Raw genomic sequence first — 47,409 nt, 5'->3', positions numbered from 1 at the left:
ACCGTCCGCAGCGCCCAACGATCCCCTTCCACCAGAACACTCTTAAACCGCTCACACCAAAGCGGTCCAAAACGATCCCGCGACCGATTAAACCAAAGCGTGAATCGTTGCTTGAGGGTCTTCATCATCCAGGAAACATCCCCCATCCGTCGCAACAGACTCTTCCGCAAGTCCATCCCTTCCAAAGTATGATCCCGAAGGTGCCCCTCCAAAACCTCAGCCCGCATCGGATTCCAAGGCGTAGGCTTCGGATAGAGCCGACGATACCGACGCACCAACTCCTCATCCGAAATACTCACCTCCGCCGGCACCTCCACCAAAACATGGAAGTGGTTCTTCATCACCGCATAGGTAACCACCCGAATCCCCGAGAAATCAGCCACCTGCCAAATCATCTTCCGCAAAACCTCCCTCTCCCGATCCCCAAAGAGAGCCTCCCCATTCACCGTTCGACTCATCACATGGTAGTAAGCTGTTTGTCCCTCGAGCTGAATGCGTTTTCTTCTCATGCACCAAGTTGAACAGATCCTCATATCTAGATCAAACTTTTTAACCTGGTTTATAGATTTTAGTCTTGCCTCCTAGTAAGTTCTGATCCAAACAGATATCATTATGTCGACGTCCACGATCATCCTGCTCTGCATTCTCGGTTTCATTGTTCTGTTGGTTATCTTTGCCATCAGTATCTACAACAAACTCGTCCAGTTGAGGAATCGGTTTAAGAACGCCTTTTCTCAGATCGATGTTCAGTTGAAGCGACGCTATGACCTGATTCCGAATTTGGTTGAGACGGCCAAGGGGTATTTATCGCATGAGAGGGAGACGCTTGAGGCGGTGATTCAGGCTCGGAACAGTGCGGCTAGTGCGAATCAGAAAGCGGCTGCGGATCCGGGGGATCCTGGGGCAATCAAGGGGCTGCTTGGGGCAGAGGCGGCTTTGACTGGGGCTATGGGGAAATTCTTTGCGCTCTCAGAAGCTTATCCTGATCTGAAGGCGAACCAGAACATGATGCAGCTCACGGAAGAGCTTACTTCCACCGAGAACAAGATCGCATTTGCCCGGCAGTCCTACAACGACTCGGTGATGACTTACAATACTGCCCGCGAGACCTTTCCCAATGTCCTTATTGCGGGCCCGGCTGGCTTTCAGGAGGCTCAGCTCTTTGAGATTGAGAACCAGCAGGAGCGCGAGGCGGTTAAGGTGGAATTTTAATTCGCTCTTAGCGAACTGTCGAACTCTGCTGGCCTCGGCAGTTTAAGAAGAGGGCAATCTTGGCTATGGATTTCTTTGGCGCACAAGACCAAGCACGGGGGAGGACCAAGCAACTGGTTGCCCTCTATTTTGCAGCGATTTTGGCAATCATCGTCTGCATTTATTTCGTCTTCATTCTCGCCGGGTTCGGGAAAGACATGGTCAATTCGCAATCCGGGTTATCGTACCCTGCAGCTCCCATCCAGAATGAAGAGCCAATTGACCTGATCAACCCTTCGCTTTTCTTTTCCGTCGCGGGTGGGGTCATTCTCGTGATCGTGGGAGCTTCCCTCTACAAGATCAGCACTCTCGGGAAGGGCGGCGCTGCTATCGCGAAATCGGTTGGAGGGAGGCAGATTGACATGTCGACCAACAACCCCGACGAGCGGAAGCTCATGAATATCGTGGAGGAGATGTCGATCGCCTCCGGAACCCCTATGCCCGATGTGTTCATTCTTGAAGGAGAACAGGGAATCAATGCCTTTGCAGCGGGTCATGATTTGAACGATGCGGCTGTCGCTGTGACCAAAGGAGCGATCCAGCAGCTTTCTCGTGACGAGCTCCAAGGGGTAATCGCCCACGAGTTCAGCCACATTCTTTCGGGGGACATGCGGCTGAATATTCGCCTCATCGGCCCACTTTTCGGACTTCTTGTCATCGCTTTCATCGGAAGGATGTTCCTCTACTCCGGAAGTGGAAGAAGCCGGGACAAAAACCAAGGGAATCTTGCTCTGGTCGGCCTTGCGATCATGGTCATTGGATATATCGGGGTTATCTTCGGTCGGCTGATCCAAGCCGCAATCTCTCGCCAGCGGGAATATCTCGCGGACGCATCCGCAGTTCAATTCACCCGTAACCCCGAGGGCATCGGAAACGCGTTGCGTCGATTGGGCTACACTCCCGCAGGCTCAAAAATTAGCCACGCTCACGCAGAAGACACTGCACACATGTTCTTCGCTCAAGCATTGGGCTCTTCTCTCAGCACCCACCCTCCTCTGCCAAAACGGATTCAGGCGGTCATGCCCGATTGGGACGGATCTTTTCTCGCGCCCCGGAAAACAGAATCCCCTGAGCCGAGTTCGCAAGAGTCGAAAAAGGCAAAGTCCTTCGGTGGCGCGATTCCGATGACGGCTGCCACCGCAATGGCCGCAGTAGGATCGCTTTCTGAAGACCATCTTCGTGAAGGAATTGAACGCCGGATCCGAATTCGAAAGAGTCTTGGGCCGGTGAATCTAGACAATATCCAAGAGACGCGATCCACCTTTGCCGCTCTAATTCTCTCCCCCGAAGATAAAGTTTTTTCCGATCAAATCGAGATCATCCGCACCGAATCGAGTCCGGCCTTTGCTGAGACGGTAGAATCCCGCTCTCGATCCATGGTCACTCTATCCGCCTCCGACCGTTTTGCGGTTATGGAACTCTGCTTCCCAGGCCTCCGAAAACTCAAGAAGGACGAGCAGGAAGCTTTCACGGCCCTCCTGCAGAAGCTCGCAGACGCCGATGGAAAGCTCTCACTTCGCGAATCACTGGTGCTCGATGTGGTTCATCGCCAGTTTGCGCCGGCCGGAAGCCAAAAATCTTCGTCGCAGCGTCTTGAGAAGAATGTGGCAAAATTTTCTTCGCCCATCTCGAAGCTACTCTACCTCGTGGCCAGCCTTGAAAGTCCCGACGGAGAAACTGCAAAACGCGAGTTCGAAGAGGCCGTTTCCAAACAGCCGCTACTGGCTCCCACGGTTAGACCCCCTGAATCGATTCCGGAACTATCCCATCTTTCACAAATACTCGCCGAAATGAGCAGCGCCTCCTTTGCGATCCGCAAGGAGGTCCTTGAGGCTGCAGCCGCCATCGTTCTGAGTGACAATGAAACTTCGGACCGCGAGTGGACCTTCCTTCGCTTGATTTCGCTTTCAATGGGCGCTCCTATGCCGCCGCTGCCCGGAAACTGAAATTAATACGGCACCCGAGGCCATCACGCCTCTCCCTCGGACCGACAAAACCCTCGATTCACAAACGTGGGCCCCACATTGTGAGGTCCCATGGAGTTCCTTCGAACCATCAGTATCGATCAAAGAATCGAAATCATCACGGTAATCCTGAGCCTGCTCTACGTGGGCCTGATCGCCGTCAACCGTAGATCTGGATGGTGGTTCGGAATTGCGGCCTCCCTTCTCAGCGTCTGGCTCTTTATCCGAGTGAATCTGCTGGCCGAATCCCTACTTTATGTCTACTATGTGGTCATGGGCCTCTACGGCTACTTTCACTGGAAATACGGATCAAAGCTCAATACCAATCCCCCCATTCTCGTCCGATCGATTCGGTTTCACGCGCTGGCCATCACCATCTCCATTCTGCTAACGATCGGCTTGGCTCAGATCCTCGACCTTCTCGGCAGCTCCAATATTTACGCTGACGCGGGCTCAACCGTTTTCAGCTTTCTCGCCACCTGGATGGTCGCACAACGGATTTTAGAGAACTGGCTGTATTGGGTGGCGATCGACGCGTTTTCGGTCTGGCTTTATCACTCCCGCGAGCTCCCAATCTACGCGGGACTGATGGCATTCTACTCGCTTATTGCAGTCGTCGGTTTTTTCATCTGGCTCAAGCAATACCGCAGCCAATCCACCACTTCCCTGGCCTCGGCATGACCCTCCGCATCTGCATCACCGGACCCGAAGCTACTGGAAAAAGTTCTCTTACCCAGGCCCTTGCCCGGCAATTCAACTGCCCTTGGGTCCCCGAATACGCCCGGATCTATCTCAAAGAGCTCGGCCGCCCCTATCAGGAAGAAGATTTGGAAACGATCCTCGAAGGCCAGATTGCCCTCGAGAACGAAGCGGCTTCGAGCGCAGGAGAGTATCTTTTTTGCGACACCGGGCCCGAGGTCGTTTGGGTCTGGAGCCATTACAAATACGGCCGGGTATCTCCGCGGATCGATGCCGTCACCCGTTCACATTCCTACCCCCTTACACTCCTGCTTGAGATCGACCTCCCATGGGCCGCGGATCCTCTGCGGGAAAACCCTTCGGAAATCGAGCGAAAGAACCTTTTACAAATTTACAAGATGCTCCTAAAGCAGATTGGCAACGAACATGCAATAATCTCGGGGAGTGGCAAAATCCGCACCTCCAACGCAATTCGTGCGATCCAGCACTACCGGAAAGGAGCTTCCGTCAGTGAAGAAATTAAAAAACCGCCCCTCATGCTCTGAATTTGGTTTCATTTTCTAATATATCGTTTTACGAATAGATCTTTATGGAATCCAAAGACCAGAGTCCCGAAGCCAGTCGACTGCTCATCGCAGAGGACCACGTGCTGGTAAGAGACACGATCAATCTCTGGCTCTCGGGTCGAGATGAATTCATCGTGATCGACACTACGGAATCGGTCACGGGCGTCACTCAATCCCTCGCCACGCAAGATATTGATATCGTCATTCTCGATCTAGCGCTCGGAGATGACGACGCCCTCCACGAGATCCAAGCTTGGAAAACGGCTCATCCCGATGTCCGCTTTCTCATCCTAAGTGCCTCCCGCAATTATCTCATCGCGAAACGCGCTCTCGAAAACGGTGCCAACGCATTTGTCAGTAAATCAGACTCGTCCGAAGAACTGATTCGAGGGCTCCTCAGTGTCCGTAGCGGCCTGTCGTACGTTTCTCATTCGATTTCCCCCTATGTCGGTCGGGAAAAATCTGCCCGCCTGCCCAACCTCACGCGTCGGGAAGAGGAAATTCTCCGTGAAGTCGCCTCCGGTCGCACTAATCGTGGGATCGCGAGTCGTCTTGGCATTAGTGGCAAAACGGTCGAGAGACACCGGGAAAACATCAAGCGGAAGCTACAGCTAACCTCCTCCTCCGAGCTGATTCGGGAAGCGGTGCGCCTGTTTCCTTCGGAAAGTCCATAAGACCATAGTCGCCGATACCGCGACAAAAACCAATTTTACTCTTCCGTAGGGAGCAAGGGAGCCCCCACTATCGAGAGGTTGCTCCATGAAGCCTTCCTCCGATAGATCCATCCTCGAAGAAAGCCCATCCCTGACCGGAATCCGGGAGCTTTTTCTTTCTCTCCAAGAGGAACTCATCGTTGGCCACGAAAGTAAGCTGGATCGACTCCAGCTGGATCTAGCCACAGGTCTTCCAGAAAAATCATATCTCCATACGGCATGTCTCCGCAAAACGATAACGGAGATGCTGGAACATACCCTCGCAACAGAAAAGGGAATCCGAAGCCTTTCACTCAAGGTCCAGACCGAGGGAAAGGATCTCCAGATTGAATTCGCTGCGGAGAATTCGGAGGAAGTCACAGTCGTGAAACGAGAGGCGGCCTCCCCCGAGGGCCTCATAGAGACCCTCTGCACTCTCAGGCCTTTTCTGGATCGACTTCAAGGAGACATATTTCATGAGACCTCCGACAACGATCAAAACCGCCTCTGCCTCCGCGTTCCGATCTCGACGAATGTCTCGGCCCACCCATCCGATCCAGATTACGATATCCTCTTAGTCGAGGATGAAGCCAATGTGGGAGAGCTCTACCTCAACTATTTCCAACACTTCAAATGCCGTTCTCTTCTTGCACAGTCTATGGCAGAAGCGGAAATCATCGCCTCCCGATATTCTTTCGCTGTCGCTATCGTTGACCTCCAGCTACCGGATGGTGACGGATGCCTACTCATTGAACGCTGGAAAAAATCTGCCCAGATTCCCTTCGTCATCGCGACCTCGGCAGCGGGCAACCCAGACTCCGAAGAGAATTCGTTCCGCTCTGGCGCGGACCGCTTTCTCGGAAAACCCTTTGAACTCTCGGATATCCAAAATTGCCTACCTCCAAACCTCCAGCGCGACAGGTCGGAGGTCGCCATTGGACAATTCCGCATTCCCAGCGCCCAAAAGCTCAAAAACAAGACTCTCCGGACCAAGGGGGAAGTGGCTCTCGCTCAGCAGGATTCCTCTTCCTTCCTCAAAGTTACCCACCACTTCACCAACGAATCCTTTGCCCTCCAGTTTTTGGCAGCGGCCCGAGCCTTTTCCGACTCAGAGGAAGCTACCCGCGCAGATGACTGGGATTCGGCGGCCCGTCATTGGAAACGGGCTTGGGAACAGTTCGAAGGCGAGAATTAAGCTCCCTTTTCGAGCCGAATCTCCCGGGCGATCTCCGCTAGGATATGCGCGACACGGGACTGACACTCGATCATATCGACCTCGATCCGGAAGATCCTCAACCGCTCATCATCTCGATTCGCTAGCCGAGTGGAGAGAGAATCCTTTGCTTCACGGACAAGTTGCCGAACGCCCCTCTCCTGATCAACTACCTCTTTCTTCGTCTCGCTAGTCGGATGCCTCACGGCCTCGATCCCTCGGGCAAAAACTTCCTGAACCCCATCGGTCAATTGAAGGAGCAACCGACTCGTCTCGTCACTCATGCCACTTTCCAGTTCAAGCAAGTCGATTCCCAGCCCCTGAAAAACATGGTCGAGAAGATCCCCCAAATTTTCGATCTGATTCACAATCCCGACAAAAGAATTCGATTGCGCCTGCTGGAGACCTGTCAGCCGCTTCTCGGCCAAACGTCCAAGGAAACGCAAAAGATCTTCCTGACGACGGTCGATCTCATCATCCGCCCCGTCAAATTCGCGAATGCGTTTCTCGTTCTTCTCGCCTATGGCCTGGCTCAAATCCCGATGCAACCCGGAAACGGTCTGGAGAAAATCCACGACCTCCGCGCGCACCTGCCCAAGCGCCGTCTCTGGCTCCGACAGGTAATAGTCATCCAGAAACCGGTTGATGCGCCGATCTTTATCCCTCTCCGGAATCATCTTTTCGACCAGAGACACAAGCAGCCCGGTAAAACCGAGAAAGAGAAACGCATTGATAAAGTTAAAAACAGTATGCGCGTTGGCGACGGCCCTTCCCACGTCATCGCCGCTTCCCGGCGAAAATAGGTTCGTCATCCAGAGAGCAATATCCGCGAGATAGGGTAAAAACGGCAACCATATCAGGACCCCTCCCACATTGAACAAAACATGAATCATCGCCACCCGCAGGGCGATTCGAGGCTGTCCGACCGCCGCCATCAAAGCCGTCACACAAGTTCCCACATTCGAGCCGAGAACGACGGCAATCGCACCAGGAAGGCTCAAGAACCCCTCAGTCGCCAGAACAATCGTCAACCCGGTGGCGGCAGCTGAACTCTGGACCAGCGCGGTAAACAGCAACCCGCAAAGAATCCCGAACGCCGGATTGGTCATCTCGGCCATGAGGTCGACAAACGGCTGATAATCCCGCAAGGGACGAGTGGCCTCTGACATCAATTCCATGCCAAAGAAGATCAACCCAAGCCCGAGAAGAAGTCCCCCCACGTAGCGAACCTTTTCACGCTGCTTGATCAGCCTCATTGCGAAACCGATCGCGACCAGCAATAGGCCCCATTGGGTCACATTGAAGGCGATAATCTGGGCCGTGACGGTCGATCCCAGATTGGCTCCGAGGATGATACCCACCGAATTCGAAAGCGAGAGCAGGCCTACCGAACAGAACCCGACAAGAAGAACCGTCGTGATGGAAGAGCTCTGAGCTGCTGCAGTCACGACCGTCCCAGACACCAAGGCCAGGAAACGATTCTTCGTGGCTTTCGCTAAAAACTTTTTGAGGTGCCCACCGGCTACGGCTCGCAGCGAAGCAGTCAACTCCTCCATACCGAGGAGAAACAACGCCAGTCCTCCCAGCAGCTGAAGTCCCAACTGGATCCAATCTATCTCTGAACTCTCCATCGAAAGGCCAACCATTACCCCGAAAAACTTCACCGACAAATCGAAATTCGGTTTCCCGATTCCCCCGTCGAAGCAGCGATCGAGAAAGAAGTGAAAAATCATCCAAAAAAAACTTGGCAAGGAGGGGGCACCTCTCCACTGTGGACAATTTTCCGGTGGGGTATCCAAGCGGCCAACGGATGCTGACTGTAAATCAGCCGGGTCTATCCCTTCACAGGTTCGAATCCTGTCCCCACCACCATTCCCCTTTTTGAAACCCTTTTTTTTGAGGGTTTCTGAACTTCGGACGGAATCGGAAAAAACGCACCCACCACGATGAGAGACTCCGGCAACCCGGACCCAACTTCGCAACGATCAACGGTCTACCTAGTAGGTGCTGGCCCCGGAGATCCCGATCTGCTGACCCGAAAGGCGGAAAAGCTCATTCGCTCCTGCGACGCACTCGTCTTTGACTACCTGGTCGCCAAAGAGATTCTCGATTGGGCTCCGGCTCACGCCGAGAAAATCTGTGTCGGAAAACGTGCCGGATTCCACTCCCTCAGGCAGGAAGAGATCCAGGACGTTCTGGTTCGCCTCAGCCTATCGGGCAAAACGACCGTCCGCCTCAAAGGGGGAGACCCCTTTGTTTTCGGCCGCGGCGGCGAAGAGGTCACCCGACTGAGGTCGGAAAGCATCCCCTATGAAGTGGTTCCCGCCATTACGGCCAGCATCGCTGCCGCCGCACGAGCGGAAATCCCTCTAACTCATCGATCCTTCAACTCCTCCGTCGTCTTTCTGACCGGCCACCAAGACCCCAGCAAAGAAGACACCGGAGTCAACTGGGCCGACTACGCAAAGCTCCAGACCACTCTCTGCCTTTATATGGCCATGGGGCGGCTCGGAAAAATCCGCGACTCCCTCATCGAGGGCGGACTAAGCCCGGAGACCCCCTGCGCGGTGATTCAATGGGCGACGACCCCGGAAGAGAAAATCCTCTACTCAGCACTCCACTCGGTTGCCGAGGACGTCGAGAAGGCAAATCTCTCCTCCCCGGCGATCGTCATCATCGGGAAGACAGCCTTACCCCCGCAGTCATCCGAAGATTGAACCATGCTCCCGGAAGAAGATCACGGATTGGTCTTAAACTATGCAGAGAAAGGGGAGAAATTCTGGTCCCTGGCTTTTCTCTCTCATAGCCAAGGTCTCTATCATCCTCTCGTTCGGAAAACAAAGAGAGGAAATCGCCCCGATCTTTTCGACACCGGTCAGGCGCGCATATCCCGCGCCAAGCAGGGCGAATTAATATTCCTCTCCGACTATTACCCCACCCGAAGACGCAGCGGACTGGCGCGATCCTACGAAATCCTTCAAATCGCCTCCCGCTTCGCAGAGATCCTCCGCAAGAATTCGCAGCATCTGGCCGACTACGAAGTTCTCTTCCAGATTTCGGAGCGTTTCTTTGATTCCCTCGAGACCGGCCCCTCCCCTCGAGCGGCCTACCTCAAAACCCTCTACCTCTTTGCCAAAACTGAAGGCCTGCCCGTCCGCGAAGACTGGGCCTCTCAATTGAGCGACAGCGTCCGCAAGGATCTGGAGACCATCCTCAAAAGCCCGCTTGAAGAACAACCCACAGAAGTGGCCATCTTCAAAGGTATCACCTCATCCCTGGAGCAGTGGCTGGCCCAAGAAGCGCATTTCCTCGTCCCCAAACAAAGCCTTTAGTAGGCCGACGTCTTTCCCAGCAGGCGAAAAGCCAGCGACAACCATCCGATCATCAGAGCGAGACCTCCCAGCGGGGTCACCGGACCGAGAAGTCCGGGAGCCCCGGCCGATAGCGCAAAAATACTCCCGGAAAACAAAAAAATTCCGACGAGAAAAAAGATCACACTCAGCCGAAACGGAGCGAGACTCCTCGACCGCAAGTCCGCCAATGCAAGAATCGCCAAAACGTGAAACAGCAGAAAGAGGGAAGCCGAAGTCCACGCCGCCTGCTCCTTAGCCTCTGCCAAAAAGCCTTCGGGCGGATGAGCACCAATCGCACCCCCGACGACTCCGCAAAACCCCAGAATTGCGACTAAACCCAAAATCCAACGATCTATTCCTAAACTCCGACTCATACCAAACAGCTTCCTCGCTCCGGCCTCTTTGGCCATTCAAAAAGCCAACACCTGAAAACCAATTTGCGCCGGGTGAACCATGCGCCTCCTTTCGCCTTGCCTTCAGCGAATGAGAGATCGTCCTATAAGCTTACGATCCCCGGAAGTACTCATCTTGTCCGACCATCCATCAGCACCGCAACGAATCACCTTCGTCACTCAGGAATTTCGCCCAAAGATCGGCGGAGCGGCGACGGTAGTTTCTGAACTGGCCGAAGCCACGTCCCGGCTCGGCTGGACCGTGACGGCCATCGCCCCGGGTCACCCAACCGAAGAAGACGAATCCGCCCCCTTTACCATCGAAAGAACCGAAACCCGCGGCAAGCAGGACTGGGGCGACCGGATCGCACTCCTGAGATTCCTCAAAAAGAGGCCCCCACAAGCCGATGAGGAATGGGTACTCGCAGAACCGGGTGCAGTCCGGGCCGCCCTCTATGCACCTTTTTTCGGAATCTCCTTTTCCCGCCCTCCGAGCCTCATTCTCCACGGAACGGAAATCCTTCGCTTCACCTGCCTGCCCCACCGCCGCTGGCTTCTTCGCCGCCTCCTCAATCAATGCCGGGCCATCCACGTTCTCTCCGATTATAACCGACAACTTCTCAATAAACGGCTTCCCGGCGTGACCGCCCCCATCATTGTCGCTCCCGGCGCACCCTCGTGGAAATTCAGTGCACCCGCGACAGCCACTCAGGAGAAATCGGCCTCATCCCCTGCAATTACAATTCTCACCGTCGGCCGCATCCACCCGCGCAAGGGACAGCTCGACACCCTGCAAGCCCTGAGCCGGCTTCCCATGGCTGACCAAAAACTCATCCGGTACCGCATCGTGGGCCCCAGCGTCCGCTCGCGCTACCGGGAATCAATCCTCCAACACGCAGCCACCTGCCCCTTTCCCATCGAGCTTCCCGGCCCCCTCGATGAAAAAGCCCTGGAAGAGGAATACCGCTCCGCCGACATCTTTGCCCTGACCAGCCGCCAGACCCGGATGAGCGTCGAAGGCTTTGGACTCGTCTATTTGGACGCTTCCGCGATGGGGCTCCCCGTCGTAGCCACTCGATCCGGAGGCATCCCGGAAGCAGTCCTCGATGGGAAAACGGGACTTCTAGCCGAAGAAGGTGGCATTGAAGAAATTTCCTCCTGTTTTCAGCGACTGATTCGCGACCCCGAGCTTCGCCGCCAACTCGGCGCCAACGGCAGGCTGCACGCGGAAAAACACGAATGGAAAAAGACCGCAACGGCTCTTTTCGGAAGGCGTTAATGTGAAAATTTGTGGGCAATAACACCATTGTTACATTCTCACTCGACATTTGGCATCAAAAGTGCACTAATCCCGACTCGAACCGGGCAACCGTTCCGGATTTCGAAACAAAACAACTAATACAAACCAACTGATATGAACAAACTCAGCAAGATCCTGCCCGCCGCAGTTGTCTTCGCGACCGCATCGTTCTCGACCGCGATCGCTCAGGAAGAAGAAGAATCCTTCCCAATCGAAGGCAACATCGGAGTAACCAGTAACTATCTTTTCCGTGGTGTAACTCAGACCGGTGATGGCGCAGCCGTCCAAGGTGGACTGGACTACGCTCACGAAAGCGGCGTTTATGTCGGAACCTGGACTTCCAACGTGAACTTCGCTGGCGGAACTGAACTCGACGTATACGGCGGATACGCTGGTGAATACGAAGAAGTCGGTTACGATGTCGGTGTTGTCGGCTACCTCTACCCTGAAAAGGACGGGGAAGACGCGAACTTCGCTGAACTCTACCTAGGCCTCTCCTACGACATGTTCGGTGCTGGTGTTGCTTACACTTTCTACAGTGAAATCGACGACGGTGCCTTCGCCGAAAACGACCTCTACTTCTACGTTTCTGGCGGATACGACATCACCGAAACCGTGTCTGTTTCCCTGACCTTGGGTTACTACTTCTTCGACGCGGCTAGCGACAGTGACTACTTCCACGGTCAAATCGACCTCACGAAGAGCACCGACCTGGGTGACTTCACCTTCTCCTACTCACAGGCTGACGAATCGGATCTCGCTACTGACGATCCTCTCTTCTTCGTCTCCTGGGGATTGGGATTCTAAGTCGATCTAGACTTTTTTACGGGAAGGCCGCGCCGGAAGGCGCGGCCTTTCTTTTCCTCAAACACTGATCGAGTCGCCCCGCGACCCGGTCACGAAATCTGGCAAAAGCACGACTTTTGCGAAAATCCATTGACATTCCGGCCTGCGGCCGTTTTCTTCCTCCGTTTTTCCACAATGAAAACCACTTTAGCCAAACCTGCCGAAATCGAACGTAGCTGGTACCTGGTCGACGCCTCCGAAGAAACTCTCGGTCGCCTCGCTGTCCGTATCGCCAACGTTCTTCGCGGCCGCCACAAGCCTTCCTACACCCCGCACATTGATACGGGAGATTACGTCGTCGTCATCAATGCGGACAAGGTGAAGCTCACCGGTAAGAAGGAAGAACAGAAACAATACATGTTCTACACCGGCTACATGGGGAACGAGCACTACCGCAACGTGGCCGACTTCCGCGCCAAGCGCCCCGAGTTCATCATCGAGAATGCTGTGAAGGGAATGCTCCCCAAGAACAAGCTGGCTCGTGAGATGATCAAGAAGCTTAAGGTCTACGCGGGTGAAGAACATCCCCACGGTGCCCAAGAGCCGACTTCTTTTCCTTTCTAAGATAATTTCTCCGACCTATGAGTGAGACAACGACTATTTTCTCGGCCACAGGCCGTCGCAAGCGCGCTTCCGCACGCGTCCGCATCAAGCCCGGCAGCGGTGAAATCACCGTCAACGGCAAGACCTGCGCTGAATTTTTCCCAACCGAGCAGGCACAACGTGCCGTAGCGGCTCCACTCATCACCGCTGAAAAGCAAGACTCCTTCGACGTGATCGCACGAGTCAATGGTGGTGGAATCACCGGTCAGGCTGGAGCTGTTTCTCTCGGAATCGCTCGGGCTCTGCAGAAGTATGACGCAGAACTCCGCGCCCCTCTTAAGAAGGAAGGTCACCTTCGTCGCGACCCTCGCGAGAAGGAGCGGAAGAAGACCGGTCAGCCCGGCGCCCGCAAGAAGTTCCAGTTCTCGAAGCGTTAATTTTCAGAAACGGGATCCCAGTGGGCCCCTTGATTCCGCATATCTTGCGCAATGGGTTGACTGGTCGGCAAGAATCCCGTTTCGCGCCTTCAACTTTTTCAAAGCTGCTGAGCGCACTGTTTTTCAGTGCGCTCGCAGCTTTTTTGTTGATTTCCTGCAGCCCTGGCGGCCGAGCAGTCTTTGAAGAGACTGACGAACCCGAATACGTCCGCGGGAAGAAGTTCCTCCGCCAAGGCGAAGATGAGCAAGCGCTCCTCGCCTTTCTGCGGGTCATCGACAACCGCACCGACTCCCCGGAGTCACACCTTGAAGCGGGCTTGATTTACCTGAATGATATGAACCAGCCGATTCTGGCGATCTATCATTTCATGAAGTTCCTGGAGCTTCGCCCCGACGCGAAGCAAGCACCCGAAGTCGAGAGCCTCATCGATACGGCGAAAAAGGAATTTGCCCGCACCCTACCCGGTCGACCGTTCCAAAGCGGAGTCGAGCAAACGGATTTGCTGGAGGTCGTAGAGCGACAGCGCGAAGAAAGCGATCGCCTCAAAAACCGGATCAGCCGATTGGAACGTGAGAATCAGGAACTCCGGCGGCGCTTGGGAACCCTTTCCGCCACCGCAAACCCCGGCTCATCCTCATCCAATCGTTCAGGCGGCGCAGCAGAACAGCCCGCCGTCTATGTGGTCCAGCCCGGGGACACCCTTTCCTCGATCGCCCGCAAAGTCTTTGGTAGCAGCGCCCGCTGGGAAGAAATTTTCCAAGCCAACCGCAACCTCCTCCGGAGCCCCAACGACCTCCGTGTCGGCCAAGAGCTGCGCGTACCGGGCGAATGAAGATTCTTTCCTGCAATCTGGAGAACTTTCGCAATATCGAAAGCGCCCGATTGCGATTCGAGGGAGATCGGATCTTTTTTGTCGGTTTAAACGGACAGGGAAAATCGAACCTCTTGGAAGCACTCGGGCTTCTCCACGCCGTGCGCTCCTTCCGCACCTCCGACCTCCGCCATTTAATCCGTCGCGAGCAATCGATGGCTCGTATCTATTTCGAACTGGAGTCCGGCGCCCCTGATCAGGAAACCGTCCTCCTCCAACTGAAAAGAGCCGGAGGACGCGAAGTGGAACTCAATGGAGAGAGATGCCCGACTCTTGGCGACTTTCTCTCGCGCTTCCCTGCTATTGTCCTCGCCACGGACGATGTTCAGATCATCCGTGGCTCCCCCAGCATTCGCAGGCGAATGATGGACCTCCATTTCGCTTCCTCTCAAAAGAGCTACTACGAGGCATTGAGGGAGTTCACCCGCGGACTCGCTTCGCGCAATCGACTCCTGAAGAAAGGTGCCTCCGACCAACAGATTCGTGCCCACGATTATCCTCTCTCCGAAGCGGCAGCCTCACTCAGCCACCACCGCCAACGGGGAACCGAATCCCTATCGCCCCTGTTCACCTCCATATTCCAGAAAATATCCGGAGGGAAGGATGACCCTGGACTCCGCCTGAGGAGCTCTTTCCAGAAAGGTTCCGCAAAGGAGCTACGAAACATCTGGAACGAGGGTCTTGAGCGAGATCGACTCCTCGGCTCAACACAAACAGGTCCACATCGAGATGATTGGATTTTTTCCACGGAGACCGGGACCGCTCGCGACTACGCCTCGGATGGGCAACAACGCAATCTGGCAATTGCCCTGAAACTGGCCCTTTTTCGCGATCTGGCTTCCCACCTCTCAGAAACTCCCGTTCTTTTGGCCGACGACATTCTCGGCGAGTTGGACGCCCGGCGGCGCAAAGCCTTTTGGGAAACCCTGCCTTCGGACTGCCAGGTATTTTCGACGGGCACCGAGTTTGATCCTGACCGACATCCGGGAGACTGGGAAGTGTTCAGAGTTGAAGAAGGGAGATTCGAACGCACCTCTTGATCAGGTATCCTTTTGAACTCCATTCAAAACCCTGATTGAATCATCGAACTGTGAGAGAGCTTATACTGATTCGCCACGCAAAATCCGGGTGGGAACACCCTCATCTCAATGACTTTGATCGTCCATTGGACGACAGAGGTCTCCGCGACGCCCCCAAAATGGCCAAGCGATTCGGTCCCCGCTGGGATGCCCCAGATCTTCTCATCTCCAGCCCCGCCATCCGCGCCTACCAAACCTCGCAGTTTTTTCGGGAAGAATGGAATCTGCCGTGGGAGCGCTACCTCCTACAGGATGCAATCTACGAGGCGACTCCAGAGACCCTGCTCGCAGTCTTACAACAATTCGATGACCAGGCCCAGCGCATTGCCCTCGTTGGCCACAATCCCGGGATCAGCTCGCTTCTCCATCTTCTCTCGGGGGAAGACAAAGAGTTGAAAACGACCTGTATTGCCAGATTGACGACGAGTCAGAAATCATTCGCTGTCGGCGAATGCGAGTTCGTCGATCATCACAGCCCACAAATGTATTGATCAGGCCAAGCCTTGAAGGGGCTTTACTACCGTCGACGCCACTTGCCCGAATGGGCTACAGTGAGTTGATACTTTCGTTCGGTCTCCCGGATAAGAAACGGCATCGAGCACTCATCAACGAGCTCGAAATGCGGATCCAGAATCGCCTTCAGCTCCTCCGCTGAATCAGGACCATCCACCTGCCCTCCGATCCACTCTGCGGGTTCGGTATGTTCCTCCATCCAAGTAAAGGGTGAATTGAGAACCAAGTAACCGCCGGGCGTCACGAGTCTCGGTAGTTGTTGCAGAAATTGCCGCGGATGATGAAGGCGGCAAAGAAGATTGGCTCCCAGCACCCAATCAAAGGCGTCCAATTCCTCGGGGAGCGCGTGCGCATCCCCGACCTCAAATCGGACCCTTGAAAGATCGACATCCTCCGGAGCACGGGCGGTAAAATCCTGAGTGCGGACTCCCTGCATCCGCACCGAATACTGGATCGAATCTCCGGCTTGCAGAGACTTTGCCGTGGTAATGAACTTTTCCGAGTAGTCGATCCCCACGACTTCTTCACAGTGCCGAGCCATCTCAAAGGAGGAACGACCCACCGCACAACCGACCTCCAATCCGCGATCCACCGGCACGCAGGGAAAACGCTCGGCAATCAATCGCTCGGCATAGGAGGTCACCGCACGCAGACCGGAACCCCATGGAAATACCTCCTCGGCCTTTCCGTAATGGAAGTGAAGGTACTCGGAAGTCAGACGGTCCGACTCATAGTCGACCGCTTTTGAAGAACTCATCGAAGGCTCCGGGTCTCAGCTCAGGACCGCTTCACCCTTGAGCAGGTTCAGCAAGTAGGCAGCGGGACGATAGTTCTCAAGGATGACCGTCTCCTCCCCATCACGATACATGCGCACCTGCTTCACCTTGATCTCAGGAGTCTTGTGCGGCGCATAAAGCACGTCGTCGTGAGAGGCATTCTCGCGGTGCTTGAACAGGTCTGGCGTTAAATGACCGCCGAGGTGGTCGTCGCGACCGGTGGCGATGTGACAAGTGCCAAGAATCTTCTCGTCCTGGATGTCACGACCGGAGAAAGGAAGCTTTTGTGTGCCGAAACCCAGTTCTCCAAGAGCTCCCGTCATGGGATCGTCGGCCAACTTGGCATTATGCTCCTCAACAAGGGAATAGTCTCCGTAAATCAGGCGGGACTTAATGATCTTGCCGTCTTCGACAGTCAAAAGACCCAAGGTTTCCTCCTCATACTTAAAGGGAAACTGGCCGCTGGCGGATGTCGGAACGAAATAGACCTCCCCAGCCGGAAGATTGGCGACGTCCGGCTTGCCACGGGGGCAAAGACCGTGACTTTTCTGCGCTTCCTGCTGATCGGTATTCAAAGTCAGGGTGGTCACCTGATTTTCCACCTCAAAATCAATTTCGAAGCGGTCGGCTTTGGTCAGACCAAGACGCAGCTTTTCGGCATCATCACTGATTCGATTATAATCTACCGCGAGTCCCGACTCGACGATGATTTGGTTCAACCCGTGTAAAGTCGCACCACGGAAACCAAACGCCTTGGCCTGCGCCGTCAATGGGGCTGTGGCCGAGAAAGTCGATACAGTCAGAATAATTTGGTAATTCGGATAAATATCCTTCTCGAGGCTCAAATGCTTCCCGTCCGGATCGTAGCAATCATCCTCCATATCGAGGTTACTCCCGCCCGTCTCCTTGTATGCAAAAATATCACCGCCGGTATAGTTTAGCGCCTCAAGGTCTCCATTCTTAAAGCCCTTATAAAAGACTTCATAGCCATAATTTTGGATGGAAAGGGACTCGTCCGAGAGAAATCGAAAATCCTCAATCTCTTTAGGATCCGGCAAATCAATCAAAATGCAGAGCTTCTCGCCTTGGCCTTCGCCAAAACAAGTAGTCATCAAGCGCTGCAGAGAAAATGGAGGGAATTTTTCGTCGTTGTACATGATCTACCCTGTGAAGAAGTCCTCCCAGCTCACGATGTCAAGGAACCGAACCAAAAACACCCGGGAATTTACGCGTTGTCATCCTGTAAACTCCACCTACAGTAGCACTTATCGTGGAGAACCTCCTTCACATTCTCTTAGTCGAAGACGACCCTCTTGCGGCCAAATTGGTGAGACTGATCCTTAGCAAAGGTCGCGGTCTGGAAGCCCGTACAACTCACGTAACCACAATGGCTTCCGCCAAGAGTGAACTTGAGCAGCACGGATTCGACGTAATCCTCCTCGACCTAAACCTCCCCGACAGTACTACCGAGGAGACCCTCAATCACTGCGTCGAGCTCGCAGAATACCACCCGGTTATCGTATTGACGGGGAACGAAAGCGAGGAAATCGGTGTGCGAGCCGTCCAACTCGGAGCCCAAGACTACCTCGTCAAAGGCGAATATAACGACCGCATCCTGCTCCGCGCCCTCCGATATGCCCGGGAGCGACACCGCATGTGGTCGACCCTGCGCCGGCTATCCGTCATCGATGAGCTTTCCGGGCTCTACAATCGCCGGGGATTTTTTGCCGTCGTAGAGCGCCAATACCAGGAAGCCATGTCCTCTCCAGACGGAAGCGCCCTGTTTTTTTACTTCGACCTCGACGAGTTCAAGCAAGTCAACGACACCTTTGGCCATGACCATGGTGATGATGCGTTGCGTGCCTTTTCCGATATCCTCAAGACGACCTTCCACCGGGATGACTCCGTAGCGCGGGTCGGAGGAGACGAATTCGTCGCCTTTATTGGAAATCTCGACGGTCGGAAGCCCGATGATGTCATTACCTCCTTTGAAAACGCCCTGGAGCGCTTCAACGCGGAAGGTAAACTGCCCTTTGCCATCAAATCCAGCTACGGATATCGCAAGGTCAGCTCCGACGAGAAAACCTCCTTGGACGAAGCCCTCAGCGACGCAGACTCGCGTCTATACGAGCAAAAACGCTCGAAGAAAGGAGAGAGCCGGGAGAGCGCTCCGACTTCACCGTGATGATTGGCTTCGCGGAGGAAATCGAAGATCCTGAGGAAGCTGCTTTCGCCGCAGCGTCCCCTGATCCGCTCCGCGATTTGGAACGCAAAACTCTCGCGAGGATCCGGTTTTCCGTTTGCTTTCAAGACGCTTATCTAGGCAGGCACCTCCGCGCTTCGGCGGTCATCTCCCTAAGAATCGCGAAGGCCCTCGGACTCAAACCCAAGGAACAAGAGAATCTTTGGTACGCCGCTTCGGTTCATGATATCGGAAAAATCGGAATCAATCCCCTCATTCTCAAGAAAGAGGGGAATTTGACCGAAACGGAGTTCTCCGAGATTCAAAGCCACACGATCCTGGGTCATCAGATGCTGCAGGGAATCGACAGCGAACTCTACCGCACCTGCGCCGACGTCGCCCTTTGCCACCACGAGCGTTGGGACGGAGGCGGTTATCCCAACGGAAAAAAGGGCACCCAAATCTCCCTCTTCTCGCGGATCGTCTCCATCGCCGACGTTTACGAATGCATCACTTCAGGTCGGCATTATCGCGAGGCCAAATCGGAGAAAGAGGCCATTCAGGAACTCCAGACCTGCGCCGGAAGCCAGTTCGACCCGGAGCTGATCGAATTATTTACCACTCAAGTCGCGCCCGTTAAGCAAGATTGACCTTTTCCGCTCGATCCGACGGGATTCGGTTCCAGATGGAACTGCCGATCGATCAACACCGCGAAGAAATCCTGGATTCATTTCGAGAACCAGGGTTGTCCATTCTTCTCGCACCTCCCGGCACCGGAAAATCCACTCGAGTTCCTCGATTTCTGGCCGAGGGTGACCGGAAAGTCATCTGCATCGAGCCTCGCCGCATCGCCGCTCGATCCCTCGCCCAGAGAGTCGCATCAGAGACAGGTGGCACTCCCGGAGGCCTGGTTGGATACCGAGTCCGTTTCGACAAGAAAATCTCTCGGGAGACCCGCATTGAATTCGTCTCGCGGGGGGTATTTCTCCGGCAAATTCTGTCCGAACCCTCCTCGCTCGATCAATATCACGCGATTCTCCTCGATGAATTTCATGAGCGTCAGCTGGAGACGGATTGGATATTTGGCTACCTTCTCGCTCAACGGAACCACCATCCCCATCTGCGGATTGGCATCCTCTCCGCCACCCTCGATCCAGAACCGATCCGCAAACTCTGGCCCGACTCCCGGACCGTCGAAGTTGAGTCTCCGCTCCACGACGTCGAGATCCGGCACACCAGCCGACCAACTCAATTTGATGCCCGTACCGCGACCGATCGCGCCGTCCAAGCCGTTCTCGGTTTAGCGCAGAGCGGATCCTCACCCGACTACCTCGTTTTCCTCCCAGGATACCGGGAAATCCGCCAGGCCGTTCGCAACCTCCGCGAACACCCTCAGATGAAAGGCTGGGACATCCTCGCCCTCTCCGGCGAGCAAAGCCCCGAGGAACAGGACCGAGCGATCCGCTCCAGCGGCCGCCCGCGGGTCGTTATCGCCACCAACCTGGCCGAGAGCAGTCTCACCGTCGAAGGCATACGGGCGGTTGTCGACAGTGGCCTCGCCCGGAGGATGGATTACGACCCGTCACGAGGGATCAACGCCCTCCGCACCGTCCGGGTTTCTCTCTTCTCGGCCCGCCAACGCTCCGGGCGAGCCGGGCGAATTGATCCCGGGATCTGCGTTCGCCTCTGGAGCGAACGGGAGGAACGCAGCCTCTCTCTTCAGGATCTTCCTGAATGCCAACGGCTCGACCTCTCCGATTGGCTCCTGCAAAATTTGGCTGGCAAGCAGATAGCCCCAGAGGATTTCCCTTGGATCGACCCTCCTCCCCCAGAGAATCTTGAGCAGGGTTGGACCCTCCTTCGCCAACTCGGGGCCGTCACCGAACGAACGCTCACCCAGCACGGCTCCACCCTCGGGCAACTTCCCCTTCATCCGCGACTGGCCGCCCTTATCATTGAGGGAACAAAACGGGGCGTCGGCCCAGCAGCAGCCCGACTCGCAGCCCTCATTGAGGAAGAGAGGCTCATCATCCCAGACACCCCCGCCGAATCCCGATATGCGGAAAGACGCGACCAAGCCGACTTTGAAGCGGATCTCCGGCTTCTCGACGCAATTGAACACGGACAATCTCCTTCGCCAGGCGAAGGGGCGCGGCTGGGAGCGGCCCGGCAAGTACTCCAGCAAGCCAAACGGCTGAGTCGCGGACTCCCCCCGGGATCTGCCGATTCGGTCGAGGAAATGATTCGCCTGCGACAATGCTGCCTCGCCGGATTCCCTGACCGAGTGGCCCGCAGGCTCGACCGTGGAACCACCACCTACCTCTGCCGCGACGGCAGCACCGCCCGTCTCGATCGCCGCACCCGCGTCACTGGAGACGAATGGATCCTCGCTCTCGACAAAAAGGAGATGCTGGTTCAAGGAACTCGCACCGCCATTCTCTGCTCTCCAACGAACTTGGAGCCCAGTTGGATCCAGGAAAGCCTCGGCGATTCGCTGAGCCGCAATACTGGCGTTTTCGAAGACCCTACGGGACGTCTCCTTCGACAGGAAATCCTTCAGCTCGATGCCATAGAACTTGAGCGAAATACCCTCGGCGACGCCAACGATTCTGACCGCGCCAGCTATTTTGCCGAGGAAGCCATCAATGGGAACATCCCCCTACGCAAATGGACCCCTGCCGTCGATCGTTGGATCCAACGCATGGACTGTCTCCGGCTTCACTTTCCCGAATTCGAAATCCCCGAATTCGACGAAGAAGCTAAACGTACGGTCCTCGAAATGATCGCGCACGAAACTCAAACTGCGAAAGAATTCCGCAACGCGGAGATCCTACCCACCCTGCGCGAATGGCTCAGCCCCGAGCACCGGGCGATGATGAACCAGATACTCCCCGAGCACTACCCGATTCCCGAGCGCAGGAAGCCCCTCAACATTGATTACGGAACCCCCGAGAGCCCAAGGATCTCCCTTCGCATCCAGGAAGCCATGGCTCTCAAGAAACACCCCCACATCGCCAACAACCGCTGCCGCCTCACCGTAGAACTCCTCGCCCCCAACCAACGCCCCGTCCAAGTGACCCAAGACCTAGAAGCTTTCTGGTCGACTAGCTATCCCCAGATCCGAAAAGACCTCCGAGGCCGCTATCCCAAACACCACTGGCCCGAATCAGTATAGCTCCCCGAGCCCATTTCTCGATAGGGTCAACCATTTTAAACCTGGTTAATTATATTCCGTGAAATATTTGCAAGGCACTTATAATCAACAAATTAAAACCACAAAACCCCATTCATCTTGTAAACCCAGACTCAGCGAAGATTCCACCTGCAACCGTTAAATCCGGAAGTTGCGAAAAACCACCTTCCAAGATATCAGTGCATTTTCATCTGCTCAGTAGATTGAAGGAAACCTCTGGCGGAGAGTTGAAGTGGACTTGCCTTCCCTGCGCCTCTCAGGCTCGATAGTGGTATGGAGATTCCAGAATTCTTTAATGCGCAGCTCCTGAGCGAGTTGGAGGCCCTTTCGGGCACTCCTTGCTATGTCTATGACGAGGCGACGATTCGCCGTCAGACAGACATCATGAAGAAATTCCCCGCTCCCTTTGGACTATTTCCCCGGTATGCGATGAAGGCCTGCCCGACTCGGGCAATTTTGGCTTTGGTCACGGGCGAAGGGATTGGGATCGACGCTAGTTCTGGATTTGAAATTGACCGGGCTCTCCGGGCAGGAGTGGATCCTACCGCCATTTCCTTGAGCACACAGGAACTGCCCTCGGACTTTGATCAATGGATCAAGAAGGGGGTAAAGATGAATGCCTGCTCCCTCTCCCAATTGCGACGCTACGGAGAGAAGTTTCCCAACACTTCCATTGGCATCCGCTTCAATCCCGGCCTCGGCTCGGGGGGGACCGCGAAGACCAACGTCGGAGGTCCATCTTCAAGCTTCGGCATCTGGCACGAAAAAAAGGAGGAAGTCCGGGCAATTGCCGCTGAATTTTCACTGAAGATCGAACGGATCCACACTCATATCGGATCCGGAAGCGATCCGGCGGTCTGGCAACGGACCGCCAACCTGAGCCTGGCTCTGGTCCGTGAGTTCGAAACGGTCGAGAGCCTCAACCTTGGTGGAGGCTACAAGGTGGCTCGGATGGCGGACGAGGTGAGCACTGACCTTCTCAAGATCGGCGAACCCGTTGCCGCGGCACTTACGGAGTTTGCGGAAGAAACCGGTCGCAAGATCCGTTTGGAGATTGAGCCCGGAACGTTCGTCGTGGCCAATGCTGGCTATCTGGTCAGCCGCGTTCAGGACGTGGTCGATACCGGAACCGGGGGGCATCAGTTCCTCAAGCTCGACAGCGGTATGACGGAGCTCCTACGTCCTTCGCTCTATGCCGCGCAACATCCCATTTCCATCATTCCCCGGGGCAGAACCGTCGAAGACATGGAAGACTATGTGATCGTGGGGCATTGTTGTGAATCGGGCGACTTGGTGACTCCGGCACCCGACGATGGGGAAAAACTGGCCTTCAGGAATCTCCCTAAGACGCAAATTGGCGATTGGTGTGTCATTGGCGGAGCGGGTGCCTATTGCAGCGCCATGAGCACCAAGAACTACAACAGCTTTCCAGAGACTTCGGAAGTCCTACGGTCAGAGAATGGAGACTTGAACTTGATTCGCCGCAGACAAACACTGGACCAACTTCTCGCCAACGAAATCTAAGTTGCCCATGAAAGAAAAAATCCTCGTCACCGGCGGTGCCGGATACATCGGATCGCACACAGCAGTCGAATTGATCGAACGCGGCTACGAAGTCGTCATCATCGACGATCTCTCCAACTCGGAAGAAACCGTTCTCGACGGCATTGAATCCATTACCGGCACCCGACCTGATCTTGCCGTGTTTGACATCTGCGACGAGGCCAAGCTGGAACTCTTCTTCCAAGCCCATCCGGACATCGCCGCGATCATTCATTTCGCTGCCGCCAAAGCGGTAGGGGAATCCGTGTCACGCCCGCTCCACTACTACCGGAACAATATCCTCTCGCTGGTCAACCTGCTTGAGGTGCTCCCGACGACTCAGGCCAAAGGAATTGTTTTTTCTTCTTCCTGCACCGTTTATGGGCAACCCGACACGCTTCCAGTGACCGAAGAGGAACCCGTCAAGAAGGCACTTTCCCCCTACGGCAACACCAAGCAGATATGTGAAGAAATTCTGCAGGATGCCATTGCATCGGGAGCAGACTACCGAACCATCGCACTCCGCTATTTCAATCCGATCGGAGCTCACCCTTCCGCAAAGATCGGCGAGCTTCCGCGGGGCGTGCCCAACAACCTGGTTCCCTTTATCACCCAAACCGGGGCTGGCCTTCGTGAGAAGATCCAAATCTTTGGCGACGACTACAACACACCGGATGGCACTTGCGTACGCGACTACATCCATGTGGTCGACTTGGCCAAGGCGCACGTGATTGCCACCGAGCGAATCCTAAAGAAAACGGCTCCCGAACAGTACGAATTTTTCAATTTGGGCACGGGGAAGGGAAGTTCGGTCAAGGAGATCGTCGATACCTTCGAAAAGGTATCCGGAAAGGAACTTCCGAAAACGATCTCGCCCCGTCGAGCTGGCGATGTCGAGGCCGTCTACGCCGATACCCGCCGGGCCAACGAAGTTCTCGGATGGAAATCTGAGCTCGGCCTCGAAGAGATGATCTCCAGTGCTTGGGCCTGGGAAAAGAGCATTCGCGGAATCGAGTCCTAACTGAACCACGGGATTCATGCCCTCCGAGAAGATCCCCTCTCTCAGCGATGCCGCCCTGGAGCGGCGGAATCGCTTTCGGGAACATTTCTACCGGCAGGTGCAGTGGGAGGATCTCGACTCTGCGCACGTCGCGGAGTTAATCGACCGCGCAGCGAAGGAAGATTTAGCGGGCGCCGGATTTCGGTATGCCTGCGAAAAGCCCGGAGATCCTACCTCGGAACTATTTCTGTCCCCTGACCAAAAGGTAACCGCGACCCTTGTAGCGCGGCAGCCTATGACCGTGGCCGGACTCCGGATGGCACCGGCCATCCTCGATCGATTCGACTCTAAGCTGAAGATTGAATTTCTGGTCCGGGATGGTGAATCGGTATCCGCAAAAACCGCACTGGCCGAGATAACAGGAAGCGCACCGTCCCTCTTCACCGCAGAACGGACGCTCCTCAATTTCGTCCAAATGCTCTCAGGGATCGCCACAGAAACCCACCGCTTGACCAAACTCTTGGAGGCTACTAAAACCCGCCTCCTCGACACCCGCAAGACTCATCCCGGGTATCGGGCCTTGACCAAGTATGCCGTTTCCGCAGGCGGAGGATGGAACCACCGACTTGGGCTCTATGACCGCATCATGCTCAAGGACAACCATCTCGCCGCAAATGCGAGTTCCTTCGAGTCGGCCTTCGCCGAGGCCGTTTCCAAGGCCCGCGACCTCCGCCCCGACCTTCCGATCGAAGTCGAAATCGACTCCTTGGTGCAACTCCCTACCGTTCTCTCCGCCGAACCGGACATGATCCTCTTCGACAACTTTTCAACGACCGATATCCAAAAGGCAGTATCCATCGTAGGAGGACGCTGTCTGACCGAGATCAGTGGGAACGTAACCGCCGAAAGCCTCCCGCAGCTCGCCCCTCTTGGAGCAGACTTCATTTCAACTGGCGCCACCGTCCACCAGAGCCGATGGGTAGACCTCGGCTTGGACCTCGCATCCTAAGTCATGACGATGCGAATTGATTCCCCGGATGTTCAGATCCTCCGGGCTCTTCGCAGTTCCCCGGAAAGCTTCTGCTCCGGGCAAGATCTTGCCCAACAGCTGGGTATGTCGCGGGTCGCGGTATGGAAGCGACTCGAGAATTTGAAGAAGCTGGGCTTCGTCATCGAAGCGATCCGCAAAAAGGGTTACCAACTCAGCCAGACTCCCGAGCAAGCAACCGAAGCCGGGATCCTTTCCCATTTACCTCCAGACTCGTCCCTCCAAGAACTCATCCTTACAGAGACTTCGGCGAGCACCAACAACGAGGTCATGCGACTCCTCGCGACAGGATCCGAAGCGCCTCTGGCCTGCATTACCCGGCGCCAGCCCGGGGGCAAAGGGCGGCGAGGAAACTCTTGGAGCGGCGACTTCCCCGGAAACCTATATGGCAGCCTCGGGTTTCGCCCCGACATCCATCCGCGGCGCATCGGGCTCCTCACTATTTGGACCGGACTCCGGATCTGCAAACGCATCGGCGAAATGACCGACCTGCCGATCCAACTCAAATGGCCTAACGATCTTTACATCAATGGACGTAAGCTCGCGGGGATTCTCTCCGAATCGACACTGGAGACCGAACGCATTACCGCCTTGGTCATCGGCGTGGGCATGAACATCAATATGGAGACGGAAGATTTCCCTCCCGACCTCCGGGCCACCGCGACGAGCTTGGCCATCGAGGCTGAGCACACATTTTCTCTCGATGCGATCATTTCCGCAGTGGTTGAGGAAGTGCTTGGGGCTACGAGTGACTGCATCACCGGGATTGATGAAGATCGCTTGGCCGACGATTGGGAGAAGCTCGCCTGCTTCCTCGGCAAAGCTGTGTACGTCTTCAATTCTGACGGCACGAAAAGCACTGGCACACTTTCCGGAATTGATCGGGCCGGCTCCCTCCTTCTCCGCACCCCTTCGGGCGCTCTGCAATCATTCCGCGCCGGCGACGTCAGCCTCCGCCCCGACGCTTCCTGATCAGAATCTGGAACCGTCTCCTGGGATCATTCGAAATAATTTTCATTGATCCACCAACCGACAAAAACCCCGAGGACGCTTCCGACAAAACTCAATCCAAAGGCCGTCATCATTCCAACCTTCTGGCCGAGCGCCCACCCAGCATAGCTAAAGACAGTGATGGCGGTAAAAAGACAGATCTTTTTCACGATTTCATCTTAAAGAAAAATCGGGCGCGCTCACGAGCCAATTCCGAGGGTCTGGCCAAACGGAAAGCCTTTCCGAAAACCCAGAAAACTTCCGCTCGTCAAAGTTGGGTGCTGAAGAAACCCACCCACAATCGCCAACCCATCGCGGCAGGAACTCTCCCCCGGACGTGACTACAAGTCCTCGAAGTTTTCGCAACGGAACGCTCCCATTTCCCTCGGGTTTTCGAGAGCGCGGCACTTCAGCCTCCGCTGCGCAAAGAAAAGAACGCACTGACATCGCGGGCTAAAGCACCGCGCTCCCCTCAACCTCTCCGCGTTTTTCTCACGAAATGGCTGGCCTGACAGATGAAGTCCCCGGAACTTCCGGCAACTCCCCCGCCCTCATGACAAACAAGCTACCTTGCTGTCATAAGAGGATCGAGGTCGCCTCAGGGAAGCTTGGTCGATCCCATAAGGAAACGATCGCACTCACGGGCGGCGGCACGACCTTCGTTGATGGCCCAGACGATGAGAGACTGGCCACGGCGCATATCGCCAGCCGCAAAGACCTTGTCGATGCTGGTCCGGAATTCTCCGTACTCGGCTTTGACATTCGATCGGGCATCCTGCTCGAGGCCGAGTTCTTCCACGATCGTCGCTTCGGGGCCTAGGAAGCCCATGGCCAAAAGAACCAACTCAGCCGGAAGAACCCTTTCGGACCCTTCTACTTTTTTCGGCATAAACCGACCGTTTTCGCTGACCCATTCGACATCGTGAACATGGATGGCTTTGACGTTTCCGTCCTCGTCTCCCTCAAACTTGCTGGCGGTCACCAAATACTGGCGTGGGTCCTCGCCCTGAACGGCAGCAGCCTCCTCTTGGCCATAGTCGACCTTGAAGACTTTGGGCCATTCCGGCCAAGGGTTGTTCGCAGCCCTCTCCATCGGAGGTTTCGGCATGATCTCGAGCTGGGAAACGCTTTCGCATCCATGACGCAAGGACGTGCCCACACAATCGGTTCCGGTGTCGCCACCGCCGATGATGATGACGTTCTTACCCTTGGCCAATTCGCTAAACTGCGATCCTTTGCCTTCGCGGACGTCCCACATCTCCTTGGTGTTCGGTCCGAGGAAATCCATGGCAAAATGGATATTGCCCAGTTCCCGCCCGGGAATAGGCAGATCGCGCGGCTTGGTGGCACCGCAGCAAAGAACGACGGCATCGAATTCGTCGAGTAGCTGACGGGCGGGCAGATCCTTTCCGATCTCAACTCCGGGGCGGAAGGTAACGCCCTCGTCTTCCATCAACTGCACTCGTCGATTCACGACTTCCTTTTGCAGCTTCATGTTCGGAATCCCGTACATCAAAAGCCCTCCAATTCGGTCGGCCCTTTCGAACACAGTCACACGGTGCCCTGCCTGATTGAGCTGATCGGCAGCGGCGAGTCCGGCCGGGCCGGATCCAACCACTGCAATCTTCTTGTCCGTGCGAGTCGCAGGAGGGTTGGGCTGCACCCAACCTTCGGCCCAAGCTTTGTCGATGATCGACTGCTCGATATTCTTGATGGTCACCGGAGGCTCAATCACCCCAAGAACACAGGAGCCTTCGCAGGGAGCGGGGCAGACGCGCCCGGTAAACTCCGGGAAGTTGTTCGTCTTCATCAGCCGCTCATAGGCATCCTTCCAGCGGCCCTTGTAAACGAGGTCATTGAACTCGGGGATGAGATTATTCACGGGGCAACCACTGGCCATGTTGGCCAGAGTCATTCCGGTGTGACAGTAGGGGGTGCCACAATCCATGCAGCGCGAGCCCTGCTCTCTCAGCTTGCCCTCGTCAAATCCTTCGTGCGTCTCGTTCCAGTCCTTCAAGCGCTGGATCGGATCGCGATCTGCGATCGTCTTGCGCTCGAACTCCAAAAATCCGGTTGGTTTTCCCATAAACAGTCGTTCCCGTTAATTTGTAATATTTCGATCAGCGAGAGGCTTAGTGTCCCGCCATCACGTTTTCTTCGAAGGCAGCGAGGATGGCCGCGTCTCCTTCGAGTCCGCGCTCCTCGGCACGGGTCTGTGCCTGCAGCACACGTTCATAATCCTGAGGCATGATCTTCAAAAAGCGCTGAGCGCTCTCTGGCCACTCGTCGAGAATCGCTTTTCCGTGAACGGATCCGGTGTATTCGACGTGACGCTCAATCTTTGAGCGCACCAATTCGATCTCCTCATCCTTGCATTCGATGAGTTGATACACATTGACCATCTCGGCATTGAGGCGCTTCTCGACGAAATCACCCAACTCGTCGTAGACGTAGGCGACTCCACCTGACATCCCGGCACCAAGATTACGTCCGGTTGTTCCGAGATTAATTACCATCCCGCCAGTCATGTATTCCAAGGCGTGATCGCCGACTCCTTCAACAACCGCCTCAACTCCCGAGTTGCGAACGCAGAAGCGCTCTCCCGCCATTCCGGCGACGTAGGCTTCTCCGGCCGTTGCTCCATAGAAGCAGACGTTACCGGTAATGATGTTCTCACGGGCGACAAACGGTGAATCTTCCGGCGGACGGACGATGATCTTAGCTCCAGACAATCCCTTACCGAGGTAGTCATTGGTATCGCCGGTCACAGAGAAGGTCATCCCCTTCGGACAGAACGCGCCGAGACTCTGCCCCGCGGAACCGGTCAAGTTGATGCGGACCGTGTCATTCGGCAAACCCTCAGCGCCATGTTTTCTCGAGATTTCGGCTCCGGTCATCGTTCCGACGACCCGGTTCGTATTGATCACAGGCAGATCCATCTCAACTGGTTTGCCCTCCTCAATCGCCGGCTTTGCGCGGTTGAGAATTTCCGTGCGATCGAGAGAAATATCAAGCAGGTGGTCCTGCTTCATCTGGCAATAGGTGCCGACATTCTTACCGACGTACGGACGGTAGAGGATCTTGCTGTAATCCAGCCCTCTCGCCTTCCAGTGATCAATAGCCTTGCGTAGCTCCAACTTGTCGACGCGTCCGACCATCTCATTGATCGTGCGGAAACCAAGCTTCGCCATAACGCCGCGAAGATCTTCGGCCACAAATCGCATGAAGTTTTCAACGGCCTCCGCTCCTCCATTGAACTTCTTCCGAAGCTCAGGGTTCTGCGTCGCGATCCCAACTGGGCAGGTATTCTTTTGACAAACACGCATCATCAAGCACCCGAGGGTGATGAGGGGTGCGGTCGCAAAACCAAACTCCTCGGCGCCGAGCAAGCAGGCGATGGCAACGTCGCGGCCTGTCTTCAACTGGCCATCCGTCTCGACCACGACGCGAGAGCGCAGGTCGTTGAGCAATAGAGTCTGATTGGTTTCGGCGACACCCAACTCCCATGGAGCTCCGGCGTGTTGGATCGAGGAACGAGGAGACGCCCCAGTTCCCCCATCGTAGCCGGAGACAAGAATAACATCGGCCTTCGCCTTCGCGACACCGGCGGCAATCGTTCCGACCCCGACTGCCGAGACCAGCTTCACGTTCACCCGAGCATTCACATTGGAATTCTTCAGGTCGTGAATCAGCTCGGCCAGATCCTCAATCGAATAAATATCATGGTGCGGCGGCGGCGAGATGAGTCCGACCCCTGGAGTGGTTCCCCGTGTCTTGGCGATCTGCGGGAGGACTTTGTGTCCGGGCAGCTCTCCACCTTCACCGGGCTTGGCACCCTGAACGATCTTGATCTGAATCTCGTCGGAATTGACCAAATAGTGACTGGTCACCCCGAAACGGCCAGAGGCCACCTGCTTGATCGCCGAACGACGGCTGTCGCCGTTCTCATCCGGAGTAAAGCGGTCAGAATCTTCCCCACCTTCACCGGTGTTGGACTTTCCTCCCAGGCGATTCATGGCAATGGCCAACGATTCGTGCGCTTCTTTCGAGATCGACCCGTAGGACATAGCACCCGTTTTGAAACGACGGACAATGGCGTCGACGGACTCGACTTCCTCAACCGGAATCGACTTCGATTCGTCAAAGCGAAACTCCATCAGTCCCCGCAGGGTGAAGGTTTCCTTGGACTGGTTGTCAATGATGTCCGCATACTCGCGGAAGACCGCGTAGTCGCCGAGGCGGGTTGCCTTTTGCAGCTTGTGGATCGTCACCGGATTAAAGAGGTGGCGTTCACCGTCTTTTCTCCACTGGTAGACCCCTCCGGAATTGAGAGCCACCGCGCGGCTGTCACCCCGGGGAGCAAAAGCGCTGAAATGGCGGATTTCGGTTTCGCGAGAGATCGCTTCAATTCCAATCCCCTCCACACGGGAGGCGGTCTTGGTGAAATACTTATCGATCACGAGCTGGTTGAGACCGATCGCTTCGAAGATCTGTGCGCCGCGGTAGGAAGCCACGGTCGAGATCCCCATCTTCGACATCGTCTTGATCACGCCATTCAAGTTTGCCTTCAGGAAATTGAGGCAAGCCTTGTCCGGCCCCACCTTGATGTCGTCATTCGCCACCATGTGACGAACACTCTCCAGAGCGAGATACGGATTGATGGCATCCGCCCCGTAGCCCAAAAGAAGGGCGAAGTGGTGAACTTCGCGGGGTTCACCCGACTCCAAGACGATGGATACCCGCGTGCGCGTTCCCTGCCGCACGAGGTGGTGGTGAAGACCAGCCACGGCGAGGAGAGCCGGGATCGGAGCCTTCTTCGGCCCGACCTTACGATCTGAGAGGATAAGAATATTCACCCCGTCATCAATCGCCGCATCGGCATTCTCGAAGAGCTGCTCCATGGCAGCTTCCAACCCTTTCTCAGAAATATCCGGTTCGGAATTCTGGCTGTGTCCACTGGCCAATCCTCCCACCCGCGGGGAAAAGGTAATCGGCAAGATGGTAGAGTTGAAGCCCTTCATGTCGATCTCCACCAACTGCCGCAGCTGATGGCGGTCGATCAAAGGAGACTCCAACTTGATCATCCGGCAACTTTCGGGCCCCGGACGAGTCAGGTCCCCTTCCGAACCGAGGAAAGTCACACTGGCGGTGACCAACTCTTCCCGAATGGGATCGATCGGCGGATTGGTGACCTGCGCAAAGAGCTGCTTGAAGTAGTTGTAAAGTAGCTGCGGCTGGTCGGAGAACACGGCCAGCGGCGCATCGTTCCCCATCGAACCCAAGGGCTGTTTGCCAATCTCGGCACTGGGACCGAGGATAAAGCGCATATCCTCAAAGGTGTACCCGAAAGCCTTCTGCCGCGTCTCGATCGATTCAAAATCATCCGCGATCACCTTTTTCGGAACCGGAAGACGCTCGGCTTCGACCAAGTTGTCCCGCAACCATTCCCCATAAGGATGCTCGCTGGCAATCTGTTCCTTCAGCTCGTCATCTCCGACGATCCGGCCCTTCTCCATATCGATCAGGAACATCCGACCCGGCTCGAGACGGCCTTTCTGGACCACATTCTTCGACTCCACTCCGGCCAAGACCCCGACTTCAGACGCGAGAATCACCTTATCGTCAGACGTTACGTAGTAACGAGATGGGCGCAGACCATTACGGTCCAGAGTCGCACCGACTTGAACCCCGTCGGAAATCGCCATCGAAGCCGGGCCATCCCAAGGCTCCATCATGCAGGCGTGGAATTCGTAAAAGTCACGCTTATGCTGTGGCATATGACGGTGACGCTCCCACGGTTCAGGAATCATCATCATCATCGCGTGGGCGAGACTCCGTCCGGAAAGGACGAGGAACTCCAAACAGTTGTCGAACTTTTGCGAGTCCGACCCTTCTTCGCGGATGATCGGGAGCAACTTGCGGAAATCCTTCCCAAAAACCTCCGATGCCAACTGCATCTGCCGGGCATGGAGCCAATTCTCATTTCCACGAACGGTGTTGATTTCGCCGTTATGGCAAAGGTAGCGGAAAGGCTGAGCCCGCGGCCAGCTAGGGAAAGTGTTGGTAGAGAAACGAGAGTGCGTCAGCGCCATCGCCGACTCCATCGCCTCATCGCTCAAATCCGGGAAATACTCCTGGAGCTGCCCGGTGGTCAGCATCCCCTTGTAGACCATCGTCCGGCTCGAAAGGGAGCTAATGTAATAAATAGACTCCTCATCCTCGCCCCGGTAGCGAATCCGGTGGGCTGCGATCCGGCGAATGACGTATAGCTTCCGTTCAAACGGCAGACCCCGCTCGACCACATCCTCACGCCCGATGAAGAACTGACGCATGAACGGTTCACAATCGGCAGAGGCTTTCCCGAGGATCCCGCTGCGTACCGGCACATCGCGCCAACCGAGGAAAGAAAAACCTTCTTCTTTGACGATCTCCTCGATCGTCTTCTCCTCCTCGGCCCGCTCTTCCGGATCCTTGGAGAGAAAAACAAAACCCGCACCGTAATCCCCTTCTTCGGGAAGCTCAAAGCCTCCCTCCATGCGGCAGACCTTGCGGAGGAACTTGTCAGGAATCTGGATAAAAAGCCCGGCGCCATCTCCGGTAATCGGGTCGCAACCGCAACCGCCCCGGTGATCGAGATTCACGCAGATCTCCAACGCACCTTGGACGATGTCATGAGACCGGCGCCCCTTCATGTCCACAATCAGTCCGATACCGCAGTTTTCGCGCTCGTTATTTGGATCGTAAAGGCCTTGCGCCTTAGGTCGTTCAAATCGTTGTTCCATAGTCGAATTAGAAAAGGGTTTTATGCATGGCCACTTACGAAGCCAACAATCCTAAGAATCATCGGAGTCCTGAACAACGAATTGAAGAAAAAAATGCAGATCCACTATTATTTCAGTCAATAATGTGCCTCCAGAGGGATTAGTAAGGCTTTCCGGCTAGGTTTCGCAGCGAAAAAGCTCCGAAAAGAGCGCTCCTCGAAACCTAGTTGGCCACTCCTCTCCTAGAAAAACCTTTCCCGCCAATCCAAGTTCCCGCCAAGATTTGACCTATTTACCGTCAAATCCTCCCGATCCTCTGGCAACGAGGCCATGATCCGGCTCCGGCTAGATATCGTTTTTGAGAACGATTCGATACCGAGGTTTGCCCTCTTCCAATCTCTCGAAAGCCTCGTTAATCTGGCTCATCGGCATCTCCTCGACCATCGGAGCGATGTCGTGCCTTGCGCAGAATTCAAGCATTTTGGCGAGAGTGGCTGGGCTGCCAAAGGGTGAGCCACCGACACTCTTTTGCCCCGCAAGCAACGGGAAGAAAGGAAGCTGGAGTTCGGGAAGCACTCCGACGAAGTGAAGCTTTCCTTTGGCGCGAAGGGCGGCAAGAAATGGTTCCCAATCGAGAGGCACGTTGATCGTGACGAGGATCAAGTCCAAAGAATTCGCCACAGCCTCAACCTCTTTCGGATCTTTGCTCGAGACGAACCGATGAGCCCCCAACTTCAAAGCCTCTTCCTTCTTATCCGCCGAGGAAGAAAAAGCGGTCACCTCACAGCCCCAAGCATTGACAAATTGCAGAGCCAAGTGACCAAGCCCACCGATTCCGACTACGCCGACCCGATCCGTCGGCCGGACCTCGTTGATGACCAACGGGTTAAAAACGGTGATCCCCCCGCAAAAAAGCGGCCCAGCCTTGGCAAAGTCCAAATCTTCTGGAAGAGGAATCGTCCATTCCGCCCGAGCTCGGACGCGTTCGGCAAAACCGCCATGCCGACCAACAATCGTCTGATCGGCGCTCTCACACAGATTGTGATCCCCTTCCATGCAAGTATGGCAGGTCATGCAAGATCCGGAGATCCAGCCGAGCCCAACCTTCTGACCTTCATGGAGATGCTTCACGTCGGAACCCACCTCGGCGACCGTCCCAACCACCTCGTGCCCGGCGACGAGCGGATACTCGCTCATTCCCCATTCGTCCTTCCAGATGGAAAAATCACTGTGGCAGACGCCGCAGTATTCAACCTGAATCTCGACCTCATCCCTACCCAGCTCGCCAGGATCATATTCCGACAGCTCAAATGGGGCACCCTTACCGCTCGCCATGTACGCTTTGATCATATCGGGAGGATAGCGCAACCCTGCCGAAGAATCAACGATCCGCAGGAAAAACCCAACCGCTTACCGGTGTCGTAGCGCCCGTTTTTTCTGAAAAAGGCAGCGTTCGTCAAATCCTACGAGCCTGGACGGTTTGCGGGAGAAGCGGAGTTGTTTGAGACGAAGGAACTATAGAGAGTGGACGTGAGAGAGCACGGCTTCACGAACGATGGCCATTGATTCACCTTGAAGATGTTTCACGCGAGACTGGGCATGCTGCAACTTTGATCGGGTCCTCTCCGGATTTTCAACCAATTGAGCTAGCCCGAGGGCAAGATCGGTCCCGTCGGATTCTTCGATTTCATAGATCCATTCGGGAAGGCCGATATCCCGCCACATCTGCCCTTTGCAAGTGTCGGTGGGCAATCGCAGGTAGAAACCCGGGGCACCTACCGAAAACGCGAGGATGGGTGAATGCATTTCCATGCTGAGGATGCCGAAAGAATGTGCGTAGACGCTCGTGGCCTCATCGGGACGCCAGTAGGTCTTACGCCAAACGACGTTTTTGCGGACATCCTCAGGCAGGGGATCCAGGAGCTGCTCCTTGGTCAGCTCGATCTCATAGGTCATCTCCGGGCAGAGGAGGACCTTCATCCCAGTGGACCGGACCCAGGAGATGATGGCATGGCGAAGGGGTTCATGGTCCGCCTTTTTGTAGGCCTCGCTGATCTTGTCCCGTTTGCTCTCTTCTTCGCTGGGATGACGATTGCGAATTTTGAAATAAGGAGTGTAGCGAAGGCGGGAGATGACACAGAGAAATTGGCGGTCCTCCAATTCGTGTTCGCGCAGGAAAGCTTTCGCTTGGGTGTGATCTTGGTGGTCTGCCCAGAATGCGGCATCGGGAGCGAATTCCAGAATCCGAGGACGAATCTTGGCTGCTCTCGCAGCCCGCAAAGAGATGGTATCGCGACAGAAGAGAAAATCCGCCCGGCTGAGCAGTTCCACCAAGTCCGGGGTAAAGGACTCCAGGGTAATCCCGTAAACCCCAAAGGGGCGACCTGACTTCACCCACTCTTCCACGACGGGTCGGGCGACAAGATAGGGACCCGATCCATGAATCAGGTAGTCCGACTTCTCCCACAGTTCTCGCCCTTGGGCAGTAATGGGGATACCGCTCCCGTTTTCCGGTTCGCAGAAGATCTTTACGTCGGGGAACTCTTTGGCGAGCATTTCTCCCACTCCGTGGCTGAGGTCTCCGGCCCAAAGGATCAGCTGCGCTTCGGGGAAATAGTGCTGAAGGAGTTTTAGCAGCCCCGGCGTATGCCCGATATCCCCGATGTTGACCGTCTGCCACGAGGATCGGATAAGAACGTTGGGCCGGGCACTTCCGCTCTGGGAAATGGCTTCCACTTGAGTTGTCGGGACTGAATTCATCCGCCGATGGGTTTAACCGTTCTTAGTTTTTAGGAGCGGCGACGGATGAAGAGCACGAGACCAATTCCCAAGGCTCCCGTGATGAGGGAGTATGTCGATGTTTCGGGAATCGAAGAAAATCCGATGTCGTCCATGCCCATCAGGAAACTCCCGGAACCCTCATTAATGCTGACGTCGACGGTTACCGATGAAATATCGGCGGCATTGCTTTGGTATCCGAAATAAAATCCAACACTTCCCGAGTTCACCCCAGAGATCGTCTGGGTGGACAAGGTTTGGCTACTGGCATCGAGAAATTGAACGGTAATACTATTCAGCCGGCTAAAGGCTCCGTCCGGCGCTGAAAGAGTGAAGCCGAAAGCGGAGGTGCCCCCAACGGATCCGTCGAAGGTTGAGCCGTCCCAAGATCCCAGATCCAAGGTGGTGGAAAGAATGTGGGCAGCGGTTTCTGCATTGTCGGCGAAGCGAATAGCAGAGGTCGGTGAGGTCGAATACGAATTATTGGATAGGGATGCTCCCGCACCGGAAGAGCTGGTCGAGACGGCACCGGAGAATGAAATCTGCAGGTCGGATCGCGTTTCGTCAGAGAATGCGATGATATTGGTGCCTTGGTTGAATGAGCCATACTCGTAGATGATGCCAAAATCACCTAGCGCCTCCAGTGTTGAGGCCGAAGTGGCCCCCGAAGCCGTGTTTGTGATGGATCGCCCCCCGGACGGATCGAAAACCGAATAGAGATCGGGATCATCCACGACCGCGGCCGAAGCCGGAAGGACGAGCGATGCACAGAAGAAAGAAACGGTTGGAAGAAAAGGGTGATGCAGATTTGTTCTCATAGGAGGTTCAGGGTTATTTTAGGGTTATCGAATATTAAAAAGATAGACTATTACCCCGCTCGAAATACGACAACCATGCCTTAAGTGTAATCGTAAACCTTGCGAATGGATCCTTGGGTATGATCCCGCCGCCGAAACGATCAGAGGCGCATCACTTCAGTTCGTCGGCACCGGGCGCAAGGTCTGGCCCTCCTGCCAACGACCGCTGACCAGCAGTATTTCGGGAGTATCGGGCAAGCCTTGATGGTTAAGGAGAAGCTCCCGGGTGAGGAGGTTGACGGTGGTTCGGCCCACCTGCCAGCTATGAGTATCGAATCCGCTTAGCTCGGCGTTGTCCCGGGTGGGGATGAAACAGCATCCCACATCTTCGGGAATCCGCAGCCCCTCTTCGCGAAGCCAGTAGAGAATCGAAATCCGGGGAGCGAGAATACAGTCGGGCTTATATTTGTGAAACCACTCCAGGAATGGCCCTTTCTCAGTGGTGACGCTGTCATCGCGAATAAAAGGAATCCGGTCCTTCCTGGGAATTCCGGTTTGCCAGGCGAGAAAGCGCCCGGAAACGCTATAGCGCAACTGAGGGTCGAGCTTCTTGTTGATGGGAAACCCGATTCGTCGATAGCCGCGCCTTTTCATTTCCTCGAGGCAGAGTCGAAAGCCGGCGCCGTAGTCGGTGGCAGTTCGATGAATGGCTAGATCCTGAGCATGGAATCCTGCGGCGGTGAGGGAGAAATGGGTCGGATCGATCTTCGGAAAGCTTCGCTTTAGCGAACCGCCCGGCATGAGAACGACGCCTCGGATTCCGCGGGAATGTAAGACCGAAGTCAGCCGGGGACCGTCGAGGGCATTCTCGCTCGCTGTGGCGAACTCCTCCAATTGGTATCCGAGCTCGGCGGCCCTTTCTTTCATTCCGTCGTAGAGGTCGGAGTAAAAGGGTAGCCTGACTTCACTACTACTGATGGCTTGGTCTTCTTTCGTGAGAACGGCAATGACCTCGCCACCAAGCTTTCCCTTTTTCTGACGAGTCGCCATGAGCGCGGAGATATAGGGATGCTTTCGATAGCCATGCTTCAGAGCCAGTTCCTGGATCCGCTGCCGGGTCTCGCGGGAAATCTTCGGGCTGTCCCGTAGGGCATAGGAAACGGTCATGACACTGCAACCGGCGATTTCCGCCAGTTCCACCATGGATTTCACCGTTTTCATTGTATGATTACAATTCGGCGAAAGAGACGGATCCTCAAGGCTAAAGGACCTCTCTGGTTAAGGACTGGATTCCTTGAGGCGGAACCTTGAGGACAAGCAAACGTCGGCGACCAAGGGACGGCTGTTCCGCTCAGGGCTTCGTGGAGATTGTTGTACGGAGGTTCCAGGAAGTGCCCGGTTGCTCGGTGGTCATGACGACGCAGATTTTTTCTTCAATCGGTCGACCGTGGCCTTTCGTTGCGGGCATCAATTCGGTTTGAACCCGAATGGGTGTGTCGGATTCCCATTGGATCACTACGTCTCCCACCAATAGTTTTTTCTCGCTCCATTCGATCGGGGAATTCGCCCGCTCGTTTAGATGCCAACGAAAGAGCATCGTTTCCGGCATTTCAAGCTCCACGGTATCGATGACGGTCAGCTCTTCGCTGTCCCATGACGCATTCCGTATCCACTCCTCAACCGTCGCATACGCGTTTGAAGCATCGACGGTGACCTCTCCTCCGAGACTGTCGAGTCGAAGAACTTCCATCGGGGCTTCACGATGATCTCCGGCTAGAATCTGCCCTCCTCCCGCCCGGAGGGATTCTTCTGAGAAATCTTCGGGTGACTGCGTGCCGACTTGCAGGACGTTGTGTCCGGCGACACTCTTGAAGTGGGAGAAGTAACGAGGGTCGTCGTAGGGCGGCTTTCCGGCTTCGATAAGGATGGGGTCTCCGTCGACGGTAAAGTTGACATGTCCCCGATCCATATGATCGTGGGAATCTTCGATGTGTCCGCCCCGCATCCAGAATCCCGAGGAATCCTTTGCCCAACTATCGCGCCAGTTCACCCTCGTAGCCATTGGATAATAGGCAAAGAGGGAGGGCGCTTCGGCGTCTGTAGTCGGAAGTATGCTTGCGATGACACCTTCAATCGTTTTGGGGAATCCCGTGTAATTCTCGAGAGTCCAAAGTGCCACTGGATTGTCGAGGTAAACGGCGAAGAGTGCCATGCTCTGTTGAAAGTCGTAATCGGTCACCTCGGGTTTTCCCATATCGAAAGAATTGATGAGGGCATTTCCGGGCTGGATGTGGTGGGCGAACCAGGTGGGATAGTTTTGGAGGAACGGGTGCTCGATCAGGCGCAAATCTCCCTCTTCCGCCGCAGCTCCGGCGGCCAAGACGATTCCCGTCAGGGTCATCGAGGAATAGGAAAGTCCTTCGGGAAACTCCCCATTTTCGCCGAGGGTATCGAGAGTTTTGAGAAGGTTCTGTACGCCAACCTCATAGGCTTCCGGATGTTCGTCTTTCCCGGTGAAGAGGCTGGCCCGGATCATGGCCTCGCTGGGCATGACCCATTGATTGGAGCTGGCAGCCTCGACTCGGAAGAACCACTGGCGCTTGGTATTCCAGTCGTCCATGAGAGAATCGATCTCTTCGTTGAGCCGATGATGAACCGCCTCCTCAAGCTCGGGTGTTTTGTATTCATCGGGGAGTAGAGCCATTGAATCGGTGATCGCCCGGATCATCCAGCCAGTGCCGAGCCACGCGCCATCTCCGTCCGCAGGAATCGTGATTCTGTTGTTGTTGCGAAGGGACCATCCCGGACGTTGAAGGGGATCCCAGGTCGAAATGATCATGAGCTGATCGGCAACGTATTGACCGAGCTCCGCGTCTTGGGTGAAGCGGGCGCAGGCGGCCATGCGGGGCAGTTTTGCCGCCATGCCATAGGCGATGTCGATGTCGGCGAAGCTGAGAGCCACTTGTTCCCATGTTTCCTCACTGATCTGGCTGAGATGGAGAGGTTTCTCCGGATATTTCATCCGCAGACCGGAGGCTTTGAGCTCCTCAAGAGTGGTAGGCCGTTCGATTAGTGGCTTCTGGGCATCGTGGATCGCTTGGGAATGAAGGCTGCGAAGAAGGTCCATCTCGTTCTCGTTCAGGTTTAGGTCTTCGAAAACGGATGCCTTTGGGGAAAGGGTGCGGATCGGAGTCTCGGAGTTCATCTCATCCTCTGCGGCAATCAGAAAAGCCGCGGGGACGGTCAAGAGAGCAAGTTGGAACAAAGCAATTTTTCGAAGAGACATGGATGTGCGATGGTGGATAGGGTCTAATTGGCTCCCCATGGAGCGCGATCCGCGACGCCAGCCGCAGTGTCGGACCAGTCAATCTGGTCGAGGGTAAGTGTTTCGACATGGCCGTCTACAAATAGCATATTGATGACTCCTACATGTCGGTCGGCCGCACTTTCCGCGTCGGCAGGTTCTTCCGTGAAATCACTGCGACTGTAGTGGGTAAACGTCCTTTGATTCGAATCCGCCGCCAAGTACGTCTTCGCCGGTTCGACAATGTTGGCGACCTTTACCTGTGGTCTTAGCTGAGCCGGAGAAGCGTTGCCTCGGCGCACAAGAGTTCCGTTGACGCCATAGTTGGAAAGTTGAGTCGTGCCGCGGGAGTCTTTGCTGCTCGCGGGGCAGGCGAAAATGCCGGGAGGACGTTCGCCCAGATACTCTTCGTGCGCATTTCCATATCCCATATCGGAGACGTAGGAATTTGCGTACGGCATCAACTGAAAGTCCCAAGCGAGCGCACCATTTTCGCGAGAGGTGATCTGATAGGGAAAGCGCCCGTCATTGTCGTTGGCGTAAAGATGAAAGAGATTCCCGATCTGACGTAAATTGCTTTGACACCGGGCGAGACGAGCCGACTCGATCGACTTGTGGGTTACTGCTGAAATGATTCCAGCGAGGAGCCCGATGATGGCGATCGCAACGAGGATTTCGACAAGTGTGAAACCAGTGTAACGGGTTAAACGAGAATGGGGTCTGCGGTAAAATCTCATACGGAGGGGTGGTTCTTCCAATCCTAGACAAGGGAATTTATAAGAAAAGGTATTTGCAGTTGTAATCATACACCTGAAAGAAGTTCGACACCTGTCTGTTGTATGATTAAAGTACACATTGGATTGAGTTTAGCCGTTCTGGCACTTGAGGTGCCTTTCTAAGAGTTACCTACCAAAGCCCAATGATTAAAATGAGTGAGAGAATGCGAAAATGGGCGTTGCTGATGCTCCATGTAGTATTGGCAGGGGCCGTCTTTGGATCGGAGGACATTTCAAAAGCTCCACTCGCGGACGTCTTAATCCTTTCGAACGGAATGATAAGGGCGGAGGTGATGCTCCCGAACTCCCCCGATCGATATAACCGGGGCACGAGATTTACCAACGTGGCGACGGTATTGCGGGTCTCCGTGGAGGAGGATGAGTTTCTCTTTGCGCCTGTTGAGCATAATCCAATGACCGAAAGCGGCGGATTGGCTGCGGAGTTTAACAAAGATGATCCTACGGAGTTTCAAAATGCGATAATTGGAGAGGGTTTTCTGAAGATTGGGGTCGGGGTCTTGCGTAAGGATTCGGAACACTATGATTTTTATCGACCCTACGAAGTCATCGAGAGAGCGAAGACCGAGTATAGGGCCGAGAAGGATCGAGTTGATTTTATACAGGTTTCACCGGAATTCAGGGGATATCGATACCGACTGACGGCATCGGTCGAACTGGAAGAGAACCGGATCATTCTTCGCAATAAACTGGAGAACCTCGGCGAGCGAGCTCTGGAAGTTCAGCATTATGTTCATAATTTCTTTTCACTGAATGGGGTTCCGATCGGTGAAGCGTATCGACTGGATCTCGGCCGGTCGGCTTCCGGGGGCGAGGTTTTGCGAGGCAATGCCCGGATAGAGGGTGAGCAAATCCGGTTTCCGGAAAAGGTGGAGGAGTCAGTCGTCATTAACGTGCCTTCCCCGATTCCCCTGCCGACTGAAGGAGAAATCCTTCTCGCTCTCGGAGATGACCTCTCGGTGCGGGTGGTGACCGAAGGAGTCCCTCTTGTGCGCACTTTCATCTATGCCCGAGAGGAGTATGTGAGCCCCGAACAGTTCGTGGAATTTCCCGTGGAGCCCGGTGAGGCAATCGATTGGATCAGAACCTACCATTTCAACCGAGAATCGGTTCCCGAGTAACATGCTGGAAAGCGTGGGGACTCCTGGGCACCTGCTACAGATGACCTTGGTTTATACTCACTTCTTGCGGCGACTCGGTTCACCTCAGGTGTCCCCAGACCTACCCCGTGCCAACCACAGGACACGGGATCAACCCGGCCCCTACACAACTCTCCTCTTTTTGTGATCTTTTGCGCCTTTGGGTGGGACCGGAATCGATTTCGCCACCCCCCGGAAAACAAAAAGCCCTGACTGATCATGTGCCAAACTGTAACCGCCGAAGAAAAACCACGATCGCGTTCCTTCGGACGCTTGGGAATCGAGTCCAAAGGCAACACCCCTCCTCAAAAACATACCGCAGTTGACCCGGCAGGCCCTTCATCATCGAATGGCGATGATCCTCAAGCCTCTTGAGGGCAGATTGAGGGCTTCGCCCAAAGGCGCGTTGAAAACCGGGAAGAAACAGGTTATTTTGCTGCACACCAAAAGCTTGCAGATTCCAACGCCTCGGGCAGATCTCTCTCTGCTTTCGGGCAATACAAAATCCATGAATCCGGCCTGATCCAAGTGCCACTGTGGACTGACCCCATCAACACCCCACCCTCCAGAGTGACCTGGATGGACCCGGTCGTGAGACGGACGGCCGCGGCCCATTTTCCCGCCCATAAAAAAGCCGCCCGGAGAGTTCCGGGCGGCTGAGAAGTGTCAGGGCGACTTCGGGAGAGGGTCTACCAGCGGGCCTGGAGACCGATCCCGTAGGTTGCCGGCGTACCGGGACGCGGGCCGTGCGGCAGGCGGCTGATGATGTATTCGTCGTTGAAGACATTCTGCGCGTAGGCGAAGAGCTCCACTTCGCCCCAGAGGCGGTAGTACGCGCTCAAGTCGACGGTCGTGTAGCTGTCGACTTTCCCGAAGCGAGCATCGGCTTCGCCGGTGGCCGGATTGACCTCAGCGGAGGAATTGTTGGCGGAAGCATACGTGCTGGTGGCAAAGCTCACACTGGCATATCCGCGGATGCGGTCGAACTCGAGTCCCCCGGTGAGGTTGATCTGCCACTCCGGAATGTAGGGCATCCGGTTCCCGTCCTTGCCGCCGGCGAAGATTGATTCCGCATCGGCGGAGGAGGCATTCCCATCAAGGGTCGCGTCCGTGTAGGTAGCGGCCAAGGTGATAGGCGAACGGAAGGACTGACCGGTCATTTGCGCGGGATCGATCCCCACCAAAGCCTCGATGCCCCGGCTGATGGCGTTGCCGACGTTCTCGTCGTCGAGATTGCCGCTGCCAATGCTCTCGGCGACCAGGAGATCGTTGAAGAAGGTGTAGAATCCAACGAGTTCCACGCGGAAGCCCTGATCGTTGCGGTAACGGGTGCCGAGCTCGAAGCTGTCGCTGGTCTCTTCCTTGATTCCGTTGACGGCTCCCGAGGGCCCGGGAGGTGAGAATCCGCGGTAGTATCCGGTGAAGAGCATCCAGTCGGGATCGAGGAGATACTCGAGGCCAATGCCGGGAGTGAAGACGTCGAGGTTAGCACTCTCCGTCGAGCCCGAAGCCCGGTTGTTGACCTCGTAGTCGATGTATTCATAGCGAACCCCGGGGATGACGGCCCAGTCGCCATACTCAATCCGGTCCTGCAGGTAGTAGGCGATGGCGTCGGCACTGCTCTTCCGATTCGTCTGACTACCCGGAGCGCCCCGGTCGACGGAGGTGAAGGCACCCAGATCATTCTGTGTGTAAACGTCCTGGTGCTGAAAACGGTCTTCGTAGTCGTGATGGAGGCGGAGGCCGGTGCTGATGTGGTGGTCGAAATCACCGGTTTCGAAAAGACCATTGAGGTCGGACTGGATTCCGTAGAGTCCGTAGTTCCGGTTGTTGGCCCGATAGCGGAGTTGGCCGGCGGCCTGTCCGGTCAGAACGTTGTAGCCAGGGGTGCCGTCAAAAAGAGACTGCGAGAGGGAGGCGTCCGGATCGACCAGATCGTTGAGTTTGTACCAATTGCGTTGAAACTCCTGATAATATCCGGTGGTGACGAGGCGCCAGTTTTCCTCGAGATCGACCGTGTGCCGGAGGTAGGTTTGGGTGCTGTAGGTATTGATCTGGTCGTTACGGCTGGCGGCGTAACGGCGCATGGGGTCGGCGCGAAAGTCTTGGGTGCTGATTCCGAGATAGGTTTCGTTGGCGTCGAAATCGGTGTAGCCGAGTTTGAACTCCAACTTATTGTACTTTTCCCAGTTGGGAACGAAGGAGAGCTTTACCCGCCCGTCGATCCGCTCAAATCCAGTGTCATTCGTTCCGTTGTAGGCGGCGGTGGTGTCCATCTCGCGAAACCCGTCGGTGCTGCGGCTGTAAAACTCGCCGAGGACGCCGAGCTGGCCGGCTTCGAGATCGTAGGTGCCTCCGCCCCAGATGTGGCTTTGGAGATCTTGGTTGTTCCCGTAGGAGAGGCGGGCATAGCCCTCGTCTTTCCCGGCGGGAATGGGAGTGGCGATATAGTTCAACACGCCTCCGGTGGTCTCCGGTCCATAGCGCACTTGGCTGGATCCTTTGAGGACCTCGATTCCGGCCATCCGGCCAACGGCAGGACTGTAGTAGGCCGACGGGGCGGAATACGGGGCCGGGGCGGTGAGAACGCCGTCTTCCATCAAGGTCACTTTCGCTGATCGACTGGCATCGACCCCGCGAATGCTGATGTTCGGGAAGTTTCCGTAGCCATCTTCCTCGCGGACGTAGACGCCGGGGATCTGGCGAAGTACCTGGTTGATGTTTTCGTAGTTCAGGTTCTGGATATCGCCTTCGTCGAGAACATAGGCGGAACCGGGAAGAGAGAAGGCGAGATCCTGCGTTCCGATGACCTGATAGGCTTCCAGCATCTGCGGTTCTTCCGCGGGGGAAGAGTTTTCCTGTTGCTGGGCGGATTCCGATTCATCCGGCGAAGTCGAGGACTCAGGGGTTTCGGCCGGTGCGGATCCCAGAATGAGGAACGACCACAAGGCGCTGATGGAGAGAGGGTTCTTAGGTTTCGTCATGAGCTTGTTTCGAGGGTTTTCTACCGCACTAGAGCCTCAAGGAGCTCCGGCAAAACGGAGATCCCAATGGGAGAGAGTCTCAATCTCAAGAAAATTGTTACAGCTTTGTTTCTTTATTCGGCTTTCGGAAGGAGATCGTTCTTTATCCCCGTTCCCTCTGTAACGATCTCAAGAGGGGCCTGATAATACTTCAACCAAAAGATATCTTTGCGCGTCGAGTTATCAGGGGTCGCCCACCGGACGCTTACTCCCGAATGGCACTAGTTTAAGGATATCTACGCATCGCGAAACCACCCCACCAGCTGGCGCTGGTCCCCCCACCTACTCGTAGGAGGGGAGTTGAAAATTTAAGTAGAGACTCCTCCCCTGCTTGGAGGGGAGGGGGACCGCCGTCAGGCGGTGGAGGGGTTCTTATCGACGTGCCAATCGCCAGATTATCTTCGCAAGAGCTCTTAAACTAGTGCCTTTCACGCTTATTCCCCAAGATTGCGGCGTCTCATACAAAGACGATAGCTGACACCCATTAACTCGCTAACCTTTTCTTATTGGGTATTACTCGAAAAGAACACATCCACTATGAAAAAGAGATCGGAAAGCTTCGAAGAATGGTCGAGAACTTCTTCTGCAGAATAAAGTCATACAGAAGAGTCGCTAGACGATACGAACAACTTCCTCAGACTTTCCTCGGTTTCGTAACCCTCGCGGTAATAGTCGATTGGATCAAATTTGAATTTGTCCACGCGGCCTAATTACTTCTCCTTATCGATAGCATATTGAAAAGGCACAAAATACTCAATTCCAGCGCCTGAATACGGCAAAGTCACTCTTTCTGAATAAATCAAGTTATCCGCCCCTTCCCAAACTTCATGCTCGTTAAAGACGTATTTTAAGGCTGGCGATGGAGGCAAGCTACCCGTCATCTCCATGGCACCCATCGCCACAAGTTTTCCGATCAGAATTTTTCTATCACTCGAAAAATGAATATAACTTTCATTTACTTGAACGCCTTCACCATTGGTTAAAAAACGAAATTTTATCTCAATTCTCTCCAAAATACCATCCCCAGAATAAAAAACTCTAAACTTTTCAACTTCCGGAAGCTCTATCTCAACAAATTCGTTCGAGCCATCTAATGCCATCAAAGAAGAAAGAGAGGCAAGCCACAAACTGCTGAAGAAAAAAAATGCTTTATAAGATTTCATAATGCCAACTACAATTCTCTTATTCTATAAACTCGCCCCCATTTGATCGTAAGCGACTGGAAATATATAAAAGGGAAATATTATTATTTATTTTAAAAGTTTAAAAGGGGTCAAATGCCATCACAGAGTGATACCGATGTTTTTGGGTCATACCCCCGCAAAAACCTTAGTATCCCATCTCAATTATCTTCCATTCTCCTTCGACAATTTTCCAAACGCTTCGGTTTTTTGAGATCATTTCGTTCTGAAGCGAACCCTCCTTTCCCTCATATAGAACATCATACCAGCAAATATACACATTCTCGCCGATCGGCAAACGGATTGCTCCGTCCGAGCTTGAGCTTTCGTAATGCTGAATAAGGACTCTTGTCACCGTAATGGAATCAACCCAGCCATAGGTTTTCGGAAGAGAACTCTCAGATTCGGGCAGCCTCCCGTCTTCGGGCCGTGCAAAATCCCTAAAGAACCTTGAATCGTCTTTTTCAACGTAGGCTTCAATTTGATCATACATCGCCGAAACCAATTCTTTCGGAATCACGTCAACTTTGATTCTCTCCGCTAGCCCGGATAAGGTGGAAAGTGAAATGCCGATAATTAGCGGAAAGAAAAAAAAACCTCACGACATATTTCTGTTTAGACGTTTTTTTAAAAGGGGTCAAACGCAAAATATAATGATCTCTACCCATTCACCAAATTGCTCACGTAGTTTGGATGCCCCATCGCCAACCGCTTGGCAATCCACGGATTCTTTGCCGTCGTTTCTTTGCGCAGTCTTTTGGCGATCTCAATCTTCCAGTCCGCGCTTTTGGGACTGGAGATGATCGTCGCTTCAGAGATCTTTCGCTTCTTCAATTCTTCACACACAATCCCCTCCCAACGCGACTCGTTCAACTCCTTCAGGTCGACGCCATCCCAATCCACCTCCGAACCGGATTTCTCCAATTCCTTGACTAGCTCCTTCTTGGCTTGGCTACTTCCCAGAAACCAACCACGCCCGTATTTCCGATCCAGCTCGTCTTTTCTTTTCGGATCGCTTTCCTCTACAATCTCAAGCCGCTTCTGGTATTTGCGCATTCCCGCCAGACTGTCCGGCAAGTCACAGAGCGATAGGCAGCAACCCCGATCCAGCGGAGGCATCACCACCCTCTTGCGAAACTTTGGAAAACTCGATAGCCTATAGCTCTGCAAGTCCCCGACCG

At 55.0% G+C, this 47,409-nt stretch carries 43 protein-coding genes and 1 tRNA gene; 26 read left to right on the top strand and 18 right to left on the bottom strand.

The features are described from left to right. A partial coding sequence (locus tag H5P30_RS00380; protein WP_185690988.1) for a transposase occupies positions 1 to 509 on the bottom strand: 509 nt, incomplete at its 3' end. 103 nt (positions 510 to 612) lie between these two features. On the opposite strand from H5P30_RS00380, the gene H5P30_RS00375 reads away from it, so the two are divergent. The 6 genes from H5P30_RS00375 (at position 613) to H5P30_RS00350 (ending at position 6,367) form a co-directional block, all read left to right on the top strand. Continuing rightward, complete coding sequence (locus H5P30_RS00375; RefSeq protein ID WP_185690987.1) at positions 613 to 1,212, top strand: LemA family protein; 600 nt, start codon at positions 613 to 615, stop codon at positions 1,210 to 1,212. A gap of 65 nt (positions 1,213 to 1,277) precedes the next feature. Next, positions 1,278 to 3,197: a M48 family metallopeptidase gene (locus H5P30_RS00370; RefSeq protein ID WP_185690986.1), complete on the top strand. Its 1,920-nt coding sequence runs from the start codon at positions 1,278 to 1,280 to the stop codon at positions 3,195 to 3,197. Positions 3,198 to 3,287: 90 nt separating this feature from the next. Continuing rightward, the gene (gene pnuC, locus H5P30_RS00365; protein ID WP_185690985.1) at positions 3,288 to 3,896 is read left to right on the top strand and encodes a nicotinamide riboside transporter PnuC; all 609 of its coding nucleotides are present in this window, start codon (positions 3,288 to 3,290) and stop codon (positions 3,894 to 3,896) included. Continuing rightward, positions 3,893 to 4,459 (top strand): AAA family ATPase, encoded by a 567-nt coding sequence (locus H5P30_RS00360; protein ID WP_185690984.1) that lies wholly within the window; start codon positions 3,893 to 3,895, stop codon positions 4,457 to 4,459. Before pnuC ends, H5P30_RS00360 begins: the two co-directional genes overlap by 4 nt. 44 nt (positions 4,460 to 4,503) lie before the next feature. Next, positions 4,504 to 5,154 carry a LuxR C-terminal-related transcriptional regulator gene (locus H5P30_RS00355; protein ID WP_185690983.1) on the top strand — a complete coding sequence of 217 codons (651 nt, stop codon included), beginning with the start codon at positions 4,504 to 4,506 and terminating at the stop codon, positions 5,152 to 5,154. A gap of 85 nt (positions 5,155 to 5,239) precedes the next feature. Continuing rightward, on the top strand, positions 5,240 to 6,367 hold the full coding sequence (locus tag H5P30_RS00350) for a response regulator transcription factor (protein WP_185690982.1): 1,128 nt from the start codon (positions 5,240 to 5,242) through the stop codon (positions 6,365 to 6,367). On the opposite strand, the gene H5P30_RS00345 is transcribed toward H5P30_RS00350, so the two are convergent. Then, the gene (locus H5P30_RS00345; RefSeq protein WP_185690981.1) at positions 6,364 to 8,118 is read right to left on the bottom strand and encodes a Na/Pi cotransporter family protein; all 1,755 of its coding nucleotides are present in this window, start codon (positions 8,116 to 8,118) and stop codon (positions 6,364 to 6,366) included. The two genes, H5P30_RS00350 and H5P30_RS00345, sit on opposite strands and share 4 nt — an antisense overlap. Before the next feature lie 52 nt (positions 8,119 to 8,170). On the opposite strand from H5P30_RS00345, the gene H5P30_RS00340 reads away from it, so the two are divergent. From H5P30_RS00340 to H5P30_RS00330, 3 genes are all read left to right on the top strand, one after another. Continuing rightward, positions 8,171 to 8,257: transfer RNA gene (locus H5P30_RS00340), tRNA-Tyr, on the top strand. A 74-nt stretch (positions 8,258 to 8,331) separates the two neighbouring features. Continuing rightward, a complete protein-coding gene (cobA, locus tag H5P30_RS00335) occupies positions 8,332 to 9,102 on the top strand; it encodes a uroporphyrinogen-III C-methyltransferase (protein ID WP_185690980.1) in 771 nt (256 codons plus the stop codon). Positions 9,103 to 9,105: 3 nt separating this feature from the next. Continuing rightward, positions 9,106 to 9,717, top strand: coding sequence for a hypothetical protein (locus tag H5P30_RS00330; protein WP_185690979.1), 612 nt, complete (start codon positions 9,106 to 9,108; stop codon positions 9,715 to 9,717). Here the strand turns inward: H5P30_RS00330 and H5P30_RS00325 are convergent. Next, positions 9,714 to 10,112, bottom strand: a complete 399-nt coding sequence (locus H5P30_RS00325; RefSeq protein ID WP_185690978.1) for a DUF423 domain-containing protein — start codon at positions 10,110 to 10,112, stop codon at positions 9,714 to 9,716. The genes H5P30_RS00330 and H5P30_RS00325 overlap by 4 nt on opposite strands. Before the next feature lie 154 nt (positions 10,113 to 10,266). Between H5P30_RS00325 and H5P30_RS00320 the strand changes: the two genes are divergently transcribed. The 7 genes from H5P30_RS00320 to H5P30_RS00290 all read left to right on the top strand — a co-directional run bounded on the left by H5P30_RS00320 (position 10,267) and on the right by H5P30_RS00290 (position 15,698). Then, positions 10,267 to 11,409 (top strand): glycosyltransferase family 4 protein, encoded by a 1,143-nt coding sequence (locus H5P30_RS00320; RefSeq protein WP_185690977.1) that lies wholly within the window; start codon positions 10,267 to 10,269, stop codon positions 11,407 to 11,409. A gap of 135 nt (positions 11,410 to 11,544) precedes the next feature. Further along, the gene (locus H5P30_RS00315) at positions 11,545 to 12,237 is read left to right on the top strand and encodes a TorF family putative porin (protein WP_185690976.1); all 693 of its coding nucleotides are present in this window, start codon (positions 11,545 to 11,547) and stop codon (positions 12,235 to 12,237) included. 174 nt (positions 12,238 to 12,411) lie between these two features. Continuing rightward, on the top strand, positions 12,412 to 12,840 hold the full coding sequence (gene rplM, locus H5P30_RS00310) for a 50S ribosomal protein L13 (protein WP_185690975.1): 429 nt from the start codon (positions 12,412 to 12,414) through the stop codon (positions 12,838 to 12,840). Positions 12,841 to 12,857: 17 nt separating this feature from the next. Further along, positions 12,858 to 13,256 carry a 30S ribosomal protein S9 gene (rpsI, locus tag H5P30_RS00305; protein WP_185690974.1) on the top strand — a complete coding sequence of 133 codons (399 nt, stop codon included), beginning with the start codon at positions 12,858 to 12,860 and terminating at the stop codon, positions 13,254 to 13,256. A gap of 146 nt (positions 13,257 to 13,402) precedes the next feature. Then, positions 13,403 to 14,089: a Cell division protein CpoB gene (locus H5P30_RS00300; protein ID WP_185690973.1), complete on the top strand. Its 687-nt coding sequence runs from the start codon at positions 13,403 to 13,405 to the stop codon at positions 14,087 to 14,089. Further along, positions 14,086 to 15,168: a DNA replication/repair protein RecF gene (gene recF / locus H5P30_RS00295; protein ID WP_185690972.1), complete on the top strand. Its 1,083-nt coding sequence runs from the start codon at positions 14,086 to 14,088 to the stop codon at positions 15,166 to 15,168. Before H5P30_RS00300 ends, recF begins: the two co-directional genes overlap by 4 nt. Positions 15,169 to 15,218: 50 nt before the next feature. After that, positions 15,219 to 15,698 (top strand): histidine phosphatase family protein, encoded by a 480-nt coding sequence (locus H5P30_RS00290; RefSeq protein WP_185690971.1) that lies wholly within the window; start codon positions 15,219 to 15,221, stop codon positions 15,696 to 15,698. A 26-nt stretch (positions 15,699 to 15,724) separates the two neighbouring features. Here the strand turns inward: H5P30_RS00290 and H5P30_RS00285 are convergent, their stop codons facing one another. Together H5P30_RS00285 and H5P30_RS00280 are read right to left on the bottom strand one after the other, a co-directional pair. Then, positions 15,725 to 16,477, bottom strand: a complete 753-nt coding sequence (locus H5P30_RS00285; protein ID WP_185690970.1) for a putative 4-mercaptohistidine N1-methyltransferase — start codon at positions 16,475 to 16,477, stop codon at positions 15,725 to 15,727. A gap of 15 nt (positions 16,478 to 16,492) precedes the next feature. Beyond that, positions 16,493 to 17,653, bottom strand: coding sequence for a M29 family metallopeptidase (locus tag H5P30_RS00280; protein ID WP_185690969.1), 1,161 nt, complete (start codon positions 17,651 to 17,653; stop codon positions 16,493 to 16,495). A 113-nt stretch (positions 17,654 to 17,766) separates the two neighbouring features. Here H5P30_RS00280 and H5P30_RS22355 point away from each other — a divergent pair, with 113 nt between their 5' ends. From H5P30_RS22355 to H5P30_RS00245, 7 genes are all read left to right on the top strand, one after another. Further along, positions 17,767 to 18,681 carry a diguanylate cyclase domain-containing protein gene (locus H5P30_RS22355; RefSeq protein ID WP_185690968.1) on the top strand — a complete coding sequence of 305 codons (915 nt, stop codon included), beginning with the start codon at positions 17,767 to 17,769 and terminating at the stop codon, positions 18,679 to 18,681. After that, positions 18,681 to 19,328 (top strand): HD-GYP domain-containing protein, encoded by a 648-nt coding sequence (locus H5P30_RS00270; protein WP_246459115.1) that lies wholly within the window; start codon positions 18,681 to 18,683, stop codon positions 19,326 to 19,328. Before H5P30_RS22355 ends, H5P30_RS00270 begins: the two co-directional genes overlap by 1 nt. 35 nt (positions 19,329 to 19,363) lie before the next feature. After that, positions 19,364 to 21,853: an ATP-dependent helicase HrpB gene (hrpB, locus tag H5P30_RS00265; protein ID WP_185690966.1), complete on the top strand. Its 2,490-nt coding sequence runs from the start codon at positions 19,364 to 19,366 to the stop codon at positions 21,851 to 21,853. A gap of 291 nt (positions 21,854 to 22,144) precedes the next feature. Further along, entirely contained in the window at positions 22,145 to 23,395 is a 1,251-nt protein-coding gene (locus H5P30_RS00260; protein WP_185690965.1) for a diaminopimelate decarboxylase, read from the top strand. 7 nt (positions 23,396 to 23,402) lie between these two features. Further along, on the top strand, positions 23,403 to 24,434 hold the full coding sequence (galE, locus tag H5P30_RS00255; RefSeq protein WP_185690964.1) for a UDP-glucose 4-epimerase GalE: 1,032 nt from the start codon (positions 23,403 to 23,405) through the stop codon (positions 24,432 to 24,434). 16 nt (positions 24,435 to 24,450) lie between these two features. After that, the gene (gene nadC, locus H5P30_RS00250) at positions 24,451 to 25,422 is read left to right on the top strand and encodes a carboxylating nicotinate-nucleotide diphosphorylase (protein ID WP_185690963.1); all 972 of its coding nucleotides are present in this window, start codon (positions 24,451 to 24,453) and stop codon (positions 25,420 to 25,422) included. Positions 25,423 to 25,425: 3 nt separating this feature from the next. Further along, positions 25,426 to 26,433, top strand: a complete 1,008-nt coding sequence (locus tag H5P30_RS00245) for a biotin--[acetyl-CoA-carboxylase] ligase (protein WP_185690962.1) — start codon at positions 25,426 to 25,428, stop codon at positions 26,431 to 26,433. A gap of 26 nt (positions 26,434 to 26,459) precedes the next feature. On the opposite strand, the gene H5P30_RS00240 is transcribed toward H5P30_RS00245, so the two are convergent. The 9 genes from H5P30_RS00240 to H5P30_RS00200 all read right to left on the bottom strand — a co-directional run bounded on the left by H5P30_RS00240 (position 26,460) and on the right by H5P30_RS00200 (position 40,828). Further along, complete coding sequence (locus tag H5P30_RS00240; RefSeq protein WP_185690961.1) at positions 26,460 to 26,621, bottom strand: hypothetical protein; 162 nt, start codon at positions 26,619 to 26,621, stop codon at positions 26,460 to 26,462. Positions 26,622 to 27,049: 428 nt separating this feature from the next. After that, positions 27,050 to 28,537 carry a glutamate synthase subunit beta gene (locus H5P30_RS00235; protein WP_185690960.1) on the bottom strand — a complete coding sequence of 496 codons (1,488 nt, stop codon included), beginning with the start codon at positions 28,535 to 28,537 and terminating at the stop codon, positions 27,050 to 27,052. Positions 28,538 to 28,583: 46 nt separating this feature from the next. Next, positions 28,584 to 33,233 (bottom strand): glutamate synthase large subunit, encoded by a 4,650-nt coding sequence (gene gltB, locus H5P30_RS00230; protein WP_185690959.1) that lies wholly within the window; start codon positions 33,231 to 33,233, stop codon positions 28,584 to 28,586. A 324-nt stretch (positions 33,234 to 33,557) separates the two neighbouring features. Continuing rightward, positions 33,558 to 34,562, bottom strand: a complete 1,005-nt coding sequence (gene ahr, locus H5P30_RS00225) for an NADPH-dependent aldehyde reductase Ahr (RefSeq protein WP_185690958.1) — start codon at positions 34,560 to 34,562, stop codon at positions 33,558 to 33,560. Between the two features lie 165 nt (positions 34,563 to 34,727). Beyond that, on the bottom strand, positions 34,728 to 35,972 hold the full coding sequence (locus H5P30_RS00220; RefSeq protein ID WP_185690957.1) for a polysaccharide pyruvyl transferase family protein: 1,245 nt from the start codon (positions 35,970 to 35,972) through the stop codon (positions 34,728 to 34,730). Positions 35,973 to 36,001: 29 nt separating this feature from the next. After that, positions 36,002 to 36,808: a hypothetical protein gene (locus tag H5P30_RS00215; protein ID WP_185690956.1), complete on the bottom strand. Its 807-nt coding sequence runs from the start codon at positions 36,806 to 36,808 to the stop codon at positions 36,002 to 36,004. Positions 36,809 to 36,964: 156 nt separating this feature from the next. After that, positions 36,965 to 38,008, bottom strand: coding sequence for a LacI family DNA-binding transcriptional regulator (locus H5P30_RS00210; protein WP_185690955.1), 1,044 nt, complete (start codon positions 38,006 to 38,008; stop codon positions 36,965 to 36,967). Between the two features lie 130 nt (positions 38,009 to 38,138). Next, complete coding sequence (locus H5P30_RS00205) at positions 38,139 to 40,073, bottom strand: heparinase II/III domain-containing protein (RefSeq protein WP_185690954.1); 1,935 nt, start codon at positions 40,071 to 40,073, stop codon at positions 38,139 to 38,141. Positions 40,074 to 40,096: 23 nt separating this feature from the next. Next, positions 40,097 to 40,828: a type II secretion system protein gene (locus H5P30_RS00200; RefSeq protein WP_185690953.1), complete on the bottom strand. Its 732-nt coding sequence runs from the start codon at positions 40,826 to 40,828 to the stop codon at positions 40,097 to 40,099. A 191-nt stretch (positions 40,829 to 41,019) separates the two neighbouring features. Here H5P30_RS00200 and H5P30_RS00195 point away from each other — a divergent pair, with 191 nt between their 5' ends. Together H5P30_RS00195 and H5P30_RS00190 are read left to right on the top strand one after the other, a co-directional pair. Further along, on the top strand, positions 41,020 to 42,006 hold the full coding sequence (locus H5P30_RS00195; RefSeq protein WP_185690952.1) for a hypothetical protein: 987 nt from the start codon (positions 41,020 to 41,022) through the stop codon (positions 42,004 to 42,006). Between the two features lie 367 nt (positions 42,007 to 42,373). Then, positions 42,374 to 42,547 (top strand): hypothetical protein, encoded by a 174-nt coding sequence (locus H5P30_RS00190; RefSeq protein WP_185690951.1) that lies wholly within the window; start codon positions 42,374 to 42,376, stop codon positions 42,545 to 42,547. Positions 42,548 to 42,713: 166 nt separating this feature from the next. Here the strand turns inward: H5P30_RS00190 and H5P30_RS00185 are convergent, their stop codons facing one another. After that, positions 42,714 to 45,008 carry a TonB-dependent receptor family protein gene (locus H5P30_RS00185; protein WP_185690950.1) on the bottom strand — a complete coding sequence of 765 codons (2,295 nt, stop codon included), beginning with the start codon at positions 45,006 to 45,008 and terminating at the stop codon, positions 42,714 to 42,716. Positions 45,009 to 45,553: 545 nt separating this feature from the next. On the opposite strand from H5P30_RS00185, the gene H5P30_RS22595 reads away from it, so the two are divergent. Next, positions 45,554 to 45,757, top strand: coding sequence for a transposase (locus H5P30_RS22595; RefSeq protein ID WP_185690949.1), 204 nt, complete (start codon positions 45,554 to 45,556; stop codon positions 45,755 to 45,757). Here the strand turns inward: H5P30_RS22595 and H5P30_RS00175 are convergent, their stop codons facing one another. From H5P30_RS00175 to H5P30_RS00165, 3 genes are all read right to left on the bottom strand, one after another. Further along, positions 45,758 to 46,210 carry a hypothetical protein gene (locus H5P30_RS00175; RefSeq protein ID WP_185690948.1) on the bottom strand — a complete coding sequence of 151 codons (453 nt, stop codon included), beginning with the start codon at positions 46,208 to 46,210 and terminating at the stop codon, positions 45,758 to 45,760. It abuts the gene before it with no gap. 166 nt (positions 46,211 to 46,376) lie between these two features. Beyond that, entirely contained in the window at positions 46,377 to 46,748 is a 372-nt protein-coding gene (locus tag H5P30_RS00170) for a hypothetical protein (RefSeq protein WP_185690947.1), read from the bottom strand. 140 nt (positions 46,749 to 46,888) lie between these two features. After that, a partial coding sequence (locus tag H5P30_RS00165) for a hypothetical protein (protein WP_221774244.1) occupies positions 46,889 to 47,409 on the bottom strand: 521 nt, incomplete at its 5' end.

This window comes from Puniceicoccus vermicola (assembly GCF_014230055.1).
GTDB lineage: Bacteria > Verrucomicrobiota > Verrucomicrobiia > Opitutales > Puniceicoccaceae > Puniceicoccus > Puniceicoccus vermicola.
This window is presented reverse-complemented; position numbering and strand designations above follow the sequence as displayed.

Bases quoted from the DNA above. Each gene is read 5' to 3' on its own strand.
- H5P30_RS00260 (WP_185690965.1), top strand. From the start codon at position 22,145: ATGGAGATTCCAGAATTCTTTAATGCGCAGCTCCTGAGCGAGTTGGAG.
- H5P30_RS00330 (WP_185690979.1), top strand. From the start codon at position 9,106: ATGCTCCCGGAAGAAGATCACGGATTGGTCTTAAACTATGCAGAGAAA.
- H5P30_RS00360 (WP_185690984.1), top strand. From the start codon at position 3,893: ATGACCCTCCGCATCTGCATCACCGGACCCGAAGCTACTGGAAAAAGT.
- H5P30_RS00355 (WP_185690983.1), top strand. From the start codon at position 4,504: ATGGAATCCAAAGACCAGAGTCCCGAAGCCAGTCGACTGCTCATCGCA.
- ahr (WP_185690958.1), bottom strand. From the start codon at position 34,562: ATGATCAAAGCGTACATGGCGAGCGGTAAGGGTGCCCCATTTGAGCTG.
- H5P30_RS00315 (WP_185690976.1), top strand. From the start codon at position 11,545: ATGAACAAACTCAGCAAGATCCTGCCCGCCGCAGTTGTCTTCGCGACC.
- H5P30_RS00235 (WP_185690960.1), bottom strand. From the start codon at position 28,537: ATGGGAAAACCAACCGGATTTTTGGAGTTCGAGCGCAAGACGATCGCA.
- H5P30_RS00350 (WP_185690982.1), top strand. From the start codon at position 5,240: ATGAAGCCTTCCTCCGATAGATCCATCCTCGAAGAAAGCCCATCCCTG.
- H5P30_RS00285 (WP_185690970.1), bottom strand. From the start codon at position 16,477: ATGAGTTCTTCAAAAGCGGTCGACTATGAGTCGGACCGTCTGACTTCC.
- rpsI (WP_185690974.1), top strand. From the start codon at position 12,858: ATGAGTGAGACAACGACTATTTTCTCGGCCACAGGCCGTCGCAAGCGC.
- H5P30_RS00270 (WP_246459115.1), top strand. From the start codon at position 18,681: ATGATTGGCTTCGCGGAGGAAATCGAAGATCCTGAGGAAGCTGCTTTC.
- H5P30_RS00195 (WP_185690952.1), top strand. From the start codon at position 41,020: ATGAGTGAGAGAATGCGAAAATGGGCGTTGCTGATGCTCCATGTAGTA.
- pnuC (WP_185690985.1), top strand. From the start codon at position 3,288: ATGGAGTTCCTTCGAACCATCAGTATCGATCAAAGAATCGAAATCATC.
- H5P30_RS00280 (WP_185690969.1), bottom strand. From the start codon at position 17,653: ATGTACAACGACGAAAAATTCCCTCCATTTTCTCTGCAGCGCTTGATG.
- H5P30_RS00245 (WP_185690962.1), top strand. From the start codon at position 25,426: ATGACGATGCGAATTGATTCCCCGGATGTTCAGATCCTCCGGGCTCTT.
- H5P30_RS00205 (WP_185690954.1), bottom strand. From the start codon at position 40,073: ATGTCTCTTCGAAAAATTGCTTTGTTCCAACTTGCTCTCTTGACCGTC.
- gltB (WP_185690959.1), bottom strand. From the start codon at position 33,233: ATGGAACAACGATTTGAACGACCTAAGGCGCAAGGCCTTTACGATCCA.
- cobA (WP_185690980.1), top strand. From the start codon at position 8,332: ATGAGAGACTCCGGCAACCCGGACCCAACTTCGCAACGATCAACGGTC.
- rplM (WP_185690975.1), top strand. From the start codon at position 12,412: ATGAAAACCACTTTAGCCAAACCTGCCGAAATCGAACGTAGCTGGTAC.
- H5P30_RS00185 (WP_185690950.1), bottom strand. From the start codon at position 45,008: ATGACGAAACCTAAGAACCCTCTCTCCATCAGCGCCTTGTGGTCGTTC.
- hrpB (WP_185690966.1), top strand. From the start codon at position 19,364: ATGGAACTGCCGATCGATCAACACCGCGAAGAAATCCTGGATTCATTT.
- H5P30_RS00175 (WP_185690948.1), bottom strand. From the start codon at position 46,210: ATGAAATCTTATAAAGCATTTTTTTTCTTCAGCAGTTTGTGGCTTGCC.
- recF (WP_185690972.1), top strand. From the start codon at position 14,086: ATGAAGATTCTTTCCTGCAATCTGGAGAACTTTCGCAATATCGAAAGC.
- galE (WP_185690964.1), top strand. From the start codon at position 23,403: ATGAAAGAAAAAATCCTCGTCACCGGCGGTGCCGGATACATCGGATCG.
- H5P30_RS00325 (WP_185690978.1), bottom strand. From the start codon at position 10,112: ATGAGTCGGAGTTTAGGAATAGATCGTTGGATTTTGGGTTTAGTCGCA.
- H5P30_RS00220 (WP_185690957.1), bottom strand. From the start codon at position 35,972: ATGAATTCAGTCCCGACAACTCAAGTGGAAGCCATTTCCCAGAGCGGA.
- H5P30_RS00345 (WP_185690981.1), bottom strand. From the start codon at position 8,118: ATGATTTTTCACTTCTTTCTCGATCGCTGCTTCGACGGGGGAATCGGG.
- H5P30_RS00210 (WP_185690955.1), bottom strand. From the start codon at position 38,008: ATGAAAACGGTGAAATCCATGGTGGAACTGGCGGAAATCGCCGGTTGC.
- H5P30_RS00200 (WP_185690953.1), bottom strand. From the start codon at position 40,828: ATGAGATTTTACCGCAGACCCCATTCTCGTTTAACCCGTTACACTGGT.
- H5P30_RS00370 (WP_185690986.1), top strand. From the start codon at position 1,278: ATGGATTTCTTTGGCGCACAAGACCAAGCACGGGGGAGGACCAAGCAA.
- H5P30_RS00190 (WP_185690951.1), top strand. From the start codon at position 42,374: ATGGCGATGATCCTCAAGCCTCTTGAGGGCAGATTGAGGGCTTCGCCC.
- nadC (WP_185690963.1), top strand. From the start codon at position 24,451: ATGCCCTCCGAGAAGATCCCCTCTCTCAGCGATGCCGCCCTGGAGCGG.
- H5P30_RS00375 (WP_185690987.1), top strand. From the start codon at position 613: ATGTCGACGTCCACGATCATCCTGCTCTGCATTCTCGGTTTCATTGTT.
- H5P30_RS00215 (WP_185690956.1), bottom strand. From the start codon at position 36,808: ATGAGAACAAATCTGCATCACCCTTTTCTTCCAACCGTTTCTTTCTTC.